This window comes from Pseudomonas sp. LPB0260, from assembly GCF_013388395.1.
Window position 1 is genome coordinate 2,429,065 of record NZ_CP058247.1, and the last position, 57,671, is coordinate 2,486,735.

At 63.1% G+C, this 57,671-nt stretch carries 46 protein-coding genes and 3 pseudogenes (2 of these 49 only partly in view); 28 read left to right on the forward strand and 21 right to left on the reverse strand.

The features are described from left to right. The 5 genes from LPB260_RS10790 to LPB260_RS10810 form a co-directional block, all read right to left on the reverse strand. Positions 1 to 349, reverse strand: partial view of a hybrid-cluster NAD(P)-dependent oxidoreductase gene (locus LPB260_RS10790; protein WP_208708725.1) — the start only. The gene continues 755 nt to the left of window position 1, outside the view; 349 of the gene's 1,104 nt are visible here — the first part of the coding sequence; the start codon lies at positions 347 to 349; its stop codon lies beyond the left edge, outside the window. Positions 350 to 455: 106 nt separating this feature from the next. Beyond that, positions 456 to 1,958 carry an aldehyde dehydrogenase gene (locus LPB260_RS10795; protein WP_208708726.1) on the reverse strand — a complete coding sequence of 501 codons (1,503 nt, stop codon included), beginning with the start codon at positions 1,956 to 1,958 and terminating at the stop codon, positions 456 to 458. 28 nt (positions 1,959 to 1,986) lie between these two features. Then, positions 1,987 to 3,315, reverse strand: a complete 1,329-nt coding sequence (locus tag LPB260_RS10800; protein WP_208708727.1) for an FAD-binding oxidoreductase — start codon at positions 3,313 to 3,315, stop codon at positions 1,987 to 1,989. Positions 3,316 to 3,340: 25 nt separating this feature from the next. Further along, positions 3,341 to 4,231, reverse strand: a complete 891-nt coding sequence (locus tag LPB260_RS10805; RefSeq protein WP_208708728.1) for a dihydrodipicolinate synthase family protein — start codon at positions 4,229 to 4,231, stop codon at positions 3,341 to 3,343. A 265-nt stretch (positions 4,232 to 4,496) separates the two neighbouring features. Beyond that, positions 4,497 to 5,447 carry a LysR substrate-binding domain-containing protein gene (locus LPB260_RS10810; protein ID WP_208708729.1) on the reverse strand — a complete coding sequence of 317 codons (951 nt, stop codon included), beginning with the start codon at positions 5,445 to 5,447 and terminating at the stop codon, positions 4,497 to 4,499. A gap of 166 nt (positions 5,448 to 5,613) precedes the next feature. Here LPB260_RS10810 and LPB260_RS10815 point away from each other — a divergent pair, with 166 nt between their 5' ends. The 3 genes from LPB260_RS10815 to LPB260_RS10825 all read left to right on the forward strand — a co-directional run bounded on the left by LPB260_RS10815 (position 5,614) and on the right by LPB260_RS10825 (position 9,223). After that, on the forward strand, positions 5,614 to 6,825 hold the full coding sequence (locus tag LPB260_RS10815) for an aromatic ring-hydroxylating dioxygenase subunit alpha (protein ID WP_208708730.1): 1,212 nt from the start codon (positions 5,614 to 5,616) through the stop codon (positions 6,823 to 6,825). A gap of 100 nt (positions 6,826 to 6,925) precedes the next feature. Then, complete coding sequence (locus tag LPB260_RS10820; RefSeq protein ID WP_208708731.1) at positions 6,926 to 7,870, forward strand: DMT family transporter; 945 nt, start codon at positions 6,926 to 6,928, stop codon at positions 7,868 to 7,870. 465 nt (positions 7,871 to 8,335) lie between these two features. Next, positions 8,336 to 9,223, forward strand: a complete 888-nt coding sequence (locus LPB260_RS10825) for a LysR substrate-binding domain-containing protein (RefSeq protein WP_208708732.1) — start codon at positions 8,336 to 8,338, stop codon at positions 9,221 to 9,223. 151 nt (positions 9,224 to 9,374) lie between these two features. Here the strand turns inward: LPB260_RS10825 and LPB260_RS10830 are convergent, their stop codons facing one another. The 3 genes from LPB260_RS10830 to LPB260_RS10840 form a co-directional block, all read right to left on the reverse strand. After that, complete coding sequence (locus tag LPB260_RS10830; protein WP_208708733.1) at positions 9,375 to 10,562, reverse strand: SRPBCC family protein; 1,188 nt, start codon at positions 10,560 to 10,562, stop codon at positions 9,375 to 9,377. A gap of 812 nt (positions 10,563 to 11,374) precedes the next feature. Then, positions 11,375 to 11,770: a lysozyme inhibitor LprI family protein gene (locus tag LPB260_RS29345; RefSeq protein ID WP_208708734.1), complete on the reverse strand. Its 396-nt coding sequence runs from the start codon at positions 11,768 to 11,770 to the stop codon at positions 11,375 to 11,377. A 483-nt stretch (positions 11,771 to 12,253) separates the two neighbouring features. Next, on the reverse strand, positions 12,254 to 12,667 hold the full coding sequence (locus LPB260_RS10840; protein WP_208708735.1) for an ankyrin repeat domain-containing protein: 414 nt from the start codon (positions 12,665 to 12,667) through the stop codon (positions 12,254 to 12,256). Between the two features lie 139 nt (positions 12,668 to 12,806). Between LPB260_RS10840 and LPB260_RS10845 the strand changes: the two are divergent. Beyond that, a pseudogene (locus tag LPB260_RS10845) lies at positions 12,807 to 13,850 on the forward strand (IS110 family transposase). 341 nt (positions 13,851 to 14,191) lie between these two features. Here LPB260_RS10845 and LPB260_RS10850 read toward each other — a convergent pair. Next, positions 14,192 to 14,518, reverse strand: a complete 327-nt coding sequence (locus tag LPB260_RS10850; RefSeq protein WP_208708736.1) for a hypothetical protein — start codon at positions 14,516 to 14,518, stop codon at positions 14,192 to 14,194. A 153-nt stretch (positions 14,519 to 14,671) separates the two neighbouring features. Here LPB260_RS10850 and LPB260_RS10855 point away from each other — a divergent pair. Continuing rightward, positions 14,672 to 15,715 (forward strand): annotated as a pseudogene (locus LPB260_RS10855) (IS110 family transposase). 270 nt (positions 15,716 to 15,985) lie between these two features. Here the strand turns inward: LPB260_RS10855 and LPB260_RS10860 are convergent. The 6 genes from LPB260_RS10860 to LPB260_RS10885 form a co-directional block, all read right to left on the reverse strand. Then, positions 15,986 to 16,309 carry a contact-dependent growth inhibition system immunity protein gene (locus LPB260_RS10860; RefSeq protein ID WP_208708737.1) on the reverse strand — a complete coding sequence of 108 codons (324 nt, stop codon included), beginning with the start codon at positions 16,307 to 16,309 and terminating at the stop codon, positions 15,986 to 15,988. A gap of 92 nt (positions 16,310 to 16,401) precedes the next feature. After that, on the reverse strand, positions 16,402 to 16,809 hold the full coding sequence (locus tag LPB260_RS10865; protein ID WP_208708738.1) for a GNAT family N-acetyltransferase: 408 nt from the start codon (positions 16,807 to 16,809) through the stop codon (positions 16,402 to 16,404). A gap of 91 nt (positions 16,810 to 16,900) precedes the next feature. After that, positions 16,901 to 17,269, reverse strand: a complete 369-nt coding sequence (locus LPB260_RS10870; protein ID WP_208708739.1) for an Imm8 family immunity protein — start codon at positions 17,267 to 17,269, stop codon at positions 16,901 to 16,903. An 83-nt stretch (positions 17,270 to 17,352) separates the two neighbouring features. Then, positions 17,353 to 17,994 (reverse strand): hypothetical protein, encoded by a 642-nt coding sequence (locus LPB260_RS10875; RefSeq protein WP_208708740.1) that lies wholly within the window; start codon positions 17,992 to 17,994, stop codon positions 17,353 to 17,355. A gap of 95 nt (positions 17,995 to 18,089) precedes the next feature. Further along, positions 18,090 to 18,533 carry a hypothetical protein gene (locus LPB260_RS10880; RefSeq protein ID WP_208708741.1) on the reverse strand — a complete coding sequence of 148 codons (444 nt, stop codon included), beginning with the start codon at positions 18,531 to 18,533 and terminating at the stop codon, positions 18,090 to 18,092. A 929-nt stretch (positions 18,534 to 19,462) separates the two neighbouring features. Further along, positions 19,463 to 21,499, reverse strand: coding sequence for an NADH:flavin oxidoreductase (locus LPB260_RS10885; RefSeq protein ID WP_208708742.1), 2,037 nt, complete (start codon positions 21,497 to 21,499; stop codon positions 19,463 to 19,465). 300 nt (positions 21,500 to 21,799) lie between these two features. On the opposite strand from LPB260_RS10885, the gene LPB260_RS10890 reads away from it, so the two are divergent. The 16 genes from LPB260_RS10890 to LPB260_RS10965 all read left to right on the forward strand — a co-directional run bounded on the left by LPB260_RS10890 (position 21,800) and on the right by LPB260_RS10965 (position 40,916). After that, complete coding sequence (locus LPB260_RS10890) at positions 21,800 to 22,480, forward strand: TetR/AcrR family transcriptional regulator (protein ID WP_208708743.1); 681 nt, start codon at positions 21,800 to 21,802, stop codon at positions 22,478 to 22,480. Between the two features lie 300 nt (positions 22,481 to 22,780). After that, positions 22,781 to 23,599: a pyrroline-5-carboxylate reductase gene (locus LPB260_RS10895; RefSeq protein ID WP_208708744.1), complete on the forward strand. Its 819-nt coding sequence runs from the start codon at positions 22,781 to 22,783 to the stop codon at positions 23,597 to 23,599. 437 nt (positions 23,600 to 24,036) lie between these two features. After that, positions 24,037 to 24,894, forward strand: coding sequence for an N-acyl homoserine lactonase family protein (locus LPB260_RS10900; protein ID WP_208708745.1), 858 nt, complete (start codon positions 24,037 to 24,039; stop codon positions 24,892 to 24,894). A 10-nt stretch (positions 24,895 to 24,904) separates the two neighbouring features. After that, positions 24,905 to 25,267, forward strand: coding sequence for a hypothetical protein (locus LPB260_RS10905; RefSeq protein ID WP_208708746.1), 363 nt, complete (start codon positions 24,905 to 24,907; stop codon positions 25,265 to 25,267). Between the two features lie 223 nt (positions 25,268 to 25,490). Beyond that, positions 25,491 to 26,573: a zinc-binding dehydrogenase gene (locus LPB260_RS10910; RefSeq protein ID WP_208708747.1), complete on the forward strand. Its 1,083-nt coding sequence runs from the start codon at positions 25,491 to 25,493 to the stop codon at positions 26,571 to 26,573. Positions 26,574 to 26,769: 196 nt separating this feature from the next. Beyond that, a complete protein-coding gene (locus LPB260_RS10915; RefSeq protein WP_208708748.1) occupies positions 26,770 to 28,110 on the forward strand; it encodes an adenylosuccinate lyase family protein in 1,341 nt (446 codons plus the stop codon). 690 nt (positions 28,111 to 28,800) lie between these two features. Further along, on the forward strand, positions 28,801 to 30,360 hold the full coding sequence (locus tag LPB260_RS10920) for a BCCT family transporter (protein ID WP_208708749.1): 1,560 nt from the start codon (positions 28,801 to 28,803) through the stop codon (positions 30,358 to 30,360). 143 nt (positions 30,361 to 30,503) lie between these two features. Beyond that, positions 30,504 to 31,376: a LysR family transcriptional regulator gene (locus LPB260_RS10925; protein ID WP_208708750.1), complete on the forward strand. Its 873-nt coding sequence runs from the start codon at positions 30,504 to 30,506 to the stop codon at positions 31,374 to 31,376. Positions 31,377 to 31,501: 125 nt separating this feature from the next. Then, entirely contained in the window at positions 31,502 to 32,926 is a 1,425-nt protein-coding gene (locus LPB260_RS10930) for an NAD-dependent succinate-semialdehyde dehydrogenase (protein WP_208708751.1), read from the forward strand. Positions 32,927 to 33,459: 533 nt separating this feature from the next. After that, complete coding sequence (locus LPB260_RS10935) at positions 33,460 to 34,632, forward strand: glycine betaine/L-proline ABC transporter ATP-binding protein (protein WP_208708752.1); 1,173 nt, start codon at positions 33,460 to 33,462, stop codon at positions 34,630 to 34,632. A gap of 54 nt (positions 34,633 to 34,686) precedes the next feature. Further along, positions 34,687 to 35,634, forward strand: a complete 948-nt coding sequence (gene proW / locus LPB260_RS10940) for a glycine betaine/L-proline ABC transporter permease ProW (protein WP_208708753.1) — start codon at positions 34,687 to 34,689, stop codon at positions 35,632 to 35,634. Between the two features lie 62 nt (positions 35,635 to 35,696). After that, positions 35,697 to 36,722, forward strand: a complete 1,026-nt coding sequence (gene proX, locus LPB260_RS10945; RefSeq protein WP_208708754.1) for a glycine betaine/L-proline ABC transporter substrate-binding protein ProX — start codon at positions 35,697 to 35,699, stop codon at positions 36,720 to 36,722. A gap of 92 nt (positions 36,723 to 36,814) precedes the next feature. Then, positions 36,815 to 38,200, forward strand: coding sequence for an MmgE/PrpD family protein (locus tag LPB260_RS10950; RefSeq protein WP_208708755.1), 1,386 nt, complete (start codon positions 36,815 to 36,817; stop codon positions 38,198 to 38,200). Next, on the forward strand, positions 38,197 to 38,964 hold the full coding sequence (locus LPB260_RS10955) for an SDR family NAD(P)-dependent oxidoreductase (RefSeq protein ID WP_208708756.1): 768 nt from the start codon (positions 38,197 to 38,199) through the stop codon (positions 38,962 to 38,964). The genes LPB260_RS10950 and LPB260_RS10955 overlap by 4 nt, the downstream gene beginning before the upstream one ends. A gap of 10 nt (positions 38,965 to 38,974) precedes the next feature. Continuing rightward, positions 38,975 to 39,733 (forward strand): SDR family NAD(P)-dependent oxidoreductase, encoded by a 759-nt coding sequence (locus LPB260_RS10960; protein WP_208708757.1) that lies wholly within the window; start codon positions 38,975 to 38,977, stop codon positions 39,731 to 39,733. Positions 39,734 to 40,199: 466 nt separating this feature from the next. Further along, complete coding sequence (locus tag LPB260_RS10965; protein ID WP_208708758.1) at positions 40,200 to 40,916, forward strand: response regulator transcription factor; 717 nt, start codon at positions 40,200 to 40,202, stop codon at positions 40,914 to 40,916. A 191-nt stretch (positions 40,917 to 41,107) separates the two neighbouring features. Here LPB260_RS10965 and LPB260_RS10970 read toward each other — a convergent pair whose 3' ends face one another. Then, positions 41,108 to 43,831 carry a hypothetical protein gene (locus LPB260_RS10970; protein WP_208708759.1) on the reverse strand — a complete coding sequence of 908 codons (2,724 nt, stop codon included), beginning with the start codon at positions 43,829 to 43,831 and terminating at the stop codon, positions 41,108 to 41,110. Positions 43,832 to 44,369: 538 nt separating this feature from the next. Between LPB260_RS10970 and LPB260_RS10975 the strand changes: the two genes are divergently transcribed. Further along, entirely contained in the window at positions 44,370 to 45,407 is a 1,038-nt protein-coding gene (locus LPB260_RS10975; protein WP_208708760.1) for a GlxA family transcriptional regulator, read from the forward strand. Between the two features lie 27 nt (positions 45,408 to 45,434). Here the strand turns inward: LPB260_RS10975 and LPB260_RS10980 are convergent, their stop codons facing one another. After that, complete coding sequence (locus LPB260_RS10980; protein WP_208708761.1) at positions 45,435 to 45,821, reverse strand: hypothetical protein; 387 nt, start codon at positions 45,819 to 45,821, stop codon at positions 45,435 to 45,437. A 110-nt stretch (positions 45,822 to 45,931) separates the two neighbouring features. On the opposite strand from LPB260_RS10980, the pseudogene LPB260_RS10985 reads away from it, so the two are divergent. Continuing rightward, positions 45,932 to 46,710: pseudogene (locus LPB260_RS10985) on the forward strand (class I SAM-dependent methyltransferase). Here the strand turns inward: LPB260_RS10985 and LPB260_RS10990 are convergent. Further along, positions 46,711 to 47,349: a TetR/AcrR family transcriptional regulator gene (locus tag LPB260_RS10990; RefSeq protein WP_208708763.1), complete on the reverse strand. Its 639-nt coding sequence runs from the start codon at positions 47,347 to 47,349 to the stop codon at positions 46,711 to 46,713. Between the two features lie 91 nt (positions 47,350 to 47,440). On the opposite strand from LPB260_RS10990, the gene LPB260_RS10995 reads away from it, so the two are divergent. Further along, positions 47,441 to 48,544: an efflux RND transporter periplasmic adaptor subunit gene (locus LPB260_RS10995; protein ID WP_208708764.1), complete on the forward strand. Its 1,104-nt coding sequence runs from the start codon at positions 47,441 to 47,443 to the stop codon at positions 48,542 to 48,544. A gap of 5 nt (positions 48,545 to 48,549) precedes the next feature. Beyond that, on the forward strand, positions 48,550 to 51,621 hold the full coding sequence (locus tag LPB260_RS11000) for an efflux RND transporter permease subunit (protein ID WP_208708765.1): 3,072 nt from the start codon (positions 48,550 to 48,552) through the stop codon (positions 51,619 to 51,621). Positions 51,622 to 51,693: 72 nt separating this feature from the next. Here LPB260_RS11000 and dsdA read toward each other — a convergent pair whose 3' ends face one another. From dsdA to LPB260_RS11015, 3 genes are all read right to left on the reverse strand, one after another. Continuing rightward, positions 51,694 to 53,052, reverse strand: a complete 1,359-nt coding sequence (gene dsdA / locus LPB260_RS11005; RefSeq protein ID WP_208708766.1) for a D-serine ammonia-lyase — start codon at positions 53,050 to 53,052, stop codon at positions 51,694 to 51,696. A 129-nt stretch (positions 53,053 to 53,181) separates the two neighbouring features. Next, positions 53,182 to 53,535 (reverse strand): RidA family protein, encoded by a 354-nt coding sequence (locus tag LPB260_RS11010; protein WP_208708767.1) that lies wholly within the window; start codon positions 53,533 to 53,535, stop codon positions 53,182 to 53,184. Between the two features lie 195 nt (positions 53,536 to 53,730). Next, positions 53,731 to 54,408 (reverse strand): DUF4197 domain-containing protein, encoded by a 678-nt coding sequence (locus LPB260_RS11015; RefSeq protein ID WP_208708768.1) that lies wholly within the window; start codon positions 54,406 to 54,408, stop codon positions 53,731 to 53,733. Between the two features lie 194 nt (positions 54,409 to 54,602). On the opposite strand from LPB260_RS11015, the gene LPB260_RS11020 reads away from it, so the two are divergent. The 3 genes from LPB260_RS11020 to LPB260_RS11030 all read left to right on the forward strand — a co-directional run. After that, positions 54,603 to 55,592, forward strand: a complete 990-nt coding sequence (locus LPB260_RS11020) for an amidoligase family protein (protein WP_208708769.1) — start codon at positions 54,603 to 54,605, stop codon at positions 55,590 to 55,592. Further along, the gene (locus LPB260_RS11025) at positions 55,565 to 56,230 is read left to right on the forward strand and encodes a gamma-glutamyl-gamma-aminobutyrate hydrolase family protein (RefSeq protein WP_208708770.1); all 666 of its coding nucleotides are present in this window, start codon (positions 55,565 to 55,567) and stop codon (positions 56,228 to 56,230) included. The genes LPB260_RS11020 and LPB260_RS11025 overlap by 28 nt, the downstream gene beginning before the upstream one ends. Before the next feature lie 156 nt (positions 56,231 to 56,386). Beyond that, a protein-coding gene (locus LPB260_RS11030) for a phosphoethanolamine transferase (protein ID WP_256625605.1) crosses the window boundary here: on the forward strand, positions 56,387 to 57,671 show its 5' portion. It continues 422 nt past the right edge of the window; only the first 1,285 of its 1,707 coding nucleotides appear in the window; its start codon is at positions 56,387 to 56,389; its stop codon lies off the right edge, out of view.

Below are 57,671 nucleotides of genomic sequence, written 5' to 3' on the forward strand. Positions count from 1 at the left end.
CCGGGCCGTGCACGGCGATCACCTCGCCTTCGCTGAGGTAATCGTGCAGCCAGTTCGACACCCGCCCGCCGGGCACGCGCTTGACCGTGATGGAGAAGCTGTAGGGGATCGAAGGGGCGCTGGAGAGGGTGTAGGAGCGCATCACCTGCTCGCCGTCGATCTCCAGCTCCAGGGTGACGAACTGCCCGGGTTTGAAGAAGAACAGCACCGGCTCCTGCATGCTGAAGCAGTAGGTGATGACGTCCGCGGTCTCGCGGATGACCTTGAGGCAGCGCACCAGATGGCGGCCGTTGGCCCAGGTCTGGGTGCTGACCGGATTGAGGTACTCACTGCTGGTGAGATGGTTCATGGGTGACTCTCGGCAATAGGCAACGCCCCCTCACCGTCGGTTGCCGGGAGGGGACTGTCGATTTTTTGGGGGGGGCGGCCGCGCGCGCGGCCGGGTGCGCCTGGCGCTAGGACAGCTGGATCCAGGTGGTCTTCAGTTCGCAGTACTGGTCGTGGGCGTAGATCGACTTGTCGCGACCGCCGAAGCCGGACTGCTTGTAGCCGCCGAACGGCGTGCAGATGTCGCCCTCGGAGAAACAGTTGACCGACACGGTGCCGGCGCGGATCGCCGCCGACATGCGGTGCGCGGTGTTGATGTTGGCGGTCCACAGCGAGGCGGCCAGGCCGTAGCAGGTGTCGTTGGCGATGGCGATGGCCTCTTCCTCGGTGTCGAAGGCGATCACCGCCAGCACCGGGCCGAAGATCTCCTCCTGGGCCACCGAAGCGGCGTTGGAGGGAGCTTCGAAGATGGTCGGGGCGACGAAATAGCCGCCGCTCTCGGCATGCAGGCGCACGCCGCCGGTGACCAGCTTGCAGCCCTCGGCCTTGGCCTGCTCGATATGCCCCAGGACTTTTTCCATGTGCGCCTCTTCGATCAGCGCACCGAGGCGCACGGCCGGGTCCAGCGGGTCGCCGGTGACCCAGTCCTGCAACTGGCCGAGCATCTCCTCGAGCAGGGCGTCCTTGAGCGAGCGGTGGACGATCAGCCGCGAGCCGGCCGAGCAGTTCTCGCCCATGTTCCAGAAGGCCGCGGCGAGCACGTTGCTGGCCACCGCCGCGAGGTCGCCGGCGTCGCCCATCACCACCTGGGGGTTCTTGCCGCCGCACTCGAGCACCACACGCTTGAGGTTGCTCTTGGCCGAGTACTCGAGAAACAGCCGGCCGACCTCGGTGGAGCCGGTGAAGGCCGCCAGGTCGATGTCCGGGTGCAGGCCGATGGCCTTGCCGGCGCTGTGGCCGAGGCCCGGCACCACGTTGAGCACGCCGGCCGGGATGCCGGCCTGATGGGCCAGCTCGGCCAGGCGCAGGGTGGCCAGGGAGGTCAGCTCGGCGGGCTTGAGGACCACGCTGTTGCCGGTGATCAGCGCCGGGCCGAGCTTCCAGCCGGCCATCATGCAGGGGAAGTTCCACGGCAGTACGGCGCCGACCACGCCGATCGGCTCGCGGCGGATCATGCCGACGTTGCCCGGGCTGGACGGCGAGATGGCGTCGTACAGCTTGTCGCCGGCCTCGGCGTGCCAGCGGATGGTGTTGGCGGTGTCGGGGATGTCGATGCCGTAGCACTCGCCCACCGGCTTGCCGGCCTCCAGGGATTCCAGCACTGCCAGCTCCAGGCGGTGGGCGTCGATCAGGTTGGCGAACTCCAGCATGATCGCCTTGCGCTCGGCCGGCGCCAGTTTCGACCAGACCCCGGCGTCGAACGCGGCGCGGGCGGCCTGTACGGCGGCGTCGACGTCTTCGGCGTCGCAGGCGGCCACCTCGGTGATGACCTGGCCGGTGGCCGGGTTCAGGGTGGCGAAGGTGGCGCCAGAGCGGGCGGCGACGAAGCGGCCGTCGATAAAGGCCTGGTTGCGGTATTCCAGGCGCTCGAGCTGTTGGTCGATGGCGCTGCGGGTGAGGGCGTCGGTCATTGTTTTTCTCCTGAAGGTTGGGGCAGTTTCAGAGCTCCACGCCGGCGGTCCACTCTTTCCAGGCGATGGAGGAGCGCACGCCGATCCCGAGCAGGGGTTCGGGTGGATTGCGGCTGGGTTTCGGTTGTTCGAGCATGATGCGCAGCAGGTCGCTGTCCATTCCCAGGGCGTACTCGGCGATCAACTTGCCGGAGATGGTCCCGCGGGTCAGGCCCAGGCCGTTGCAGCACACCGCGCTGAACACCCCGGGGGCGATTTCGCCGAACACCGAGCCGGCGTTGCGCGCCAGGCACAGGGCGCCGCCCCAGGTGTATTCGAAATCGACCTCCGGCAGCATCGGGAAGCGCCGCTCGAAGGACTTGCGATGGGCCTTGAGCACCCGCTGCAGGGTGCCGGCCGAGGCATGCACGTCCGGGTTGTAGGTGAAGGAGTTGCGCACGCAGATGCGCCCGTTGGCCAGGCGGCGCACCGTGGAGCCCAGCGGGTCGGCCGGGATCAGCCCCCAGCTGTCCTCGCCGCCGAGGCGTGCCAGTTCCTCCTGGGTCAGCTGGCGGGTCATGCTGCCGTAGGTGTAGACCGGCAGCAGCCGGCCCTTGAGCCCGAGTTCGCCGAAGTTCGAGGCGTAGGCGTTGTTCGCCAGCACCATGCGCGGCGCCTTGATGCAGCCCTGGGCGGTGGTCAGGGTGTGAGGCGTGCCCACCTGGATGTCCAGCACCGGGCTTTCCTCAAACAGCCGCACGTTGGCCGGCAGGCTCTGGCCCAGGCCACGCGACAGCGCCGCCGGCTGCACCAGCACCGCGCCCGGCGCATGCAGGCCGGCCTGGTAGAAGTCGCTGCCGGTGACGGCCTTCATCTGCTTGGCATCGAGCAGGCGATAGGGCTCGCCGAGCACCGACAGGCCCTTGGCGAATGCCTCCAGGGCCTGGCCGCCACGCTCGTTGGCGGCGCCATGCAGCTTGCCCTGTTCGCGCCAGTCGCAATCGATGCCGTGGCGCTGGACGATCTCGCGGGTGTAGTCGATGGCGCCGCGGCTCAGGCGGATGATCTTGTGGTCGGCCTCGTGACTGCTGGTGTAGCTGTGCGAGGTCAGGTCGTGGGGCAGGTCGACCATGAAGCCGGAGTTGCGTCCGGCCGCGCCGAAGCCGACGCGCTTGGCGTCGATCAGCACCACCGAGGCCTCGGGCTGCAACTCGGCCAGGCGGCGGGCGGCGGCCAGGCCGGCATAGCCGGCGCCGAGCACCACCCAGTCGGCCTGCACGGTGCCACGCAGCGGGGTGCATGGCGGCGGTGGCGGCAGGGTTTCGTACCATCCGCAGCGCCCGTCGGCCTGGGGCAGGAAGTTGCAGTGCAGTTGCATGGGGAGTGCCTCCAGGCCGAGGGGGTTAGCCGCGATGGGCGATCAGCTGCTCGTAGGTCTGCTTGAACGCGCTCTTCTCGGCGTCGTTCAGCGGCAGCAGCGGACGACGGGTAACGCCCACCGGCAGGCCGGCCAGCTCGCAGCCGTGCTTGATGTACTGGCAGAACTTGCCGCCGCCTTCGAGCAGGTTGAGCATCGGCAGCAGGCGCTGGGCCAGCTGGCGGCCCTTGAGCATGTCCTGCTCGACCACGCAGGCCTGGTACAGCGCCACGTGCTCGCGGGCGAGGAAGTTGGAGGCGCCGCAGACCCAGCTGCGCGCGCCCCAGGTGAAGAACTCGAGGATCTGGTCGTCCATGCCGCAGCTGGTCTGCAGCTGGTCGGCGTACTCCTGGGTCAGTGTGTGCATGCGCTCGATCGAGCCGGTGCTTTCCTTGATCGCCTGGAAGTTCGGCCGGCCCTTGAGGGCGTCGATGAACTCGAAGCTCATCGGCGTGCCGGTACGGGCCGGGAAGTTGTAGAGCATGATCGGCATGTCCAGGGCATCGTCCACGCACAGGGCATGGGCCAGCAGCTCCTCCTGGGTCGGCTGGCAATAGTAGGGCGCGGCCAGGAGGATGCAGTCGAAGCCGGCGGCCTTGGCGTAGCGGCCCAGGTCGAGGCTTTCCTCGGTGCTGGTGGCGTTGATGCCGGCCATCAGGGTGATGCGGCCCTTGGCCTGCTCGGCGACCGCGTCGAACAGCTGCTTGCGCTCGGCGTTGCTCAGGGCGTAGTACTCGCCGGTGGTGCCGCCGATGATCAGGCCGTGCACGCCGTCGCCGATCAGGCTGTCGATGACCTCGCGCAGGGCGGCGAAGTTGATCGCGCCGTCCTGGTTGAAGGGCGTTACCACGGGAGTCCAAATGCCATCGAAGTTCATGCGTTCACCTGAGTGGAAGAGGTTGAATTTGTTGTCGATTTCGAGAAAAAGGTTACGGCCGTTCGGCGCCGGGCAATAAGCAACATTTAGGGCCGTTAATTAATAATCAAAGGTTATGGATGGGCCGTAAGCGCGGACTGCAGGCATAAAAAAACCTGCACTCGGCAGGTTTTCTTATAGTTCGGGCGCGGGGCCGGAAAGTTGTTCTTGCCTCTGGCGGTTTTTTGAATAACCGGAAGTGCGATCTAACAATAACGCCCGGTTATCAGAGTTGCGCCATCAGCCAGTCGCGCAGCCGGCCGCAGGCCTCGTCGTCTTCCTTGTCTTCGTTGAAGGTCAGGTAGTGCTGGCTCTCCTTGTGCACCACCTGCTCGGGCACCGGGCGCACCAGCAGGCCCTGCTCGACCAGGTGGCCGACCAGGTGGTGCCAGCCGAGCGCCACGCCCTGATGGTTGAGGACCATCTGCACCAGCATGTTGTAGTCGTTGGCGTTGAAGAAATGCGGGCTGTCGCTGCCGCGCGCCTCGATATCGACATCGTGGAAGGCCAGCCAGACGCCCCAGTCGACGTGCTCGGCCACCTGCGAGCGGCCGTAGGGACTGAGGTTGAGCAGCACGCTGTCGCGCAGCCCCTCCAGGCTGTTCAGCTCCGGGTGCTGCTCGAGGTAGCGCGGGGTGCACACCGGGTAGATGACGTCGTGGAACATCGGCAGGCTGCGGTAGCCGGCGCGGATCTTGGCCATCTTGGTGATGAAGATGTCCGGGCGCACCCCGGGCTCCATGGACAGGAAGTTCTGCGTGGTGATCAGGTTGAGGTCCACATCCGGGTTGGCGCTGAAGAAGCTCGGCAGGCGGTGCGCCAACCACATCGCCGAGAACGCCGGCGAGCAGCACAGGGTCAGCACCCGCTTGCCGACGTTGCGGCTGCGGATGCGCTCGGCCGCCTGGGCGATGTTGACGAAGGACAGCTGCGCGGCATCGAAGAAGATCGCCCCGGCGGCGGTCAGCTCCACCGCGCGGCCAGCGCGCTTGAACAGCTCGGCGCCCAGGTAGGTCTCCAGTTCGCGAATCTGCCGGCTGATGGCCGCCTGGGTCACGCACAGGGCTTCGGCGGCGCGGGTGAAGTTCTGGTACTTGGCCGCCGCCACGAAGGATTTGACCGCGCGCAGCGACGGCATCTTGATCAGCGTCTGATCGGGTTCTGTGTGTTTAACCATAACGGCAGGTATTCAATTTCCTGAATAAAAAGTCGGTTCTGCCGACTATAGCCCCGCTCTAGACTTTCGACAGTGCCAAAAGCGGCGCTGGTGGCTGCATAGGGGCGCGTAAGTTATCGGAAAGCGCCCGCTGGATCATCCGGATTAGTGTTGGAGTGCCTAGAAAGTGAATAACAAAGCGAAGGTTGCAGAACTCATTCAACAGCGTAAGCCGCGTCATGCGCTGCCGACCGCTTTGTACAGCGACCTCGAGGTATACCGCCAGGACCTCGAGCAGATCTGGCACAAGGAATGGATCTTCGCCGGGCACACCTTCGAGCTGGAAAAGCCCGGCCAGTACCTGACCCTGCAGATCGGCGACTACCCGGTGGTGGTGGTGCGCGGCGGCGACGGGCAGATCCGCGCCCTGCACAACGCCTGCCGCCATCGCGGCTCCAAGGTCTGCAGCGAGGCCAGCGGCAAGGTGGCCAAGCTGGTTTGCCCCTATCACAAGTGGACCTTCGACCTGGACGGCAAGCTGCTGTTCGCCGGCAACATGGGCGTGGACTTCAACAACGCCGAGTACGGCCTCAAAGCCGCCCACTGCGAGGTGGTCAACAGCTACATCTATGTCTGCGTCGCCGAGCAGGCGCCGGACTTTCAGAAGTTCCGCGCCGCCCTGTCGCCCTTTATCGCCCCGCACAACCTCGACGACTGCAAGGTGGCCTTCGAGTCCAACCTGGTGGAGAAGGGCAACTGGAAGCTGGTGTTCGAGAACAACCGCGAGTGCTTCCACTGCGACGGCACCCACCCCGAGCTGATGAACTCCTTCGTCGAGAACCTCTCGGTGGCCGGGGTCGGCGGCGACGACGATCCGGAGTTGGTCGAGCACTGGAACCGCTGCGAGGCCGGCGGCCTGCCCAGCCGTTTGGTGATGGACGATAACGGCCAGTTCCGCATGACCCGCATTCCGCTGTCGTCCGGCGCCGTCAGCTACACCATGAACGGCAAGCCGGCGGTGGCCCGGCGCCTGGACAGCAGCGGCGTGGAGAACATCGGCGCGCTGCTGTACTTCAACTACCCCTCGACCTGGAACCACTTCCTCGGCGACCACGCCCTGAGCTTCCGCGTGCTGCCCCAGGGGCCGAACGAGACCCTGGTGACGACCAAGTGGCTGGTGCCCAAGGATGCCCAGGAAGGCCTCGACTACGACCTGGAGACCCTGACCCGGGTATGGCTGGCCACCAACGACCAGGATCGCCGCCTGGTCGAAGGCACCCAGGCCGGGGTCAACTCGCCGGCCTACGAGCCGGGGCCTTACTCCTCAATCGCCGAGAACGGCGTGTGCCAGTTCGACGACTGGTACTGCGCCACCATGGCGCGCAAGCTGGCCGACTAGCCGCGCGGCGGTAGCTCACCACGCAAGTGCCCCGCATGGCCCTCTCGTCATGCGGGGCCTTTCTGCAGCAGCAAGGTTCTGAGAACAGGAGCATCCAGCGATGCAGCGCTCGCCATTTCCGATGCCTGGCAGTGACTACGCCAGGGGCTTCCTCCTCGTGCTGCTGGCGGCCTTCTGCTACGGCCTGCAGCCGCTGTTCGCCCAGTACGCCTATGCCGGCGGCGCGGACCCGGTGGGCGTGCTGCTGGTGCGCTTTCTGATCGCCGCCGCGGTGCTGCTGCTGTTTCTGCGCCTGCGTGGCATTCGCCTGCCGGCCGGGCGACTGGCCCGCCAGAACCTGCTGGTGGGCATCGGCTATGCCATGGCGGCGCTGGGCTATTACAGCGCCAGCCGCAGCACCTCGGTGAGCCTGGCGGTGATCCTGATGTTTTCCTTCCCGGCGTTCGTCACCGTCCTGTCGATCGCCTACCTGGGTGAGCGCACCAGTGCGCTCAAGCTGCTCAGCCTGGTGCTGGCGCTGGGCGGTGTGCTGCTGGCCGCGGGCATGAGCTTCTCCGGGGAGCTGACCGGCGTGCTCTGGGCGCTGTTTGCCGCCTGCAGCTATGGCGCCGCACTGGTCTACGGCACCCACAGCATTCGCCATGAGCAGCCGCTGGCCTCGGCGGCCATGGTGTTGCTGGGCGGCACCCTGACCTTCGCGCTGGCCGCGTTCACCTGGGGGGCGGCCACGCCGTCGGGGGCGCCGGCCTGGTGGTCGATGCTGGGGCTGGCCCTGTTCGCCACCATCCTGCCGATCGCCGCCTTTCTTGCCGGCTCACCGCATATCGGGCCGTCGTCGGCCTCCACCCTCTCGACCCTGGAGCCGGTGGTGGCGGTGACCATCGCCGTCTTGCTGATCGGTGAACATATCAGCGCCGGTATGCTCGGCGGCGGCTTGCTGGTGGTGACGGCGGCGATCATCCTGGCTCGCCAGGGCGGCGCGCTGGAGCAACTGGCCGTGCCGGAAGCGGTGGTGGCGAGGCAAGGGGTGAACGAGGGGGACTAGCACCACTCCGCCGCCGCACGAAAGGCCGGGCCCGGCAGTAGCACACCACGAGGGGCGTTCCTGTGGGCACGCCCCTTTGTCGTTGCGATGCATTGCACGTCGAATGTGCGTGCATCCTCGCCCTGTCGCCGCGCGTCAGCACCCTAGGCTCAGGCTGTCAAAGAGAGGCGGTGACGGGTATCGGACCGCGCAGGTCGCATTCGGCCAGCCCATACAGGCGCGATGGATATACAAGCCTAGGTGTTTGGCAGCGGTGCTGCGCCGCCTCAGGCTTTGCATGTTCGGGTGAGCAGTGCGAGCGCCGAGATCGGCGCGGACGCGCCGCGACCTCGAAGCCTGTGCACGCTTGTCCAGGCGCGGAGCGCAGCATGGCGATAATGCCGGCACCGATCGGGCCTGCGAGGGGAATAGCGGGTGGCCGCTACGCTGAATGATCCAGCCCATCTACTTGGACGAAATTGACCAATGGCCAGATTGCCTTCCCTGTCCGCGCTGCGAGCCTTCGAAGCGGCGGCGCGCCACTTGAGCTTCACCAAAGCCGCGCAGGAACTGCATATCACCCAGGCCGCCGTCAGCTACCAGATCCGCATGCTGGAGGACGAGCTCGGCGCCCAGCTGTTTGTGCGTGAGAAACGCAGCGTGGTGCTGACCGAGGGCGCACAGCAGCTACTGCCGGTTCTACAGCGGGCGTTCTCGGAAATTGCCGAAGGCATTGAGGCTTTTTCCGCCGTGAGCCGCGAAGAGAAACTCACCGTCGCACTCAGCACGTACTTTGCCATTCATTGGCTGTCCAGGCGCCTGGGACACTTCTCTCACCTGCACCCGGATATTCAGCTTCGCTTGCAGCACCCGGAAACCAATGCGCGTCCAGGTGTCGACGGCGTCGATATGGCGATCGTCTGGAAGGAGCGTCACTGGTCGCCGGAACCGGGTCTTAACAGCCGGCTATTGTTCACCTCGGCCGTCAGCCCCGTCTGCAGTCCGGCCCTGCTGGAAAATCCAGGTTCACCGGCGTCCTCCCAGGGACTGCGCAAGCAGGCCCTGTTGCGCGATGACGTGCACTACGAGGCCTGGTCGAAATGGTTGGAGTTGGCGGGGATAGACGATGCCGGCCCTGCGTACGACATGAAAATCAACGATCCGAATGTCTACCTGCAGGCGGCCATCGATGGGCGTGGCTGGGCACTGGCCGATGAGCTGATTGCCGACGAGATATCCCTGAAGCGTCTGGTGCGGCCTTTCGATCTTTCACTCGAGGGCTATGGGTACTTTATCGTCTACCGCGACGACGCCCTGGAGCGACCCGGGGTGCGTGCGTTCCACCAGTGGATAACCCAGGAGTCGCAGGCCTGAGCTGGCCCTGTCCTGCTACCGAGCAAGGCGGGGCCGAGCCCTGCAGTCGCTGTACGACGCGGGTAGAGCTTGAGCGCACGTTTTGTTCCCGTGCTGCTCGAACCCCACCGCGCGGATATCGGCAAGCGCTCGTCTAGGACGCGACCTGTTTTCAGCTACCGGAATGCTCCATGTACCAATCGCTTAGCTGAACACAAAACTTCTCGTCTTTCGCGAAGGGGCCCGGTCGATAGAACGCCGACTTGGCGCCTGCGGTCATCGATTGGCACAGGGCGACATCTTCCGCGTTGGTTACCTGCCAGACTTCCTTCATGTGTTCGGGGTGATAATCAACGCCTTCGACGGCATCCTCATGAACGATCCAGCTGGTATAGAGCGCACATTTGTCACTGCCAAGCGGCAACACCCAGTTGGTCGCAATGTGGTCCGAGGTGAAGTGAATCCACGCGTTGGGGTTGAACCACATCGACAGCGTGCTTTGATCGTAGTCCTTGAATGGGCCGATCAGTTTCTTGCTGGCCGGCTTGCCATCGAAGGTGATGGATTGGAAATTTTCTTGCATGGGGTAGCGCGCCACGCGGCAGCAATCATTCGGCGTGAAGGCTTGCTCTTTCCACTCCAATCCAAGCGCCTCCCAGCGTTGCACCGCCCGGGCAAACATTTGTTCATAGGCTGGCGATTGCGCGCCATTGAAGCTGGAGGGGTCGAATAGCTTGACCAGGCCCTGGTGGTTCAGGTTGCAATGGCAGCACTCGCGGTTGTTGATCATCACCAGGAACCAGTTGGCGTCGACAATTTCGCATTCGTGATAGGCCAGTTTGTAGCCGCCGTTCTGCAAGCCAAACGGCGCCGCGTAAGGTGCGATGATCTTCTCGATCTCTTCGAGATCGCTGCGATCACACTCAGGGTCCAGGCTGGCGAACAGCAGGCCGTGTACCTCGACCACCGGCAGGCTGTCGAGATGCATCGATTGTCCCAGTTCCGAGCCGGGGAAGTCGGGGGCGAATCCAGGGGCGTTGACCAGGCGGCCGCCGTTGAGCTCATAGACCCACTGATGGTTGGGGCACATGATCATCGGCGGGCATTTCCCATGGGGCTCGCGCAGCAGGCGGGCGCTCTGGTGCGAGCAGCGGTTCGCCATGCAACGGATCACGCCATCGGTACCATGGAGCAGGAAATATTCGTCGTCGAACAGGGAGAACTTGAGGAAGTCCCTTGGCTTCGGGACGTCACCGCGGGTGCCCGCGAAGAACCATTTCTTTGAATAAAGACGCTTGGCACGATCAAGGTCGAATATGGCTTCTTGGGGAAGCCCCATTCCAGAAACATAGTTGTTCAAGTGTGTTCCCCTAAGGAAGATCTGAAATTTCCGCCGCTATTCGGGCTGCAAAGAGCGCTGCCCCAACTGAAAGTCAGCGTGCTGCTTCGCTCAATTCACGTGTTTCTCGACGTGCCTACGCCTACCAAAGAAATGGCGCCTTCAGCGGTGCGCCTCTTGCGCATTCAATAAGCGTTTTTCGCATCCCCAGGTGCGACAGCGCGAAGGCCATGGCGCGGCGGCGGGCGTACTACCAAGCTGCGAACCTGATAGAACGAGCTTGCAGGACGCCTCCGGTGCGAAAAAACGAATGAATCAGCGGCTCCCCAGTGATGTGTCACGTACAGGAAAACTGTCGCGGGCAGGCGGAATGTAGGCTGGGGCGACTTTAAGGACAAACGAGTTCGCCAAATGCTATCCATAAGCGGATTTAATCCATTCGGCAATGTATTGCTTGAGCAGGACAGGGCGATGACGTGCTGCGGGCTGCGTCATGCCCGGGGCGGCGGATGCCGGCACGCTGTCCGTTTTTCCTCCCTGGCGGCGAGGGCGGGGTAATCAGGAAGGTGTGATGGCTTTCTTGTGGTTGTGGTTGTGGTTGTGGTGAGACGCGAGACTGTCGCAACAAGCGAGTCCTGCAGCGGAACAAGGCCGATAACAATCATGATCCATGTGATCGATTGAACGCTGGGCCCCCGTTGCGCGAACTACAGAGTGGCCAGGGCGATGCTGCCCATGACAGGCCGGATATACGAATGCAACCGCACTGACGACAGGCTTGAAAAGCGATTCCTCATCTACTTGTGGGGAGCGTCCATATACATTTGTTAGGGCTAGTACGGAGCATAGTTTTGAAGCTCCTTTATTCGCTGTTTGGCGCGCTCTTCTTTGCAGGCTAGATAGATGCTATTGCGAATAGTCCCTGATCTGTGCATTTCATATTGAGCAGCGCAATCCGCTTCCCTGAATGTAATCCATGCTCTTTGCGCGGTTAAAAGCTTGTTCCTGTATTCAGTGTAATTTTCGTATTCAGTGTCTTGCTGGGAAAGACTTGTCACCAATTTTTTATACGTTAAATTCAGCTCTTTCTCTGTGCTTTCGAAAGAGATAGATGCGCACTGTTCAATGTCAGGCGTTGAGAATGCATTGGCGCAGTCAATATTATTCTCAGGTTCTGCGTATGCCTCAATAGATAAGGCTAGTAGGCAGGCAGCAAGTGAGCGATGCATTGGATGCCCTAACGTTTGGTTAAGGGGCGGGCTTTAGCCCGTCCCAGTGAGCGCAGCGAGCGATTTGAACCACTAGTTAGGTGTCATATACTGATGAATAATGTTGGGGCGTACGCAGACCAATACAAAGCGATTGTGCCTAGTATGCTTGTAGAGATGGCGAATAGCGATATTGGTTTTGATGAGAGTTTAATTGCAAGTGCACCAAGCGCTAAACATATGACTGGCAACGCTGCCCACCACTGAATAGTTTCGAAAACAAATTATGAGTAAGGCGTTTGCTGAACACCAAAGCCTGACCAGAGATTAGTAAAATAATTGGCTGTCTCGGGCTGGAAAAAAAGCATAGATGAAGAATGATTGAGCAATTACAAATATGACTATGGTTACTGCGAGTACGAATTTCTTCACAATGATACCTAACGTTTGGTTAAGGGGTCGGCTTTAGCCGGTCCCAGTGAGCGTAGCGAACGATTTGAACCACTAGTTAGAAGCCAGAAATACCATTATCTCTGGTTTCAGATATTTTTTTGCAATGTCGTATGCGGTATTGCCTTGGGCATCCTTGGCGTCGCGATCTGCGCCGGCTTTAAGCAATACCTTTACTGTTTTGAGGTTTGCCCTGGCTGCCCATAGCAATGGAGTCATATTATTTGTATTTAATGCCGCTATGTCGTGGCGAGCGCCGACTGATAGTAAGAAACGAACCATGCTTGCTCGCCCCCAAGCAGCGGCTCCATGCAGCGGAGTTTCGCCAGCCGAATCAATATGATTCACATCGGCGCCTCTTCGAACTAAGCGACGAGCTCGGCGCAAATTTCCTGCCCAAGCAATGGCATGGAGCTCTGTTTCTGCTCCTCCATCGATAGCAATACCTGGTGCGAAATTTTTATTCATGGGTTCTAACGTTTGGTTAAGGGGCCGGCTTTAGCCGGTCCCAGTGAGCGCAGCGAACGGTTTGAATGCTGTAATGGACACTCCCCGCGCCACGGTTCTATACCCACAACGGTGGTGACTGTGCATTGGGAGAGGTGTGATGAAACGCATAGCAGTTGATCTGGCCAAGTCCGTTTACCAAGTTGCCGAGAGTGTCCGTGCCGGCGTGGTGAGTCAGCGCAGGCGGCTGAGTCGTGAGGCGTTCGGGCGATATATACAGGAGCAGGCTGAGGCGGTCGAGTGGCTGATGGAGGCCTGTGGCACGGCGCACTACTGGGGGCGGTTGATGCAGGCCCGTGGGCACCGGGTGATGCTGCTGCATCCACGCTATGTGCGATCGTACCGGCGGCGTAACAAGACCGACCGCAACGACTGTGAGGCGATGCTCGAAGCGGCGCGCTGTGCCGGCCTGCATCCGGTGCCGGTGAAGAGCCACGAGCAGCAGCAACTGCAGCAGTTGCACGGCCTGCGCGAGACCTGAAAGAAGAGCCGCACCCAGCGTATCAACCTGCTGCGTGGCATCCTGCGCGAAGCGGGTATCGAGGCGCCAGCCAGCACCGCGGCCTTCCTGCGCCGGGCCAACGAACTGATCGAGCGCCCGGAGCTGGCGCGCCTGCGCGGCCTGCTGCAGATCGTCCTGGGTGAGATCAATCTCTATCAGCAGTGCATGGCGGACTGCGAGCGGCAGCTGCAGCAATGGCATGCCGAGGATGAAATCGTGCGCAGGCTGGACGAGGTCAGCGGCATCGGCCTGCTCACCGCCAGCGCCCTGAAGACCGCGGTCGGCAATCCGCAGCGCTTCGCCAGCGGCCGCCAACTCAGTGCCTGGCTGGGCCTGACCCCACGCGAGTTCAGCAGCGGCAACCGGCGCAAGCTGGGCCATATCAGCTGCCAGGGCAACGTCTATGTGCGTACCTTGCTGGTCCACGGCTCCCGCGCCGCCTTGTTGGCGGCCCAGCGCTGCCTGGCCAACACGCCGGAACGACTGACCGCATTACAGCGCTGGGCCACGCAAACGGCGGCGCGCATCGGCCACAACAAAGCGGCGGTGGCGTTGGCCAACAAACTGGTACGAATCTGCTGGGCGGTGTGGTGCCACGAACGACGTTTCAGCGGCAACTGGCAGAGCGTAAGGCCCGCCTGACGGCGGGAGTAACCAGGAGGGAATGAGGGTTTTCGGGTGGTTGTGGTGAGACGCGAGACTGTCGGAACAGGCGAGTCCTGCAGCGGAACAAGGCCGATAACAATCATGATCCACGTGATCGATTGAACGCTGGGCCCCCGCTGTGCGAACTACAGAGTGGCCAGGGCGATGCTGCCCGCGAAAGGCCGGATATACGAATGCAACCGCACTGACGACAGGCTTGAAAAGCGATTCCTCATCTACTTGTGGGGAGCGTCCATATACCAATTGTTAGGCTGTTCAATGCCATGCATATAAAAGAAATATCTGTGTAGAGTGTTGTGGTGTGATTTTGTAGCAAGTCATAACAAGTTTTCCTCGCGATGTTGGTAGATGTAATTTGTCTTTACTTGTTCGCCAGGGGCATATGTAATTATAAGAACCTTCCAGTCATCGCCTTGTTGAAGTGACTGCTTGTGAAGTTTCTTAATGAGATCGCTTAGTAATGAGTGATTATAAGTTGTTTCTACGTCGGCTTTGTCTTTGCCATCTATTGTTAATACTAGCGCCATGACCATATAGCTTTCAAATACGTCAGACTCAAATTCTAATTTTTCATATGGCTGATTTATTCCGGCGGATATCAGTGAAAATAGTTCCTGTAATGTTTCAAATTGCTCTGATATCAAGGGCGTGCTCCATCAGGGCCTAACGTTTGGTTAAGGGGCGGGCTTTAGCCCGTCCCAGTGAGCGCAGCGAACGGTTTGAATGCTGTAATGGACACTCCCCGCGCCACGGTTCTATACCCACAACGGTGGTGACTGTGCATTGGGAGAGGTGTGATGAAACGCATAGCAGTTGATCTGGCCAAGTCCGTTTACCAAGTTGCCGAGAGTGTCCGTGCCGGCGTGGTGAGTCAGCGCAGGCGGCTGAGTCGTGAGGCGTTCGGGCGATATATACAGGAGCAGGCCGAGGCGGTCGAGTGGCTGATGGAGGCCTGTGGCACGGCGCACTACTGGGGGCGGTTGATGCAGGCCCGTGGGCACCGGGTGATGCTGCTGCATCCACGCTATGTGCGATCGTACCGGCGGCGTAACAAGACCGACCGCAACGACTGTGAGGCGATGCTCGAAGCGGCGCGCTGTGCCGGCCTGCATCCGGTGCCGGTGAAGAGCCACGAGCAGCAGCAACTGCAGCAGTTGCACGGCCTGCGCGAGACCTGGAAGAAGAGCCGCACCCAGCGCATCAACCTGCTGCGTGGCATCCTGCGCGAAGCGGGTATCGAGGCGCCAGCCAGCGCCGCGGCCTTCCTGCGCCGGGCCAACGAACTGATCGAGCGCCCGGAGCTGGAGCGCCTGCGCGGCCTGCTGCAGATCGTTCTGGGCGAGATCAATCTCTATCAGCAGTGCATGGCGGACTGCGAGCGGCAGCTTCAGCAATGGCATGCCGAGGATGAAATCGTGCGCAGGCTGGACGAGGTCAGCGGCATCGGCCTGCTCACCGCCAGCGCGCTGAAGACCGCGGTCGGCAATCCGCAGCGCTTCGCCAGCGGCCGCCAACTCAGTGCCTGGCTGGGCCTGACCCCACGCGAGTTCAGCAGCGGCAACCGGCGCAAGCTGGGCCATATCAGCTGCCAGGGCAACGTCTATGTGCGTACCTTGCTGGTCCACGGCTCCCGCGCCGCCTTGTTGGCGGCCCAGCGCTGCTAGGCCAATACGCCCGAGCGAATGACCGCGCTGCAGCGCTGGGCCACGCAAACGGCGGCGCGCATCGGCCACAACAAGGCGGCGGTGGCCTTGGCCAACAAACTGGTACGGATCTGCTGGGCGGTGTGGTGCCACGAACGACGTTTCAGTGGCGACTGGCAGAGCGCCAAGCCCGCCTGACGGCGGGGGTAATCAGGAGGGAATGAAGGGTTTCGGGTGGTTGTGGTGAGACGCGAGACTGTCGGAATAGGCGAGTCCTGCAGCGGAACAAGGCCGATAACAATCATGATCCACGTGATCGATTGAACGCTGGGCCCCCGCTGTGCGAACTACAGAGTGGCCAGGGCGATGCTGCCCATGACAGGCCGGATATACGAATGCAACCGCACTGACGACAGGCTTGAAAAGCGATTCCTCATCTACTTGTGGGGAGCGTCCATATACCACTTGTTAGGCTGTTGGGTTAGTAGCTCTGAAAAAAGACAACATAGCTTTAAGGAAAGAACGAGCTTCAGCGCCATTGATGAAATTATGCGAATGGGCCTCTGAATTCCAAAAGAGAAGAATATTTTCATCTGATCTTTCAAGGAGCTCGGATAGCTGAGTCTGGATGCGTGACATGGCTTCTTTGTCATGGCCGGTGAAAATATCTGACCAGATTTCCTCATCCGTACCGAAATCCAGATATGCATCTTGGTGATACCAGGACCCAATAGCATTTTTGAGAGTCGCGAACTCTCCAAGATGTGCGAGGTAACTGGGTTCTTTGTTCATAATGCCTAACGATTAAGCTAACCGGCAGGCAAAAGCGCAGCTTTTGACTGTCCAGCGAACGAAGTGAGCGAGGTTGAGCGCATTGTTGTGCATCAATGCTCCGTCCCGGCATATACCCACATTGGCTCCGTTTTACCTGCCCGGCTAAACCCAAGAGCTTTGTAAAAATCAATGGCGTCCCCGTCCGCGGTTAGCATTAGCTGATGAAAGCCTTTGTACTTGCTAAGCATGGCCTGCATCATTTTCTTACCGATACCCTGGCCTTGAAGATTGGGTTTCACCAGCATGTGTGGGAAGTAGACGACAAGATGGCCGTCTGAAATTGCGTTGCCAATACCGACTAGCTGGCCATTTAGTCGGGCTGTGACGAGGGCGTGTGAATTACGCAGCGCCGGCAGTAGCTGATCTGGTTTTTGGGCGGATGACCATTCGTTAGCGGAGTACAATGAAACTACTTCATCTTCCGCAATTGCGTCTTGCATTGATATGACGACTTCCATCGGGCTTCCTTGCTCTTGGTGCACAACGATTAAGCTAACGGGCGGCCAAAAGCGCAGCTTTTGGACGTCCAGCGAGTGAAACGAGCGGCGTTCAGCGCATTGTTAGCGGTTGCTCGGTGTATGGTAGGTAGTTTTCAAACTCCCACTCCATGTACTTGCATAATTGGTTGGCGGCATTTTCCCAACTATCAGCCGAAATTGCTGAGACAAGACCGCTGACCATTCTCTCGACTTCTGGCCATGAGAATTCTGGCATTAGCAAATAACTACGCCCCCATCGTGTTTCTGGCCATTTTTCCAAAAACTTAGGTGTGATAACTGTGAAAGTAAAGTAGTCAGCCCCTTCATGGCCCATGGTTCCTATGTCTGCGTGCATAAGTATCGCGCAGCAGTCTGGCTCTTCAGGGATGTTAGGTTTGCCGTACTCAAGGCTATATATTTTCTTTAGCTCGATGCGCATACATAACCGCTAACGATTAAGCTAAGGGGCGGGCTTTAGCCCGTCCCAGCGAACGAAGTGAGCGATTTGAGCGCATAGTTGTGCTACCACACCAGAGTAAGAAGTTCATTTGGTGCTGTGCTCATCGTAACGCCAAGTAGAAGCCATAATGCTCCTGTTGCTGATATGTGGAGGCCGCCTGTGCTTGAAGCTTCTAATTTTTTATGTGTTTCGCTGTCGGCTAGCTCTCTTAATAATGTTTCCTGACTAATTGCTTCAATCATGGATTTTTCTTGTTTATCTAAGCTGATTTCAGTCTCGTGGATACGCTTATATATATGATTGATATTTGTTTCAATTGCCGCTAAGCGATCTTCGATACTAGAGTTTTCGTCAATTGGTAAGGAGGTGCAGCCACGAGAGTTTCCTGTCATAGCCCTAAAAGTGGCATGACCGCTCCCAGAGTTGACTCTTCCTCCGTATGGCGGGAAGTTTTTGAGCCATTGGAGGCCTTTTGTTATAAGGCTTGGCTGGCCAAATAGTTCCCTCGTTTCTTTGATACCCCACGCGACAGTGAAGATTCCTAGTACTTGTAATATTAGCCCGGTGATCCGGATGGATTGCTCGTCGGGGTTAAGGTTTATGTACGCGACGGATAAAATGGCGACTGACAAGGCGCGCCAAAGATGGTTGGCTTGTTTTATCCATTTCCAAATAGCTTTGAGCCACGATAGTAATTTTTTCATACGTACGCATCTTTTCGATTGGGGGCACAACGTTTGGTTAAGGGGCGGGCTTTAGCCCGTCCCGAGTGAGCGAAGCGAACGACTTGAACCACTAGTTAGGTGATTGCAGACCATTCTGCCCAAGGGTAATGATAACTGTGGCTTTCGTGGACAAAGTATTTTTTGCCGCAGCTCAAACATTTGCAGTGAAATTCAGGTTCCCATGGAATGTCATTTTTCTTTTCAATTAGTATGTAGCCGCGAACCTGTTCTTCTTCTGGCAAGAACCTTTGAGCAGATTTGTATAGATTACATCTGCAGGTATTTGATTCTTTATGCTCTAATATTTTCAGTGCCAGTTTAGGTATTTCACGACTATCAGCGACTGATGGGCATTCTGGTGCTGGTAATTTTTCGACGGCAGTTCGTATAACGGCTATAGAGTCTAGTGGAATTTCATTAAGATCAATTGCATTTGCTTTAATTATGCACCACCCAGCAGACCATGCGAGGTGATTATCTCCTGAAGAGATATCTTTGAGGGTTTTCTCGATATCCATTCAATTACCTAACGATTAAGCTAAGGGGCGGGCTTTAGCCCGTCCCAGCGAACGAAGTGAGCGATTTAAGCGACTTGTTAGGCGCATGCACGGACGATCTGTAGTTGTATTGATGAGACACCCGAAATGGCCGAGTCGTTTGACCAAGCATCTAGTTCTTCATCGATATTCCCTGTTATTACCCATGCTCTGCCTACATTTTGGGCTATAGATAGTGTTTCAAATATTACTTCTGACCAATTATGGGCAGATATAGGTATAGCCCCAGCAATCAAAAAACCGCCCTTGTGATAGGGGGCGATAGTAAGTGTGCTTGGTTCTGACCCAATGCTAGAAAAATAGCGCTTAGCCACTTTTGCCGCAGCTTCTTTTGACGAACAGTCAGTAAATATTTTGTATGCTGCGTTCATTTTTCTTGTGTGCCTAACTAAAATTAGACGTCAAATGATGCGTTTAAACGCATCGTTTGACGGATAACGTTCTGGGGGGCGGGCCTGGAAGGCTCTGGCGTGCGCCTTGGGCGGCGGGCGCTTGGGCGCGGGGGTGTTATGCACCATCGGGACAATTCCATTTGCGAGGGGCCGAAGAGGCGTCGAGATTAGCGCGAGCCGGGGACGGGAAACAATAAGGGGCGGGTGTCGGCCGAGTCTTCTGGATGTCGGCTGCGCTGGCGATGGCCCTTGCGCGTCGCTGGGGATTGCCAGTGGGGCGTTCGCGTTCCTCCGGTGGAAAACGCTGCACGGTTTTCCACCCTACGCAATCGCGGGGGCTGGGTAGGGTGGACAAGCTTGGCTTGTCCACCGGCTGGTGCGCACGGCCGTGCAGGTCCGCTAGCCGTGGCCTGTCAGTTGGGTGGGCTAACCGCGTAGCGGCGTAACCCACCAGTGCGGCGGTCAGGCCGCCGGATGGCCGGCCTAAAGGCCAGGCGCCTAGAGGTCCTTAACCAGGCGCAGGGCGTCGTAGATGGCGGCGTGGGTGTTGCGCGCGGCCACCGCGTCGCCGATGCGGAACAGCTGGAACTCGCCGTCCGGGTTGTCGTCGCGGGTCTGCGGTTGGCCGACGATCAGGTCGGCGTACTCGACCGCGCCGAGGTTGCGCGAGAAGGGCTTGAGCTCGAAATACAGCTCGTCCATCGGCCGGGTGCCGTGGTTGACCACCACCTGGTCGACCCGGCGCTGCTTGCGCACACCGCCGTAGTCGCTGTCGATCTCGGCCAGCAGGCCTTCGCCGTCGCGCGCCACCGAAGCCAGGCGGTAGGTGACGGTGAAGGTGGTGTCGAGCTTCTGCAGCGAGCGCATGTAGGGCACCAGGTTCATCGCCATGACTTCCGGGGCGAAGGCGCGGTCGGGGGTCATGATCTCCAGCTTGGCGCCGCTCTGGGCGATGAACTCGGCGGCCTGCAGGGCGGCGTGGTCGCCGGCGTCGTCGAACAGCAGCACATTGCTGCCGGGTTTGACGTCGCCGGAGATGATGTCCCAGGCCGACACCACATGCTCGTTGCCCGCGCCGAGGATCTCGGTGTGGGGAAAGCCGCCGGTGGCGACGATGACCACGTCGGCGCGCTCGGCGCGGACGGTTTCGGCGTCGGCCCAGGTGTTGAAGCGGAACTCCACACCCAGCGCCTCGCACTGGCTCATGCGCCATTCGACGATGCTGAGCATCTCGCGCCGGCGCGGGCTTTGCGCGGTCAGGCGGATCTGCCCGCCGGGCTGGTTGGCGGCCTCCAGCACCAGCACCTGGTGGCCGCGCTCGCTGGCGACCCGCGCGGCTTCCAGGCCGGCCGGGCCGGCGCCGATGATCACCACCTTGCGCCGCGTCGCGGCCTTGGGGATGTCGTGGGGCATGCTGGTCTCGCGGCCGGTGGCGGCGTTGTGGATGCAGTAGGCCGCGCCGCCCTGGTAGATGCGGTCGAGGCAGTAGTTGGCGCCGACGCAGGGGCGGATGTCCTGCTCGCGACCCTCGATCAGCTTGCGCACCAGGTGCGGGTCGGTCATGTGCGCGCGGGTCATGCCGACCATGTCGACCTTGCCCGAGGCGATGGCGTGGCGCGCGGTGGCGATATCCGGAATCTTCGCCGCGTGGAAGGTGGGGAAGTCGGTGGCGGCGCGAATCTGCCCGGCGAAGTCCAGGTGCGGCGAGTTGGCCATGCCCTGGATCGGGATCACATCGGTCAGGCCCGGGTCGGTGTCGATGTGGCCGCGGATGATGTTGAGGAAATCGACCATGCCGCTTTCCTTCAGGCGGCGCGAGATGTCCAGGCCTTCCTCGGCGGCCAGGCCGCCGGGCAGCGCCTCGTCGGCGGTGTAGCGCACGCCGACGATGAACTCGTTGCCGACGCGCTGGCGCACGGCCTTGAGCACGTCGAAGGTGAAGCGCAGGCGGTTGTCCAGGGAGCCGCCGTAGGGGGCGTCCAGCTCGTTGGTCAGCGGCGACCAGAACTGGTCCATCAGGTGGCCGTAGGCCTGCAGCTCGATGCCGTCGAGGCCGGCGGCCTTCATCCGCTCCGCCGCATCGGCGTAGTCCTTGATGATGCGCTCGATGTCCCAGTCTTCCAGCTTCTTGGGAAAGGCGCGGTGCGCCGCCTCGCGGTTGTGCGAGGGCGAGACCACCGGCAGCCAGTCGCCCTTGTCCCAGCGGGTGCGGCGACCCAGGTGGGTCAGCTGGATCATCACCGCGGCGCCATGTTCGTGGCACTCGTCGGCCAGGTCCTTCATCCAGCCGACCACCTCGTCCTTGTAGGCGAGGATGTTGTTGAACACCGGCGGGCTGTCGCGCGACACCGCCGCCGAGCCGGCGGTCATGGTCAGGGCGACGCCGGCCTTGGCCCGTTCCACGTGGTAGGCGCGGTACAGCGCCTTGGGCATGCCGTCCTCGGGGTAGGCCGGCTCGTGGGAGGTGGTGATGATGCGGTTGCGCAGGGTCAGGTGCTTGAGCTGGTAGGGCTGGAGAAGCGGGTCGTTGGACATGGTCTGGGCTCCACGCAGAGAAGAAACTCGGGTCGGCGTTCGGGGTTAATGTACATGAGTGTCTATTTAATGATCCTCTGTGTACATTTGCGCGGGCCGCCGATGTCGCTCTCGACTATCTGGTGTCGCTCGCGGTGGTGCTGATGATCGGTAAAAGGCAGGTTTCAGCCTTCTGACTGCCCATTGTTGGAATATCCAGGCAGTGGCAGGAGGCGGCTTAAATGTACATGGATGTCTCTTTTATCAACGTTAGTGGACATTGCGCTTGTGCCGCGGGGGAGCGGCCGCTAGCATCGGCCCATGAGCACACCGACGAAATCCCCCGAAAGCGGCTGGCGCGGTTCGGCCGAGGGCTGGCTGCAGGCGGCCTATGACAGCCTGGTCGAGTCCGGCGTCGAGGCCGTGCGCATCCAGCCGCTGGCGAAGAAACTGAACCTGTCGCGCACCAGCTTCTACTGGTTCTTCAAGGACCGCGATGAGCTGCTGGCCGCGCTGATCGAGCGCTGGCGGGCGAAGAACACCGGCAACCTGGTCGGCCAGGCGGAGGCCTATGCCGAAAGCATCGCCGAGGCCATCCTCAACGTCTTCGACTGCTGGCTGACCCCGGCCCTGTTCGATTCCCAGTTCGAGTTCGCCGTGCGCAGCTGGGCGTTGCAGGAGCCCAGGGTGGCCGAGGAGGTCGATGTCGCCGACAAGGCGCGCCTGGCCGCCCTGAGCGGGATGTTCGAGCGCTTCGGCTTCGACGGCATGAGCGCCGACGTGCGGGCCCGTTCGACCTACCTGACGCAGATCGGCTACATCAGCATGAACACCCACGAGGATGCCCTGACGCGCATGCAGCGCATTCCCGAGTACGTGAAGATCTTCACCGGCCAGCCGCCGCAGCCCCGCGAGCTGGAGCGCTTCTATGCCCGCCACGGCTATGCGGTGCAGGCACCGACCCTGGTGGCCCTGGCGGCGAAGGGCCCGCTGCACACCTAAGCGCCATGGTGGGCAAGCCTTCGGCGTTGCCCACCCTACGGGGGCGCAGAAACCTAGGGTGGATGGTCGTAGCCAGCCATCATGGTGGGCAAGCCTTCGGCGTTGCCCACCCTACGGGAACGCAGAAACCTAGGGTGGATGGCTGTAGCCATTCACCACGTCGGGCAAGCCTCCGGCGTTGCCCACCCTACGGGGGCGCAGATACGTAGGGTGGATGGCCGTAGCCATCCACCTGGGAGGGGCAGGCCCCTGGCGTTGCCCTTGCTTGAATGAACGGCCTTGCGCCGTAGGGGAGGAGAAATGGCACAGGCAATCACGCTCGGCATCATCGGTGGCGGCGGCTGGCTGGGACGCGCCATCGGCGGCGCCCTGCTCGAAAAGGGCGTGCTGGCGCCGGCCGGGCTGATCCTCTCCAGTCGCAGCGGGCGGGTCGAGGGCTTCGCGGCCTGGCCCGACGTTCGGCTGACCCAGGACAACCGCCAGCTGGCGCAACTGGCCGAGATCATCGTGCTGTCGGTGCGGCCCGAGCAGTTCGCCGATGTGCAAGTCGAGGCCGCCGACAAGCTGGTCATCTCCTTCATGGCCGGGGTCTCGGTCGACACCCTGATCGCCCGCACCGGCAGCCGGCGCATCATCCGCGCCATGCCCAATGCCGCCGCGGAGATTGGCCAGTGCTACACCCCCTGGTTCGCCACGGCGCAGGTCACGGCGGCCGACAAGGCCTTCACCCAGGCGATGTTCGAGGCTTGCGGTAGCGCCGACGAAGTGGCCAGCGAAGCCGATCTCGATTACCTGACCGGGCTGGTCGGCTCGGGCGCGGCCTATCCGGCGCTGCTGGCCGAGGCCATGCTCGCCCACGCCCTGGCCAGGGGCTTGCCGCGCCAGGTGGCCGAGAACGCGGTGCGTGGCGTGGTGGTCGGCGCAAGCCAGTTGCTCGGCCGCGCTGGCATGTCGCCGGCGCAGATGGTCCAGGCCATGCTCGACTACCGCGGCACCACCGCCGCCGGCCTGCAGGCCATGGGTGACGCCGGCTTCCGGCAGGCCGTCGGGGCCGGTCTGGAGGCGGCCGAAGCGGCTGCCCAACGGATGAAGAACCGCTATGCGCAAGACTCGCGCTGAGTAGCCGGATCGGCGCGGCGGCGCCTTAGTTCGCGAGCATCCTGCTACCGGCCTCCTGCCCCTGGCCTGTTTGCTGGGCGACACTCCTCACTGCTGTGACAACTCCAAAAAGGCCGCACCGCGGCCGGCTCCATCGCGAACCTTTGCGCTGCCCGGCCCTCTTGCCGAAAAGGTCGGACTGAGTTCGTGCGGCAATCTCCCTCGCCGGGTTGTTCAGGGCGAATCCGCCTAGCAGCGGGGCCGGGCGCATAGAGCCGCAGATATGGCGTGGGCGCATTATTTGCTCCGTATTAGAACGACGCCTTCAGCATAAGTTTTCCTACTGCTTAGCAGAAAAAATTTGAATTTTCTTCTGGCCCAATGTTGAACAGTATGCAGTCAGCGCTAAGCAGGAAATCAACCAGACGACAGACCAAGAACAATACGAGGGTGCATTCATGTCCAATTTCATCAAGCAACTGCCAAAAGTTTACGTGCTGGATAATGGTCGCATGAAGATGGATAAGAACTTCATGATCAGCATGCATAATCCGGCCACTATCGACGAGCCGAACAAGCCTGCCGAGATGATCGAATTTCCCATCTATACCGTGTTCATCGACCATCCCGACGGCAAGGTATTGTTTGATACCGCCTGCAACCCCAATAGCATGGGTGAGAACGGCCGGTGGCCGAAAGAAATCCAGAACATGTTTCACTACACCGCGATGGTCAACGGTCAGGACTGTCACTTGCACAGTCGTCTGGAAGAAATTGGCGTAGACCCTCGCGAGGTTGACTATGTCGTGGTTTCCCACTTGCATCTCGATCACTCTGGTTGTTTGGAGTTGTTCACCAACGCGAAGATCATCGTTCATCAGAATGAATTCAACGCTGCCCTTTCCAACTACGCCCAGAACAGAAGTGCCGAAGGGTTCATCTGGGATGATGTCGATGCGTGGATCAAGAATGATCTGACCTGGAAAGTGGTCAAGGAGGCAGACGGCGACCTGGACTTGCTCGATGGCGTTCGGGTGTTGAACTTCGGCGGTGGACACTCGTATGGCATGCTCGGCCTGCATATCGACCTGCCCGGTCATGGTCGGCTGATACTTGCATCAGATGCCGTCTACTCCGCAGAAAACTACAGCAACCCAAGTCGACTGCCCGCGACCATCTACGACTCGCTGGGTTACATGAGAACCGTGGAGAAGATCCAAAAGCTCTCCAAGCAGACAAATTCAGACGTCTGGTTCGGGCATGACAGCGAGCAGTTCAACTCCCTGAGAAAATCAACTGACGGCTATTACGAGTAAGGGGCAGGTCGTGAGCAATATCATGTTTGTCGAGACATTTCGAATCAAGGTGTACGTGATCGAAGAGTACCTGGAAAAAGTATTGGGCGGGATTGCCAGTACAACCAGCCTGAAATACGGGAACTATGATGGGGTGTCCTGGTGCTCTCAGCCCGGTATAGAAAGGTGCACGCCACGTTCGGGCTCCAATACCTATGGCGGCGAGATTGACCAACCCTTCTCCATTGCCTCGACCAAGATCGAGTTTTCGATCCCTCGAGACAAGACGCTCCTGTCGAAAGTGGTCGAAAGTATTTTCGAGCATCACCCATGGGACGAGCCGGTCATCTGCATCACCGAGTCTATAGATACGCGTAAAAACGGCGTTGTTTGACCTCTACCCGGTCCCCGCTAGATCTCAAACTCTCCGGGCCAGAGAGCCGGTAACGTGGCTCTCTGGGCACCTGTCCGCCGACTCGGCAGACGCCTTGTGGCGCTGTTAACGCGCGTCGATGAGCCGCTTAAACCTGATGCGAACTGCAATATCTGCAGTCGGACTGGCCGCCCCGGAACTAATTATTCGAAGAATAAGTTCGACATTCTTCAGCGAGGTCATCATGAAAGGCAAGATTGCAGTAATGAAACAGCCTGGACAGATCGAGTTCCAGGAATATGAAATCCCAGCCCCCAAGCCCGGATCTATTATCACCAAGGTTCTATGCAGTAATGTCTGCGGTTCGGAGCTGCATATATGGTGCGGCCATCACCCCAAGAAGAGTGGCGGACTGGGCCACGAAACGGTGGGCCTGGTGCAGCAGATCGGCGAGGGCGTGCTGACCGATAATGCCGGGGCACCTATCAAAGTAGGCGACCGTATTGCCGCCACCTACTTCATCGCTTGCCAGCGCTGCCCTTCCTGTTTGTCGGGCAAACTCAACCTTTGCGAAAACGCCTACAGCTTCTGGGCCAAGCAACCTGAAGAAGCGCCGCATTTCCATACGACCTTCTCGACCCACTATTACATCCATCCCGGGCAGTTCTTCTACAAGGTGCCGGACAACGTGCCGGACAAGTTGGCCGCAGGGGCGAATTGTGCGCTGTCGCAAGTCTATTACGGCATCGAGCTGTCGGAAATCACGGTTCAGGACAGCCTGGTGATTCAGGGCGCCGGTGGCCTGGGGATTTATGCAATAGCTTTGGCCAAGAGCAAGGGGGTGACCGTCATCGTCATTGATGCTGACAAGAATCGCCTCGAATTGGCCAGGGAGTTCGGCGCTGACCATGTTCTGAACATGCGCGAGTATCCGACGAAAGAGGAGCGCGTGCATGCGGTGAAGGCGCTCACCAATGGCCGTGGTGCCAATGTATGCCTCGAGGTGGCGGGTGTTCCAGAGGCTTTTGCCGAAGGCCTGGAACTGGTCCGGGCCGGCGGGAAGTTCGTCACCATGGGCAACGTCACTCCGGGGAAGACCATTGCCATCGACCCCGGCTACATCACCCGGAATCAAATCACGGTCATTCCGGTCATGCGTTACCAGCCTGTGTACCTGTACAAGGCGCTGAAGTTCCTGAGTGAGAACATCGACAGGCTGCCCTTCCACAAAATACTGGACACCGAGTACGCGCTGGAGGACGTCGAGCTGGCGCTTTCCGATTCCATGTCGCGCAAAGTCACCCGGGCATCGATCGTCATGAAATAACCCACGGAACACATTCGCCTGCCCCGGGCGCCAGTTGCCTGCCGACATGGGCGAAGTAGGACGCCTGTATCCAGGCGTCCCTGCCGTTCGACCGGACTCGCGGCGATCTGGCCTGCGCAACTGCCCCATGCGGTGATCGATATGCCGGGGCGGCCCCCATACAACCTTTACCTCGCCTTCCCAGAGGAAGTTCAGCATGACGTCTTCGATCCTCGATTCGAAAATATTCGCCCCCTTGTTCCACTCGCAGGAAATGCAGTCCGTCTTCAATGACGAGGCTCGCGTAGAGGCCTTCCTGCAGACCGAGGCCGCGCTGGCCCGTGCCCAGGCCAAGCTCGGCCTTATCCCGGCAAAGGCCGCCGAGCAGATCGACGAGGCGGCCCGCAGCATCCAGATCGATATGGCGCGCCTAGCCCATGACACCGGCACCGTGGGCTACCCCATTCTCGGCCTGGTGCGCCAGTTGGTCGAAGCCTGTGGCAGCGAGTCGGGCGGCTACGTCCACTGGGGGGCGACCACGCAAGACATCATGGATACCGCATCGGTTCTCCAGATTCGCAATGGATTGGCCTTGATCGACAGGGACCTCGAGCGGGTCAAGAAGGCGCTGATCGTTCTTGCCCAGGAGCACCGCAATACCGTGATGGCCGGGCGCACTCACCTGCAGCATGCCTTGCCGATCACCTTCGGCTACAAGGCGGCGATCTGGCTGGACAGCATCCGTCGCGCCGAGGCCCGCCTCCAGCAAATGCGTCCGCGCGTACTGATGGCTCAACTCTGGGGTGCAGCTGGCACCCTGGCATCCATTGGCGACAAGGCCGAGCTGTTGACCGGCGTCGTGGCTGAAGAGCTGCAGTTGGCGACCCCGCTCGCACCCTGGCATGCGGCTCGGGACGGACTGGCGGAGGTCGGCTGCGGCCTGGCCCTGATGACCGGTTCGCTGAGCAAGATCGCGTTCGACATCATGATCATGTGCATGGACGAGATCTCCGAGGTCGCCGAACCCTTCGTCAAGGATCGCGGCGCTTCCTCGACCATGCCGCAGAAGCGTAACCCTATCTCGTGCGAGGTCATTCGTGGCTGCAATCTGGGGGTTGCCAAGGCAGCCGGGCTGCTGATGAATGCTCAGGAGGCCGACTTTGAGCGGGCGACCGGCCCCTGGCATGCCGAATGGATAGGCCTGCCCCAGGCTTTTGTCCTGGCCCATTGCGCACTCTCTCAGGCCGTGTTCCTGCTGGAAGGTCTGGAGGTGTTCCCCGACAAGATGGCCAGGAATCTCGACATCAGCAAGGGGCTGATAGTCGCGGAGGCCGCCATGATGGCCCTGGCACCGCATATCGGACGGCAGGCTGCTCACGACGTGGTCTACGAGGCCTGTCTCGAAGCGCAGAAGCATGACTGTTCGCTGTACGAGGTTCTGGCGCAAAACCCCGGAGTCACTCGCCACCTCGATGAGGATGCGCTGCAACAGGTCCTGTCGCCGTCGTCCTATTTGGGCCTGTCGCCGACGATAGTCGACAGGGTGATTGCTGGCTGAGGGCTGGTCGAGCCGGCCGTGTCAGGCGCTACCGGCTTGCCGCAGGCTCGTCGAGTCCGCTCGCAGCGGCTGTGTCCGGCGCAAGCCAGGGTCTGCCCCTGGCTTCTGCGCCGCCTGACCTGCCCTCCTGCCCCAGGACTGGCCAGTGCTAAGGACGCTGGGGGGCGCAGGGCTGCCTGCAGTTGCTCGATGCCGGCTTTCTTCAGGTATCGCAGAGACGCTTTCGGACCGCTGGCCTGGGCCAAGTACCTGCGGATTTGCTCTTTGGGCAAAGCGTCAGGGGTAGTTCAGGCGTCGCCTGAGGAGAGGCGGAACAGCAGCATAAGATTTTCTACTGCGTAGCAGAAAGTATTTGAATTTCCTTCTGCATCCACATTGATCACTATGCTCCATAGCAAGAAGTAAGAGTGAGGCAGCGATCAACATAATAAGTTGAGGTGATGGCTGTATCGAGGAGTAATAGCGGCCAAGGTTTGCCGGCCTTGTATCTTGTGTCCAACCGTCAGATACCCCGGGAGGGATGCTGAAACGCAGTACCGCTCATACTCAGGTCAATAGCCTTGCTCTTTAAATAGGGCACGCGCAGCCGAGGCCTGACAGCGAAGTAAAGTGCATACCTGAACCTGCCGCGCCGGATGGATACAGGCATTCGACGCCGCGCACTATAAAAATAAGCTTAAAGGTAAGATCATGAATACCGAATACTCAGAATGCCTAGATGCACCCATAGATGTCGCTCGTACTCAAAGCAATCGAAGAATGCAGATTTTGAGTGTTCTGATTGTTATTGCGGTTGCTTTGCCGCTTGTCCTTCTGCCTGAAGACGGTAAAGGCTTCATTGACACCCTGTTCAAGTCAATGACACACAGTTTCGACTTCGCCTTCCTGTCCCTGCCCATTATCGCGATGGGCTTCCTGGTTTATCTTGCCTGCTCGCGCTATGGCGACATCAAATTGAGTGCTGACCAGGCGGCACCTGCCGAGTTCTCCAGGAGTTCCTGGATAATGATGGTATTTCTGGCGGGTATCGCCACTGGCCTGATGCTCTGGGCGGGCACTGAATGGGCCTATCACTATGCGTGGACGCCGTTTGGCATAGAACCCAAGACTAATGAAATGTACGTGGTCGCTCAGGCCTATGGCCTGTTCCACTGGGGACCTTCAGCCTGGGCGATCTATTGCGTCCCGGCCATCGCCATGTCCTACATTTATTATGTGCGGAAAAAGCACATCTATAACCTGAGTGAATCGTGCCGCGGTGCACTCGGCAATCTCGTCGACGGCCCCGTGGGCACGGTCATCAACTACATGTTCCTGTTCGGCATCCTCGGGGCTGCCGCTACCTCTCTGGGCCTGGGCACGCCCATGATTGGCATGGCCGTCGCCAGTATTCTGGGCATAGAGCCTGGCCTCACGCTGGACATCTCCATCATTCTGGTTTGTACGGCAGTCTTCACGATCAGCAGCGGCCTGGGGCTGGCGAAGGGCATCAAGCGCCTGAGCATCTTCTCGACCGTCGTGACGGTGGCGATCGTGCTGTACATCCTGATGGTCGGGCCGACCAAGTTCATCATTGGCCTGGGTTTCGACTCCGTGGGTTATGCCGTCGAAAACTTCATCAAAATGAGCACCTGGACCGACAGCGTCAATCAAAGTGGCTTCCCGCAAGCCTGGACAGTGTTCTATTGGGCCTGGTGGATTGCTTATGCCCCCTTCATGGGCATGTTTGTAACCCGCATTTCCCAGGGCAGGACCATTCGCGAAGTGATTCTAGGCATGCTGGTCTTCGGCACTGCCGGCACCGCCATGTTCTATATCGTGGTGGGGGGCTATGGCATCGATCTGCAGATTACCGAGGCACTCGCCGTTTCGGACATCGTCAACAGCCAGGGTGGCGCTGCCGCCATCATCGAGATCTTCAAGACCCTGCCAGGCGCCACTCTTCTGCTGATCGGGCTGGCCGTGTCCGGCATCGTCCTCCTGGCCACTACCTTCGACTCCGCCGCCTATGTGCTGGCTTGCGCCACGTCCAGCGAACTCGGCGAGGGACAAGAGCCCGAGAAATCCAACCGCCTGTTCTGGTGTTTCGTGATCACCATCCTGCCGCTGGCCCTGCTGTTCGTGGGGGGGTTGAAGAGTATGCAGACGGCATCGGTGATTGTCGCCTTGCCTCTGCTGCTGATCCTGTTCTGCATGATGATTACCACCATGAAATACCTGCTGGAGGATGGCCGGGCACATCGGATCTAGCGCGCATCCGGGCTGGGTGGCAGGGCTATGATAGTTCTCGAACCGAGCCCGCCAGCCCGCGGGGATTGCTGAGCGAAGAAAACGGAGCTGTTCAAGGCTTCTGCAATCCCCGATGGCCCAAGTCAGACAGTGAGGATGCGACGATGAAGAGACCCCCACCCCATAATTGGTTGTTCGTTTTCAAGATCATCGTCGAGTCGGGCTCCATCACCGAAGCGTCCGAAAGGCTCAATGTGTCGCAGTCTGCCGTCAGCCAGCAGATCAAGTCGCTGGAGGACTACCTGGATACCCGCCTGATAGTCAGGGGGAAAAAGGGGATTTCACTGACTGATGTGGGCAAGCATTACTACAACGTTATCAAGATCGCCCTGGACAAGATATCCGATACTACGGATCAACTATTCGGCTCTGGGCGTGCCGATACGGTCACCATAAAGTCGAACTACTCGTTTGCAGACACTTGGATATCCGGAAAGCTTCATGAGTTTCACAAGTTATATCCGGGGACTCGTGTCGAGCTGTATTCCGGGTTGTGGCTGACGGATTTTGGCGAAATCGGACGAGGCATTGAAATCAGGTACGGCGATGGTGCTTGGGGTGACTCCAGTTGCCATCAACTGACCCGGGATAATGTTTTTCCGGTCTGCTCGCCGGCGACCCGCAATAGCATCACTAAGCGTGCAGACATGTTTGAGCACCCGCTCATCTCGGTGATGGGCAACAAGATTGGCTGGCAGGAGTGGTGCGACGCACAGCAACTGAGTCTGGATGTAAAACCCAGCAGCCTGTATGTCGAAAGCAACTTGCTGGCCTATAAGGCTGCCCGGTCGGGGAACTACATATGCCTGGGAATCAATTCGCTGGTCGACGCTTTCATCCAGGACGGCAGCCTGGTCAAGCTCGAGTTTGGTGAGATTAAAAGTCGCGAGAACTTCTTTATCGTGGAGCCGGACTATTACAGCATTTCCCCCAAGGAGATGCTGTTTGCCGAGTGGATTAAGTCTGCGTTCAAGTAGCGCGAGTCGAATTTAGCGGCCGAGCGCTCGCGGGCATGCCGCGCTCGCGCCTTCAGCATATTAATCACAGCAACCGAATGTTTTCGGTTCGAGTAACTTTTTGTCTTTTTCATACAGGAGGCAACATGAATACATACCAACTTTTCATTGGCGGTGAGTGGACCGATGGTGCCGACGGTGTCACAGAGCCCGTTATCAATCCGGCGACTGAAGAGGTCATTGGCCACTTCTGCCATGCCACCCCGGCGGACATCGATCGTGCTGTCGCATCGGCCAATCAGGGGCTCAAGGACTGGCAGGCGGTACCCCAGTGGCAGAGGGGGGCGATTCTCAAGCGCGCCGCCGACCTCTTGCGCCAACGCAAGCAGGAGATCGCGGAGATTCTGACCCAGGAGCAAGGCAAGCCTTTGGCCGAGTCGGTTGGCGAGATCGAGCGCGCTGCCGACTTCATCGAGTGGGGCGGCGAGGAAGCCCGGCGCATGGCTGGGCGCCTGATGAATGGTCGCGACAGTGGCAATAGCATCGAAATTCGCAAGGTGCCGGTCGGTGTAGTGGCGGCTTTTTCCCCGTGGAATTTTCCTGTGGTGCTGACCGCCAAGAAACTTGCCGGGCTGCTGGGGGCCGGCTGTTCCTGCGTCGTGAAGCCGGCCGAGGAGACGCCCGGTTCGGCGATCGAGCTGATTAAGGCACTGCTTGACGCCGGTGTTCCGGGCAAGACCCTCAACGTGGTGTTGGGCAACCCGGCACAGATTTCCAGCCAGCTGATTGCGGCCCCGTCCGTTCGCAAGATTACCTTTACCGGCTCATCGCCCGTCGGCAAGTTGCTGGCTGCCAAGGCCGGCGAAGTCATGAAACCTGTCACCATGGAGCTGGGCGGGCACTCTCCGGTCATCGTGTTCGACGATGTCGACATTGAGCCCCTCGCGAAAATGCTGGTCGCCAAGAAGTTCTTCAATGCCGGCCAGGTGTGCGTGTCGCCGACGCGATTCTTCGTCCATGAGAGCAAGTATGAACAGTTCGTCAGCCAGTTCTGCGAGCTTGCCAGCCGCTTGACCGTAGGCAATGGCAAGTACAGCAATACGCAGATGGGGCCTCTGGCCAACCAGCGGCGCCTGCAGGCAATGGAGCAACTGATTGCGGACGCGGTGTCGAAGGGCGCCAAGGTGGCTACAGGCGGCCAGCGCCTCGGCGAGCGGGGCTTCTATTTCGCGCCGACGGTATTGACGGATGTGAGCCTGGATGCGGACCTCATGAGCAACGAGATTTTTGGCCCGGTCGTCCCAATTCTGCCGTTCAATGACGAAGACGAGGTGCTTCGTATTGCTAACGACGTCGACTACGGCCTGGCAGCCTATGTGTTCACCAATGACCCCAAGCGTCAACAGCGTTTCAGCGAGCAGCTGACAGCAGGGACCATAGGGGTGAACGATGTTCCCGCCCATATCGCCGAAGTTCCGTTGGGGGGATGGGGCGACAGCGGCTATGGTGTCGAGGGTGGCATCGAAGCCCTGGACGCCTACATGAAGAGCAAGTTCGTCAGTCTTCGTTGACGTCAGTAAGCAGGGTGGCGGCTATACGCGGCCACCCTGTTCACCGGGGGAGAGCTGACGTGTCGCCCCGCACCGATATCAGCGTCGGCCATGCTCTCCTGCCATACCGCTACTGAGCGGATGCCGTTCCAGCGCACTGGGCCCAGCACTACCCAGGTCTCGCCCTCTGGGAGTGCGTGCGCCGGTGTTGCGTGATCGGTACTCAGTATTTCCAGATCGCCGGGGTCGTCCTGACCTGGGCTGCCAGTCTCGCTTCCGTACCAGGCGTAATCCGGTCAATCAATAACATCAGGTTATTGTTTTGACCGAACAAATGTCGTTGGACGCTCAGCCCCCCGAACTCTAACTTTGACTCACCCCGACGGCACGCCCAGCAGGCGGCCGCCAAGGGCCTATTCGCGGTGATCCAGACCATTTGAAGGGTCGGCAGAAGCTTGTCCAAGAGTTCGTGCTGGCGGGATTTCTTCGCCCTGGATAAAGCGCCGAGCGGCGTCACCAAGGTCACGTTTATATATCGATAAGAAGAGGGCGCAATGACCCAAGCCGACGAGATACTTTCGGTCAAGAACATATTCAAGGTATTCGGCGCGCAGCCGGAAGTGGCCATGGATATGTTGCGCAAGGGCGCCGACAAGAACGAGATATTTCAGAAGACCGGGCAAGTGGTCGGCGTGTTCGACGCCAGTTTCTCGGTCAAGCGCGGCGAGATCTTCGTCATCATGGGCCTGTCCGGCTCGGGCAAGTCGACCATGGTGCGCCTGTTCAACCGCCTGATCGAACCGACCTCCGGCAGCATCCACCTCAACGGCCGGGAGATCACCGGCCTGTCCGACAAGGAGCTGACCAACGTGCGGCGCAAGGAAATGGGCATGGTGTTCCAGTCCTTCGCCCTGATGCCGCACATGAGCGTGCTGGACAACGCCGCCTTCGGCCTGGAGATCTCCGGGATCAGCGAGCAGGAGCGCCGCGCCCGGGCCATCGAAGCCCTGGCCCAGGTCGGCCTGGCCGGCCACGAGAACAGCTACCCGCACCAGCTGTCCGGCGGCATGCAGCAGCGCGTCGGCCTGGCCCGCGCGCTGACCAACGACCCGACCATCCTGCTGATGGACGAGGCCTTCTCCGCCCTCGACCCGCTGATCCGCAGCGAGATGCAGGGCGAGCTGATCCGCCTGCAGGCCGAGCAGCAGCGCACCATCATCTTCATCTCCCACGACATCGAAGAGGCCATCCGCATCGGCCACCGCATCGCCATCATGGAGGGCGGTCGAGTGGTGCAGATCGGCACCCCGCAGGAACTGCTGTGCAACCCGGCCAACGAGTATGTCGAGGCCTTCTTCAAGGGCTTCGACAGCTCGCGGGTGCTCAAGGCCGGCGACGTCGCCGCGCTGGACCCGGCCACGGTGTGCCGGGTCAACGGCCATGTGCCGGCCTTCGCCGCCGGCGTGCCGTTCGGCTACCTGGTCAACGAACAGGACCAGCTGCTCGCTGTGGTCGACGCCGCGCAGCTGCGCGACGGCGCCGACTCCGCGCGGATCGAGCAGCTCAAGCTGGATTGCCACCAGCCCATCTACATCGACACGCCCCTGCACGACGTGCTGGATATCGTCGCCGAGGTGCCGTACCCGGTGCCGGTCATCGACCACGCCGGCGCGCTCAAGGGGACGATTTCGAAGAGCTTGCTGCTGCACACCATGAGTCGCCACTGAGCGGCAGACCGTCGAGCCGGCACGCGCCGCAGAACCCCAGAATAGGTAACCACGATGTCAGAGTTCAGCATTCTCGATCCCTTCCAGACCTTGACCATCCCCCTGGGCGACTGGGTGGAGAGCACCCTCAATTACCTGGTGCACAACTTCCGCGAGTTCTTCCGCGCGATCCGCTGGCCGATCGACCAGGTGCTCAACGGCTTCGAATTCACCCTGCAGAGCATCCCGCCGACCATCGGCATCCTCCTCGCCTCGCTGTTCGGCTGGCAGATGGCCGGGCCGCGCATGGGCCTGCTGTGCGCCGTTACCCTGACCCTGCTGGGCCTGATCGGGGTCTGGTCGGAGTCCATGACCACCCTGGCCCTGGTGCTGACCTCGGTGTTCTTCTGCGCCCTGATCGGCGTGCCCCTGGGCATCCTCTCGGCCCGCAGCGACCGCCTGGAGAAGGTGGTGCGGCCGGTGCTCGACGCCATGCAGACCCTGCCGGCCTTCGTCTACCTGGTGCCGGTGGTGATGCTGTTCGGCATCGGCAACGTGCCGGGCGTGCTGGTGACCATCGTGTTCGCCGTGCCGCCGCTGGTGCGCCTGACCAACCTGGGCATCCGCCAGGTGCCGGACGACAAGATCGAGGCGGCCCGCGCCTTCGGCTGCACGCCGTGGCAGATGCTCCGCCGCGTGCAGCTGCCCTTGGCCGCGCCGACCATCATGGCCGGCGTCAACCAGACCCTGATGCTCTCGCTGTCGATGGTGGTGATCGCCTCGATGATCTCGGTCGGCGGCCTGGGGCAGATGGTGCTGCGCGGCATCGGCCGCCTGGACATGGGCCTGGCCACGGTCGGCGGTGTCGGCCTGGTGCTGCTGGCGATCTTCCTCGACCGCCTGACCCAGGCGATGGGCGAGCGCAGCAGCGACCCCAGCCGGCGCTGGTACCACAGCGGCCCCGTCGGCCTGCTGCTGGGCCTGCTGGGCAGCCGCCCGGCAACCGCCAAAGCTCAGGCCTGAGGCCTGGTTCCTGAACCCAATCGAAATACCCGACGAACAACAAAACCCAGAGGTAGATGACGATGAGTTTCGAAAAGCGTGGCTTCACCCAGAAGGTCCTGCACTGCGCCGCCGTGGCGTCCCTGAGCCTGCTGCCGCTGTATGGCCAGGCGGCGAGCGCCGAGAAACCCGGCGAGGGCGTGGAAGTGACGCCGATCTTCCCGAGCATCGCCGAGGAGCGCTTCCGCGGTGAGGTGGCCATGGCCGGCCTGCGCGAGCTGGGTTACGAGGTACAGGAACCCAAGGAAACCGAATACGCGGCGATGATGCTGGCGCTGTCCTACGGCGATGCCGACTTTTCCGTGCACCTGTGGGACAAGCTGCACGACACCTTCTACCAGAAGGTCGGCGGCGACGACACGCTGGTCAAGGCCGGCGACGTGATCCCCGGGGTGCTGCAGGGCTACCTGATCGACAAGAAGACCGCCGAGGCGCACAACATCAAGTACCTCACCGACCTGAAGAAGCCGGAGATCGCCAAGCTGTTCGACAGCAATGGCGATGGCAAGGCCGACCTTACCGGCTGCAACCCGGGCTGGGGCTGCGAGCTGGTGATCGACCACCACCTCAAGGCCTACGACCTGGAGCAGAGCGTCAGCCACAACCGCGGCTCCTACTTCGCCCTGATGGCCGACACCATCGCCCGCTACAAGGAAGGGCAGCCGATCCTCTACTTCACCTGGGTGCCGCAGTGGATCGCCGGCGTGCTGGTCGAGGGCAAGGATGTGGTCTGGCTGGAAGTGCCGCACACCGATCTGCCGGACGGCAACAACGACGTCAACACCAGCTTCGCCGGCAAGAACCTCGGCTTCGCCGTGGACGAGGTCAAGGCCGTGCTGAACAAGGACTTCGCCAAGGAGAATCCGGCCGCCCTGAAGTTCCTCTCGCTGGTGCAGATCACCACCGATGACGAGAGCGCACAGAACCTGAAGATGCAGAACGGTGAAAGCAGCGCCGCCGACATCAAGCGTCACGCCGCCGACTGGGTCGCCGCCCACCGCGAGACGTTCGACGGCTGGCTGGCCGCTTCCCGCGCCGCGGCCAACTGAGTTCCGCGCTCAGACTCGTGAACCTTATTTGGGCGCCCCGATGGGCGCCTTTTTTTGCCCTTCGAGTCGCGACCCATTCATGGAGTAAGCCCATGTCGCTCTATTCGTTCGTCCGTGATTTCACCTTCAGCCAGGCACCGCAGCACACCCGCACGCTGCTGCAGACCTGCCTGCTGGACATCCTCGGGGTCGCCGCCGGCGCCCGCGACAACCAGACCAGCCAGGCCCTCAAGGGCTACGCGGTCGCGCATTACCCGGCCGGCGCCATGGCCAGCCGCCTGCTGTTCGACGGCCGTGCCGTGCACCCGCTGGGCGCGGCCTGGGCCGGCGGCTTCAGCGTTGACAGCCTGGATGCCCACGAGGGCCACTTCACCTCCAAGGGCCATGCCGGCGCCACCGTGGTGCCGGCGTTGCTGGCGCTGGTCGACGCCTGCCGCGAGCAGGGCCGCGCCATCAGTGGCGAGGAGCTGCTCAGCGCCCTGTGCATCGGCTACGAGACGGCGCTGCGCGCCGGTGCCGCGCTGATGGCCACCGCGCCGGAATACCACGCCTCCGGCGCCTTCTCCGGGCTCGGCGTGGTCTGCGGCGGCGCGCGCCTGCTCGGCCTCGACGAGCAGACCTTCCGTCATGCCCTGGGCATCGCCGAGTACTTCGGCCCGCGCTGCCCGATGATGCGCCTGGTCGATCATCCCTCGATGCTGCGGGACGCCCACGGCGCCGGCGCCCATGCCGGGCTCAACGCCCTGCTGCTGGCCCAGGCCGGGGTCACCGGCGCGCCGGCCGAGACGGTCGAGACCACGGCGGTCGCCGCCCAGTGGCACGACCTCGGCCAGCGCTGGGAGATCGATGCCCAGTACTTCAAGCCCTGGCCGGTGTGCCGCTGGGCCCAGCCGGCCCTGACCGCGATGACCGCGCTGCTGGCCGCGCATCCGCAGATCAGCGGCGAGGCCATCGAGAAGATCCAGGTCGAGACCTTCCACGAATCCATGCGCCTGCAGGGCCACACCCCGGCCAATGCCGACGAGGCCCAGTATGCCCTGGCCTTCCCGCTGGCGGCGCTGGTCGCCCGTGGCCAGGTCGGCCCGCTGGAGGTGACCGGGGAGGCAATCCATGCTGCCGACATCCTCGCCGTCAGCCAACGAATCGAGATCGTCGAGGCCGACGACCTGTCCGCGCGCTTCCCCAATGAGATCCTCTCGCGGGTCTCGGTGTCGCTCAAGGATGGCCAGCGCTTCGCCAGCCCGATCACTGCGGCCAAGGGCGACCCGGCCACGGCCATGAGCCAGGCCGAGTTCAGCGCCAAGTTCCACCTGCTCGCCGGCGTCAGCCTGGATCAGGTGCGCCGGGAGGCCATCGAACAGGCCGTCGCCGCGCTGCCGGCCAGCGCCGACTGCAGCGAGCTGTTCGAGTTGCTGTTCCACACCGACGTCGCCCGGGCAATGCCCGAGGCCGCTCAGCTCATGGAGATCGCCCTATGAAGTTCGCCGAGAAAGTCACCCTGATCACCGGCGCCGCCGGCGGCGTCGGCCAGGCCCTGGCCCTGCTGTTCGCCCGCGAGGGTGCGCGCCTGATGCTGTCCGACCGCGACGAGGTGGGTTGTGCGGCCATCGCCGAGCGGGCCCGCGCCCTCGGTGCCGAGGTCAGTTACCTGGCCGGCGACCTCAAGCAGAAGAGCTATTGCGAGGCGCTGGTCAGCGCCGCGGTGGAGGCCTTCGGCGGCCTCGACATCGTGCTCAACAATGCCGGCATCATCCCCCGCGGCACCATCGAGGAAACCACCGACGAGATGTGGTTCGACGCCATGGGCGTGAACCTCAACGCGGTGTTCTACATCTGCCGCGCCGCCATTCCACACATGAAGGGCCGCAAGGGCGCGGCCATCGTCAACACCTCCTCGGTGTGGGGCGTCTACCCGGGGCCGGGGCATGTCGCCTACTGCACCAGCAAGGGCGCGGTGGCGGCGCTGAGCAAGAACCTCGGCCGCGACTGTGCGCCGCTGGGCATCCGGGTCAACGCCGTGTGCCCGCATGAAATCAACACGCCGATGATCCGCAGCGGTTTCGAGCGCCGCGGCCTGGACCCGGACAAGGCGGTCGAGGAGCTGAACAAGAGCGTGCCCCTGGGGCGCATCGCCGAACCGGAGGACATCGCCGATGTGATCGCCTTCCTGGCCTCGGACGAGGCGCGTTACATCGCCGGCGAGACCCTCGAGGTCACCGGTGCCAAGCCGGTTTCGGGCTGAGGAGATGACCATGCTTTTGACAGGAAAAAATGCCCTGGTGACCGGCGGCGGCCGTGGCATCGGCCGCGGCATCACCGAGAAACTGCTGGCCGCCGGTGCGCGGGTGCTGGTGGCCCAGCGCCAGGCACTGGACGCCGAGCTGGCGAATAACCCGGATGTGTTCTTCGTCGAGGCCGACCTGGCCGAGTCCGGCGCGCCGCTGCGCATCGCCCAGGCCGCGGCCGAACTGCTCGGCGGCATCGACGTGCTGGTGAACAACGCCGGCTTCATGTTCGAGCAGCCGATCGAGGCCATGAGCGAGCAGGACTGGGACCGGATGCTGGTGGTCAACCTGCGCGCGCCGGTGTTCCTCGCCCGCGAACTGCTGGCGCAGATGCGCCAGCGCGGCGGCGGCAGCATCATCAACATCGGCTCGATCGAGGGCCTCGGCGCCAACCCCCAGCACGCCGCCTACTGCGCCTCCAAGGCCGGCATCCACGGCCTGACCCGGGCCCTGGCGGTGGACCTCGGCCGCGACGGCGTGCGCTGCAACGCCATCGCCCCGGGCTGGATCGACTCGGACCTGAGCAACGCCTACATCGACGTCCAGGCCGACCCGGTCGGCGCCCGCCAGGGCCTGCTGGCCATGCACCCGGTCGGCCGCACCGGCACCCCGCAGGACGTCGGCGGCGCGGTGGTATTCCTCGCCTCCGACGAAGCGGCCTTTGTCACCGGCCAGATTCTGGTGGTCGACGGCGGCCGCACCGCCAAGCTGCCCCTGCCGTTCTGAGGCGCTGTACGCGGCATGCCCCAGGTGTCGGAAATAGACACCTGGGGGCGCGCCTGTACATAGAGCGCGCGCCCGGCCGGCGCTGCTGTGCGGTATCCGCCGAGCCCACGGCGCCCAGAACTCGCTCATCCGCCTCGTTTAGGCGGCTCGAATGGAGGGCTGGCTTGCCCGCTTAATCCCTTCGCTCCAATTGAAAAATTTGCTGGCCACATGCCCACGCCTTTCCTATACATAGGAAAGCCCCTCACCGTTGACGTGCTGTTGAAAAACGACCTGCGTGGCCAATGAGTTATTTAAAACAGATTCGAGCGCGAGTTCGCTCGGCATGCCGAGCGACTGCATGTGAACTCCGTCGGTGCATCTGTTTGATTTGCCAGAGATTGCCTTCCTGGCCTGCCTGGGATGGCCTTGCCGACGCTCTTCGGCCAACTGGCAAACATTCACTCTCCAGAGGGCGAGGATCATCATGCCTGCCCGCAGAAATCCGATACGCGTGATGCTGATCGATTGCCGTCCTCTGGTCCTCATGGGCCTGCACGATCTGATCAACGCGAGGAAGCCACGGATGGAGGTGATCGGCCAAGCCTCGGCCTATGCCAGCGCACTGGATCTTGCCGACCGGTTGCGTCCCGATGTCATTTTTTTCAGTTTCTTTCCGGATGCACTCGACCCGCTGGATGTCATCGCCGGGCTCGCCTCCAATGCCGAGATGAAAGTGCTGGTGCTCAAGGGGTTGTACGAATCCATTCCAGTGGGCCAGGCGATAGGTGCGGGTGCCCGTGGCATAGTGCTGGCCGAAGACCCGACGGAAGCGATCATCCAGGCCATCATCAGGGTCCACCATCGTGACGTCGGGCTGGACAGAGCCTGGGCCGGGGGGCTGTCCAGCTATGCCGTGGCCGGGCACGTGCCCTTTAAGTGCAGTCTGGAGAGGACGAGGCAGGCGCAGTTGACGCATCGCGAAAAGGAGCTGATTCGCGTCATAGTGGGCGACCCGTCCGCCAAGTACCTGAGCATCGCCGCGCACTTGGGTATCAGTGAGCACACCGTGCATAACCACCTCAGCAACATCTATCACAAACTCAAACTCATCAACCGCGTCGACCTGCTGATATACGCGCTGAAGCACGGGATTACCGACAGCGATGAGCCGCCTGCGTCCAGTTGGGTGGAGTTGGATTGAATCGAGGCCCTGGCACCCTGTGCAGTGCCCGGGCAGTCGGGCCGTTGCCCTCCTGAGCGGTGGCCAGGTGCGAGAGGCTGGCTGATGGCGGTGCCGGCCTGCATGCCCGCCGCCCCTGCAAGAGTTGCCGGCAGCAGTGCGGGGGGTAGGCTCTTGCGCTACCGCCCGCAGCTGCACCTTCCCGCGATGCCTCAGATGCCGCCGAGCACGATGTCGCTGGCCAGCAGGTCGACCCCGACCACGGTGATGGTGGTGATCTGTCCGCCGGACTCGGTGATCGTCACCAGGCTGTCTGCGCCGCTGTTGTCGATCGACGTGACGGCACCCGGGTCGCCAAGCAGCACCAGCCTGTCGCGCAGGCCCGAGCTCGCATCGAAGCCGGTGACCTGGTATAGGGTCTCGGTGAAAGACAGGTCGACGTTGAAGGCGTCCTGCTTGCCGAGCGTGCCGAGCAGCGAGTAGTCGAACAGCGTGTTGGCCAGTTCGTTGGCGAACAGGTCGGCGGCGAAAATGCTGGTCGCCGTATCGCCGTCGCCGTCGGTCAGGGTGGCGCTGAAGGTCAGCCGGATATCGCTGGCCAGGCTCTCGGTCTCCTGGATGAACTGGATCACCGGGATCTTGATCACGCCCTTGCCCATGGTCAGCTGCACCGCATCGATCAGCTTGCTGCCTTCGCGCTCGATGAGGAAGGACTTCTGCCCGCCCGCTTCCGACTTCAGGTCAGCGGCTCCCACCAGGATATGGTTCGAAACCGTCTCGTCCGAGTAGAAGATCCGGTAGTAGAGCTGTTCCGTCGCTGGGTTGTAGCCCTGCACCGAGTTGTCGATGAAGACTCGCATGGCCGTCAACAGGGACTCGGGGTTGACGACGAAGCTCTCGTCGCCGGGATTGATGCCGGCCGTGCCGTTGCCATCCAGGTTGTTGTTGCCGATGCCGATGCCCGAGGTGCTGACGTTCATGTTCGCCGTGCCGAGGAAGCTGAATCCTCCGGCTTCTATCTGCGCTTCGGTCAGGTCCGACGCGCCCGGCCCGATGGCGAGGAGAATGTTGGCGGCGCTGGTGGTCGCGTTGACGCCGAAGAAGACGATCTCCTCGGAGGGCGACGGAATGGTCGGCGTATTCTGCGGCGGGATCAGCAGGGTGCGCACCGGGTCCGGGCCGCCGGCAGCGAGCGCGCCATCGGCACTGCTGCGCACTATCATCGAACTGAAACCCTGCACCAGGTCCAGCGCATAGGTGCCATTGGCGAAAGCGGTCAGCGTGTAGTCGATGGTGGTATTCGCCGTTGCGGAATTGTTGTCGAAATCGCCGGTCAACTGGCCGGCGAAACGGAAGGCGCCGCTGGCATCCGGCGAGGGCGACAGCTCGGTGAGTGTGCCGCTTCCGGTGGCGGTAGTGCCGTCGGGCCTGACCAGGGTGAACTGGCCGTTCACCAGGCTGATGTCCAGACCGCTCGCGCCCAGTCCGTCGGCGCCGGCCGCCATGTTCCAGTAGCCGAACTGCGCGAGGGTGGTGCCGGTGCCTATCAGGTTGCCGAAGGCCAGGGTAGGGCCGTCGTCCTCGAAGATCATCTGGGAGCCGACCTCGGTGACCGAGGTCGAGACCTGCCGCAGCATGAAGCCACCAATGTCGAAGTCGGCGTGGTTGTTGCCCTTGGCGTTGAGGGCCGCGCCGTTCTCGACGAGTACGCGGTTGTGATCCGTGGTGGTGGTGTATTCGATCCTGTGGCCGGCCTTGATGCCGGTCAGCGTCGCGACCCCGCCGACGATGGCGATGGTGATGCCGGGGTCGTTCACCGAACCATCCGAGTTCTCGATCACCAGCCCGCTGGCGATGTTGATGACGCGGACGTTGCTGATCGCCACCGCGGTATCGTTTGTATAGCCGTCGACGAAATTCACCCCGGGTTCCGCGTCGGTGCTGAAGGCGCTGATCTTCACCTGAGCCGTCTTGCCGCTCTGCAGTTGCACGACGTCGAAGCGCGCCGAGCGCGCGTTGAACATGGCGGTGAAGTCGATGTTGGCTTCGACATCCGCTTCGTTCTGATCCAGATTGGGAATGGTCACGTCCAGACGGGCGCCGGTGACGAAGGTGAAGCGGATGCCCTCCTGTTCGGTGATCATCTGATTGTTGGTGCCGAAGGTGGTCGGGCCGCCCGCCTGGCTGGTGTTGATGGTGTCGCCGGTGTTGATGTTGACGCCGGTGGACTGGTTAGCGGGGTCCTTGCCGGTGGCGATGATGCTCGGATTCGAGATCCGCGTGACACCGTTGTCGTTAAAGGTTAGCGGGTTGGTCTGGGTGAACATGAGGAACAGGTTCTGCCCGGAGGGCGCGTTGGCCAGGACGAACTCCACGTCCTGGCTGGTGCCGATGAATACCTTGTTGAGCAAGTTGAGCGCATCGTCGGGGTCGTTGGGGTTCAGGTGCTTGAGCGGCTGGTATTGCACCATCCACAGCTTGCCGCCCGAGACCGGCGAGCCGGTTTCCTCGATATAGGCGGCGAACACGATGGTCCCGTGCGGCCCCCCGGCCCGGGCCAGCAGGATGTTGTTGTTGAGGCTATCGGTGTAGAGCAGGATGCTCGTGCCGTCGAGGGTGTCCAGGCCGCTGTCCAGGCCATTGAGCGGCGCGCCCGTGCTGTCGGTGAAGCTGACATCGATGACGTTCGCGCCGGGGGGCGGGGTGATGCTGAAGGCGTTGCTGCCCGTGTCGCCCACGGCCCCGCTATAGCCGCTCAAGGCCGCGCCCAATGCGGTGGAGGTGTTGGCCCCCAGTACGCTCAGGCGCGTGGAGAAGGTCAGCGGCAGGGTTGTCACCAGAATGTCGTTGTCGTCCGCGTCTCCCGCGATGCCTGGAGTGGCAGTGTTGTTCTGCAATCCGGCCGTTTCGTCCAGCGTAACGTACACAATAGCCATGGCGTGCTCCTGGGTGTTGCCGGTCATCGAGGCCTGACCGTTGGCCGTGACTTCAGCTCTGTCCTCCACTATCGGGAGAGACCGGCGCAGTGCCCATCGCCCGATGCTCCCAGACGGCATGGGAGTTTCGGACTAGTGGCGTATTGCTGGCGCCGAGCGCTGATGCAAGGAGCTATCGGAGGAGCGCGGGCTGCAGCGGGGGGGCGGCGCGACAGGTCGCCCTGGCGTTGCTCGGCAGTCGAGTGGCGTGGTTTTCTGCCGGGTCCCGGCTCGTAGATGGGGGCGGTAGCACCGCCGCCCGTCGGATCAGCCGGCTCGCTGGTGCAAGGCGATTTGAGCCGCCTTTCCGCGTGCCGTATCGAGTCGTAATAGGGCTGCTACAGCGTGTTCACATGGATATTATTTCGCGGACTGGCTCCAGGAGCAGGGTATGCTTGTGCCCTGCACGCCAGGGGAAATGCCCCTCCCGCCTGGCGGGGGGCGTGGCCCCGCATAACTAGAATAATCACATGGCATTTTTGTCTGACCGAGTTGCTAGATGAGATCGTCCTTCGAGAGCGTGCTGAAAAACAAGAACATGGCTCACCTGGACAAGATGGTGAGCGCAGGGCCGTCGCTGCCGCCGCGGCGGGTGGCCTTCGTGCTGCAGGAAAACTTCTCGATGATGGCCTTCACCGGCGCGGTGGATGCCCTGGTCACCGCCAACCTGATGAGTTCGTCGCCGCTGTTCGAGGTGCTGGTGGTCGGGGGGGCCGAGGAGCTGGTGGTCAGCGACCTGGGCATCGCCATTTCCGCCGGCTGCCGCCTGGCCGAGCTGGAGGAAAAGAAGCTGGACATCCTGGTGGTGTGCGGCGGTTTCCGCGTGCGCCTGCAGGGCGAACCCTTGCTGCGCAGCAAGCTGCGTTCGGCCGAGGCCGCCGGCGCCATCCTCGGCGGCCTGTGGAACGGCGCCTATTTCATCGCCGAGGCCGGGCTGCTGAACGGCTACGAGTGCGCCTTCCATCCCGATGGCCGGGCGATGATGGCCGAGCTGTTTCCCAGCGTGAAACTGTCCAGCCACGCCCATGTGGTCGACCGCGAGCGGATCAGCTGCGCCGGGGCCAACAGTTCCCTGGGCATGATGCTTGAGGTGGTGCGCTGCAGCGGTGGTGAGCAGCTGGTCAGCGCGGTGGAGGAGGTGCTCAGCTGCGACAAGATGCGCGAGGTCATGGACGTGTCGGTGGTCTCGGTGGACTACGATCCGACCCTGCCGCAGGCGCTGAAGCTGGCCCTGGAGCTGATGCACAACAACATCGACGAACCGCTGGTGGTCGATGAGATCGCCGACTGCGTGGGCATCTCCCGGCGTCACCTGGAGCGCCTGTTCTGCCGTCACGTCAACGCCACCCCCTCGCGCTACTACCTGGAATTGCGCCTGACCCGCGCGCGCCAGTTGCTGCAGCAGACCAACAAGTCCATGGCCGAGATCGCGGTGGCCAGCGGCTTCGTCAGCATTTCCCATTTCCGCCGCTGCTTCCGCGAGTTCTTCGACGTCGCCCCGGGGCGTTTCCGCGCGACCTCGCAGCAGGGCCGCTGAGCCGCGCCGCCGTCCGGCCGCTGACTGTCAGCGGGGTGGCGGCGGCAGCCCCAGCGCCGCTCCAGGCGAGCTGAGGCGGGCGCAGGCGTTGCTGGCATCGGCCAGCAGCACCAGGCTCAGGTGGTCGACGGGCTGCGGGCGGGCGCGCAGATATTCGCCGTGCTCGAGGGTCAGCCGCGCCAGGTAGTCCGCATAGTCCGCATCGACGGTTTCCTGCGCTGGTGCCGGGAGCGGAGCCGGCTCTGGCGCGGCCTCGCTGGCGCCGTCCGCTGTTGCCACCGGCTGCTGGGGCAGCAGCTTGCTCAGCAGCAGCTGAAAGTCGACATAGCCGCGGACTTGCGCCTCGCTGCTCACCGCGGGCAGGTTGCGGCCGGCGGCGGAGGAGGGCTGGAGCGTGGCGAGGCCGTTGATCATGGACAACTCGTTGCGGCTGGACGGGACCGGGTCTGGCAGAATGCCGACCCAAACTGGTTATCGGCCGACGCGCGGCCGAATTGAACGATCTCGAGTGTGATTGCCCATGAGTGACCAACAGCCCAGCGCCAGCATTCGCATGGACGCCCTGGCCGCCCATCTGCACGAGGCCGCCGACGCCTGGGCCGCGCGCCTGGGTCTGCCGCGTGAGGGCGAGGCGCAGTACGCCTTGCAGCTGGGCGAGGCGGGCCTGCAACTGGTCGAGCTGGGGCCCCAGGCGCCCGGGCCGGTACGGGTGGACTTCGTCGAGGGCGCCATGGCCCATCGCCGCCAGTTCGGCGGCGGCAGCGGGCAGATGATCGCCAAGGCAGTGGGCGTGCAACCGGGCGTGCGCCCGCGGGTGCTGGATGCCACCGCCGGCCTGGGGCGCGACGGGTTCGTCCTGGCCAGCCTGGGCTGCGAGGTGACCCTGATCGAGCGCCAGCCGCTGATCGCCGCTCTGCTCGAGGATGGCCTGGGGCGCGCCGTCGGCGATGCCGAGGTGGGGCCGATCGTCGCTCGCATGCGTCTGCTGGCCGGCAACGCCATCGAGTTGATGGGCGCCTGGGAGGACGAGCCGCCCCAGGTGATCTACCTCGACCCGATGTTTCCCCACCGCGACAAGAGTGCCCTGGTGAAGAAGGAAATGCGTCTGTTCCGTCCCTTCGTCGGTGACGATCTGGATGCCCCGGCGCTGCTCGCCGCGGCCCTCGAACTGGCCAGCCATCGGGTGGTGGTCAAGCGTCCGCGCAAGGCGCCGCTGATCGATGGGGCCAAGCCCGGCTATGCCCTGGAAGGCAAATCCAGCCGCTACGACATCTATCCGAAGAAGTCCCTGGGCAAGGCCTGACTAGTCAGGCCGGTAGGCGCGCATGAACATCGCCACCACGTTGCGCACATGCTGCTCGGCCACCGCCCCCTGCTGCGCCTCGCCGCAGCCGATCAGCAGGCGGAAGTTGGCGCCGCCCTTGACCAGGCAGAAGAACTGGTCGGCCGCTTCCAGCGGGTCGTCGATGCGCAGCTTGCCGGCGCGTTGGGCCTGGCGCAGCAGATGCTCCATTTCCTGCAGCACGCGCTGCGGCCCGGCCTCGTAGAAGACCCGCGACAGCTTGGGGTCCTGGGCGCCCAGGCTGACCATCACCCGGTGCAGCTCGATCGATTCGCGGCTGTTGATCAGCGCGTGGAAGCCACGGGCGATGTTCAGCAGCACGCTCTCGAGCGGCGCGTCATCCGCCAGCTCGAACAGCAGCTCGGGCAGCTGTTCCTGGCACTTGGCCTTAACCGCCTCGGAAAACAGCGTCTCCTTGTCGGTGAAGTGGCTGTACACCGTCAGCTTGGACACCCCGGCCTCCGCGGCGATGGCATCCATGCTGCTGCCGTCGTAGCCGTGGCGCAGGAACAGGTTCTTCGCCGCGTCCAGAATGGCCTGGCGCTTGGCGAGGTCTTTCGGGCGACCCGGGCCGCTGGGGGGTAACAATTTGTTGGGCATGGGCAGCTTTTAATACTGGACTGGTGAGTTTGCTATTTTTACTATACCCGTCGGTTCAAATATTCCAAACCTCCGCGAAAGGTCGTTCATCATGTTGCGCCATGTCCTGTCCGTCGCTCTGCCCGCCAGTCTAATCGCGCTGCTCGCCGCCTGTGGCAATGGCGAGCAGGTTGAGCAGTCCATCCGTCCGGCCCTGGTGGTGCAGCCGCAACCGGCCGCCGAGCTGATGGACAGCTACCCCGGCGAGGTGCGCGCGCGCTTCGAGCCGGAGCTGGCGTTCCGCATCGCCGGCAAGGTGACCAAGCGCCTGGTCGAGGTCGGCGACCAGGTGAAGAAGGACCAGCCCCTGGCCGAACTGGACCCCCAGGACGTGCGCCTGCAGCTGGAGGCGATCCGCGCCCAGGTGGCCGCCGCCGAAGCCAATCTGCGCCTGGTGCGCGCCGAGCGCGACCGCTACAAGACGCTGCTGGAGCGCCAGCTGGTCAGCCGCTCGCAGTACGACAACGCGGAGAACCTCTATCGCTCCGGCGAGGCGCGGCTCAAGCAGGTCAAGGCCGAGTTCGACGTGGCCAGCAACCAGGCCGGCTACGCCGTGCTGCGCGCGTCTCAGGACGGCATCATCGCCAAACGCATGGTCGAGGTCGGCCAGGTGGTGGCGGCCGGGCAGAGCGTGTTCACCCTGGCCGCCAATGGCGAGCGGGAGGTGTTGATCAGCCTGCCCGAGCAGGCCTTCGAGCGCTTCAAGGTCGGCCAGTCGGTGGCGGTCGAGCTGTGGTCGCAGCCCGACCAGCGCTTTTCCGGGCAGATCCGCGAGATGTCGCCGGCCGCCGACCCGCAGTCGCGCACCTTCGCCGCCCGGGTTTCCTTCGTCGAAGGCAAGGTGCCGGCCGAACTGGGGCAGAGCGCCCGGGTGTTCATCGCCCACGACGGCGAGGTGCCGCTGGCGGTGCCGTTATCGGCACTGAGCGCCGAGCAGGGCCGGCCCTTCGTCTGGGTGGTCGACCCGGCAGACTCCAGCCTCAAGCGCACCCCGGTGCGTATCGGCGCCTATGGCGAGAAGACCGTGCCGGTGCTCGAAGGCCTGAAGGCCGACGACTGGGTGGTGGCCGCCGGCGTGCAGGTGCTGCGCGAGGGCCAGCAGGTGCGCCCGGTCGACCGTGACAACCGAGCAGTCAAGCTGGTGGCCAAGGAGTAGTCCCGATGGCTTTCAACCTATCCGCCTGGGCGCTGAACAACCGCCAGATCGTCCTCTACATCATGCTGCTGCTGGGTATTGTCGGGGCGATTTCCTACACCAAGCTGGGGCAGAGCGAGGACCCGCCGTTCACCTTCAAGGCCATGGTGATACGCACCAACTGGCCGGGGGCGACGGCCGAGGAAGTGTCCCGCCAGGTCACCGAACGCATCGAGAAGAAGCTGCTGGAGACTGGCGAGTACGACAAGATCGTCTCCTTCTCCCGCCCGGGCGAGTCCTCGGTCACCTTCATCGCCCGCGACTCCATGCATTCCAAGGAGATTCCCGATCTCTGGTACCAGGTGCGCAAGAAGGTCAGCGACATTCGCCACACCCTGCCCCAGGGCATCCAGGGGCCGTTCTTCAATGACGAGTTCGGCACCACCTTCGGCAATATCTACGCGCTGACCGGCGAAGGCTTCGACTACGCCGTGCTCAAGGACTACGCCGACCGCGTCCAGCTGCAATTGCAGCGGGTCAAGGATGTCGGCAAGGTCGACCTGCTCGGCCTGCAGGACGAGAAGATCTGGATCGAGCTGTCCAACACCAAGCTGGCCACCCTCGGCCTGCCCCTGGCGGCAGTGCAACAGGCGCTGGATGAGCAGAACGCGGTGTCCTCGGCGGGGTTCTTCGAGACCGCCTCCGACCGCGTGCAGCTGCGGGTGACCGGCAGCTTCCAGTCGGTCGAGCAGATCCGCGATTTCCCCATTCGCGTGGCCGAGCGCACCTTCCGCATCGGCGACGTGGCCGAGGTCAAGCGCGGCTTCAACGATCCACCGGCGCCGCGCATGCGCTTCATGGGCGAGGACGCCATCGGCCTGGCCGTGTCGATGAAGAGCGGTGGCGACATCCTGGTGCTGGGCAAGGCCCTGGAGGGCGAGTTCGCCCGCCTGCAGGAGACCCTGCCGGTCGGCATGCAGCTGCGCAAGGTGTCGGACCAGCCGGCTGCGGTGAAGACCGGGGTCGGCGAGTTCGTCCGCGTGCTCACCGAGGCGGTGATCATCGTCCTGTTGGTGAGCTTCTTCTCCCTCGGCCTGCGCACCGGCCTGGTGGTGGCGCTGTCGATCCCGCTGGTGCTGGCGATGACCTTCGCCGCCATGTACTACCTGGACATCGGCCTGCACAAGATTTCCCTCGGCGCCCTGGTGCTGGCCCTCGGCCTGCTGGTCGACGACGCGATCATCGCGGTGGAGATGATGGCGATCAAGATGGAGCAGGGCTACGACCGCCTCAAGGCGGCCAGCTACGCCTGGAGCAGCACCGCCTTCCCGATGCTCACCGGCACCCTGATCACCGCCGCCGGCTTCCTGCCGATCGCCACCGCGCAGTCCGGTACCGGCGAGTACACCCGCTCGATCTTCCAGGTGGTGACCATCGCCCTGCTGGTGTCGTGGATCGCCGCGGTGGTCTTCGTGCCCTACCTGGGGGCCAAGCTGCTACCGGACCTGGCCAAGCTGCATGCGGCCAAGCACGGCGGCAGCGACCAGGGCCACGACCCCTATGGCACGCCCTTCTATCAGCGCGTGAGGCGCATGGTGGAGTGGTGCGTGCGCCGGCGCAAGACGGTGATCCTGCTGACCCTGGCCCTGTTCGTGGCGTCCATCGCGCTGTTCCGTTTCGTGCCTCAGCAGTTCTTCCCGGCTTCCGGGCGCCTGGAGCTGATGGTCGACCTCAAGCTCGGCGAGGGCGCCTCGCTGGCGGCCACCGAGGCCGAGGTCCAGCGCCTCGAAGCCCTGCTCGAAGGCCATGAGGGCATCGACAATTTCGTCGCCTATGTCGGCAGCGGCTCGCCGCGCTTCTACCTGCCGCTGGACCAGCAGTTGCCGGCCGCCAGCTTCGCCCAGTTCGTCATCCTGGCGAAAAGCATCGAGGAGCGGGAGAAGATCCGCACCTGGCTGATCGACACCCTGGGTCAGGAGTTCCCCAGCCTACGCACGCGCATCTCGCGCCTGGAAAACGGCCCGCCGGTGGGCTATCCGGTGCAGTTCCGCGTGTCCGGCGAGCACATCGACGAGGTGCGCGCCCTGGCCCGCGAGGTGGCGAACAAGGTGCGCGCCAACCCCCACGTGGTCAACGTGCACCTGGACTGGGAGGAGCCGAGCAAGGTGGTGCGCCTGAACATCGACCAGGAACGCGCCCGCGCCCTGGGGGTGAGCACCGCCGACCTGTCGCGCTTCCTGCAGAGCTCGCTGACCGGCGCGCCGGTCAGCCACTACCGCGAAGGCAACGAACTGATCGAGATCCTCCTGCGCGGCACCCAGGGCGAGCGTCAGCAACTGGGCCTGCTGCCGAGCCTGGCGGTGCCCACCGAGAGCGGCAAGCGCGTGCCCCTGGCGCAGATCGCCGTGCTCGAGTACGGCTTCGAGGAAGGGGTGATCTGGCACCGCAACCGCCTGCCGACCGTCACCGTGCGCGCTGACATCTACGGCCAGCAGCAGCCGGTCACCCTGGTCAAGCAGATCCTGCCGACCCTGGAGCCGATCCGCGCCGCGCTGCCGGACGGCTACCTGCTGGACGTCGGTGGCACGGTGGAGGACTCGACGCGCGGACAGCAGTCGGTGAACGCCGGCGTGCCGCTGTTCATCGTGGTGGTGCTGACCCTGCTGATGCTGCAACTCAAGAGCTTCTCGCGCTCGGCCATGGTGTTCCTCACCGCGCCGTTGGGGCTGATCGGCGTGACCCTGTTCCTGCTGATCTTCCGCCAGCCGTTCGGCTTCGTCGCCATGCTCGGCACCATCGCCCTGTCCGGGATGATCATGCGCAACTCGGTGATCCTGGTCGATCAGATCGAGCAGGACATCGCCGCCGGCCTGGACCGCTGGCAGGCGATCATCGAGGCCACGGTGCGGCGCTTCCGGCCGATCGTGCTGACCGCCCTGGCGGCGGTGCTGGCGATGATCCCGCTGTCGCGCAGCATCTTCTTCGGGCCGATGGCGGTGGCCATCATGGGCGGCCTGATCGTCGCCACGGCGCTGACCCTGCTGTTCCTGCCGGCGCTCTATGCGGCCTGGTTCAGGGTCAAGCCGGCGGCGCACTGAGGTCCGGCGCGGCAATGAAAAAGCCCGGTCGCGCGACCGGGCTTTTTTCTGCGCGGCAGTCTGCCGGCAGGGCTACTGTCGCTCGGCCTGCAGCAGCGCCTGGCCGCGGGCCAGGTAGGCGGACATCTCCGTCTCGGGCACCATGCTGCCGCCGGTGGCCCAGACCAGGTGGGTGGCGCGGGCCAGGCGCTCGGGCGTCAGTCCCAGGCGCTGGCGATAGCCCTGTTGTTCGCCCAGCACCTGCAGCATGCCCGGCACCCCGGCCAGCGCCGAGGGCTCAAGACGCAGGCCCTCGCTGCTCTGCAGCAGCGCCAACAGGCGGAACAACTCCTCGTCGCTGACCGTGTAGTAGCCGTCGATCAGGCGCTGCATGGCGCGGCCGACGAAGCCGGACGGGCGGCCGACCGCCAGGCCGTCGGCGGCGGTGAGGTTGTCGATGCCGAAGTCCTGCACCGCCACCTCGTCGTGCAGGCCGCTGTAGACCCCCAGCAGCATGCAGGGCGAGTGGGTCGGCTCGGCGAACAGGCAGTGCACCGCGTCGCCGAACGCCAGCTTGAGGCCGAAGGCCACCCCGCCCGGGCCGCCGCCGACGCCGCAGGGCAGGTAGACGAACAGCGGATGCTCGGCGTCGACGCGGATGCCGGCGGCCGCCAGCTGCGCCTTGAGGCGCTCGGCGGCCACCGCGTAGCCGAGGAACAGGTCCGGCGAGTTTTCGTCGTCGATGAAGTGGCAGAACGGATCGGCGCTGGCCTGTTTGCGCCCCTCGGCCACGGCGACGCTGTAGTCGCAGGCGTACTCGACCACCTCGACGCCGTGGGCGCGCAGCTTGTCCTTCTTCCACTGACGGGCGTCGGCCGACATGTGCACCGTGGCCTGGAAGCCCAGGCGGGCGCTGATGATGCCGATCGACAGGCCGAGGTTGCCGGTGGAGCCGACGGCGATCTTGTGGCGGCCAAAGAAGGCCCGCGCCGCGTCGCTGTCGAGGGTCGCGTAGTCGTCGTCGAGCCGCAGCAGGCCTTCGGCCAATGCCAGGTCCTCGGCGTGCTTGAGCACCTCGTAGATGCCGCCGCGGGCCTTGATCGAGCCGGAGATCGGCAGGTGGCTGTCCTGCTTGAGCCACAGTGCGCCGTCGAGGCTCAGGTCATGGCGCTCGGTCAGCAGCGCCTGCAGGTGCGGCAGCGCGACCAGCGACGATTCGATGATGCCGCCGCTGCCCGCCGTCTCCGGGAAGGCCCGGGCGATATAGGGCGCGAAGCGGGCCAGGCGCGCGCTGGCGGCGTCGACGTCGGCCTGGCTCAGGCCGACATCGCCCAGGGCCTCGGCCGCGGGGGCGATCCCCGGGTTGAACCAGCTGAGCGGACGCAGGGCGACCAGCTCCTCGATCAATGGATATTCCTGGCACCAGGTGGCCAGCGACTTGCCGAGCGGCATGGGGTGGATTCCTTGCAACGGAGTGCTCCGCAGCGTGTATTGCGCCGTCTGGAGCGGGTGGGTTGTGGCGATATTAGACAGCGATGTGGCAGCGCTGACAAAGGGCGCTGCCTGGCCGCAGGGTGGTCTTCAGGGGGAAACGGCGGCGATCACCGAGATCTCCACCAGCAGCTCGGGGCTGGCCATCGCGGCCTCCACGCAGGCGCGCGCGGGGGCATGGCCGGCCGGCACCCAGCTGTCCCACACGGCGTTCATCTCGGCGAACAGGCTCATGTCCTTCAGGTACAGGGTGGCGGAGAGGATCTGCTCGCGGCTGCTGCCGACCGATTCCAGCAAGGTGTCGACCTTCGCCAGCATGGTGCGGGTCTGATCGGTTATGCCGGCGCTGCGGTCCTCGGCCACCTGCCCACACAGGTAGACGGTGTGGTTGTGCACCACGATGCGGCTCATGCGCGCGCTGGTTTCGTAACGGGAAATATTCATGACGACTCCTGTGTCGAGTGTGGGATGGGGAATGCTTCGCAGTGGTCGTGCCGAACGCTGCGCTCGGTGCGAGGCAACCGACCGGTCCACGCCCTCGAGTGGCTTGGCGGGGCGTTGCGTTCGCTCGGCTGGCGCCGATGGCGCGCAACAGGCGGGGCTGAGCCCACCAGGGGCTCAGCGAGGGTGCGGGGGCGTTTACAGGGCGCCGAAGACCTTCTTCGCCAGGCTAGTGGCCGCACCGGCGGGATTCTTGCGGATGCTCGCTTCCTGCTCGGCGATCATGGCGAACAGGCCGTCCAGCGCCTGTTCGGTGACATAGCTTTCGATATTGGCGTTCTTGGCGTCGAGCATGCCGAAGTTGGCCGCCTGGCCGGCGAAGGCGTTGTACTGCTGGGCCAGGCCGACCCGGTCGGTGGCCTGCTTGACGATGGGCAGGAAGCGCGCGCGGATCTGTTCGCGGCTGCTGCTGTCCAGGTACTGGGTGGCGGAGTCCTGCGGCCCGGTGAGGATGCCCTTGGCGTCCTGCACGGTCATCTTCTTCACCGCCTCGACCAGCAGCGCCTGGGCCTCGGGCACCGCCGCCTCGGCGGCGCGGTTCATGCTCAGCTCCAACTGCTCGACCTGGTTGCCCATGCCCATCAGCTTCATGGTCTGCGCCGCCTTGCCGAGGTTGCCCGGCAACTCGATGCGAACCTGCGGGTTGTCGTTGAAGCCGCCGGGGGCGCCGAGTTGCTTGACCGCCACCTGGGCACCCTGGATTAGCGCGTCCTTGAGGCCGCCGCTGGCGTCCTGCTGGGTCAGGTCGGCGAGCGACAGGGCGAAGGCGTTGGCAGACAGGGCCAGGCCGGCGAGCAGTGTGGAAAGGCGCAACATGGGGCAATCCTTTTACGGAGGGTATGGGTCGAGCTTAGCGGAGCGGCGGGGCGGCGCAAACCCTGACTTGGCGCCGCCCGGGCCGGTTGCAGGGCCGGCGCCCGCCATCTGCCGGCGCCGTGCCGCGGTTTGCGCTGACGCGTCACAGGCGTTATTACTGAAAGGCCTTTCCCGCTGCAAAGGCTATTGACGCAATGCCCCAAGACCACGAATTCAAGCTGCCCCCTGTGACCAGCAAGGAGGACGGCCAACCGCGCCGGGTCGGCATCGAGCTGGAGTTCACCGGCCTTACCCTGGAGCAGACCGCCGCCGCGGTGCAGGAAGCGCTGGGCGGTGAGCTGTCGCGCACCTCGGCCAGCGAGCGGGTGCTGCGGGTGGATGGCCTGGGCACCTTCAACATCGAGCTGGACTGGGACTTCCTCAAGCGCCAGGCGCTCAAGGCCGAGGAGGAGGACGAGGGCGGCGCGCAGTGGATGGACCTGCTCAGCCAGGCGGCGAGCCTGGTGGTGCCCCTGGAGGTGGTCTGTCCGCCCATCGCCATCGGCGAGCTGGAGCGCCTGCACAGCATGGTCGACGGCCTGCGCCGGGCCGGGGCAGTGGGCACCGAGAACTCGCCAATGGCGGCCTTTGGCGTGCACCTCAACCCCGAGATACCGCGGCTCGACGCGCCTACCATCGGCGCCTACCTGCGTGCCTTCGGCCTGCTGCAGTGGTGGCTGGTGGACGCCCACCAGGTGGACATCTCGCGCAAGATCAGCCCCTACATCGACCTGTATCCGGAGGCCTACGTGAAGCGGTTGGTCGAGCAGGCGCCGCCCGCCATGGGGCAGCTGTTCGACGACTACCTGGAGCACAACGCCACGCGCAACCGCGCCCTGGACCTGCTGCCGCTGCTGGCGCAGATCGATGCCGAGCGGGTGCGCCAGGCCGTGCCGGACCCCAAGATCAAGGCCCGCCCGACCTTCCACTATCGCCTGCCCAACTGTCAGATCGAGAAGGCCGACTGGTCCCTGGCCGGGTCGTGGAACCTGTGGTGGCTGGTCGAGCAGCTGGCTTCCCGGGACGACGAGCTGCAGGCGCTCGGCGCGGCCTTCGTCGAGCATTGGCGGCCGCTGCTGGGGCTCAATCGTGGGGCATGGCTGGAGTACGTCGGGCGATGGCTGAACGACCGCGGGTGGGGGTAACCGGCAACTCGCGCCGCTGGTCGCCGTCCTGGTGGTCGACCCGCCTGGCGCTGCGCCTGGCCGGCGCACAGGCCGAGCGCATCAGTGTGCGCCATGCCGCCAGCGGCCGGCCGCTGAGCGCGCTGATCATCGGCGGTGGCGACGACATAGGGCCGGAGCACTACGGCGGCGAGATCACCGCCAAGGTGCGCAGCGATCCAGAGCGCGATGAGCTGGAGATGCGCTGGATCGAGCGTGCCCTGGAGCAGGGCATCCCGCTGCTCGGCATCTGCCGCGGCGCCCAGCTGATCAACGTGGTGCTCGGCGGCAACCTGCACCAGGACATCCGCGCGATGCGCGTGCACACCTACAACCGCCCGGGCCTGCTGCCGACCAAGCAGGTGCGCGTCGATGCCGAGTCGAGGCTGGCCGGGCTCTGCGGCAAGGCCCGCCTGCGGGTCAACAGCCTGCATCATCAGGCCGTGCGCCAACCGGGCGAGGGGCTGCGGGTCGTGGCCTGGGACCTGGACAATATCGTCCAGGCGGTGGAGGCAGCGGACGGCCGGCCGATCATCGGCGTGCAGTGGCACCCGGAGTACCTGTGCTACCTGCCGGCGCAGCTGGCGCTGTTTCGCTGGCTGATACGCAGCGCCGCATAAGGGACGCGGACCGCCTCGCCGACCTGGCCGAGCATGGCCGCCGGGCATTGTTGCCTTGCCGTGCGCCATGACGAGTTTTTCACATCGCCCCGACATTCCGCCGACAGCCGCCTGCCTAGCCTGCGCATCTACCTTGGTTCTGGCGTAGGAATGACCGTGCTGCCCACTTCGCAAACCCGCAATCTCGCGACCGCTCCGGCGGCCTGGACGCTCAGCGTCAGCCGCCCGTTGATGACCCTGCTGACCGCGCTCTGGCTGCTGCTGTTCAGCAACCTGCCGTTCTGGCGCGATGTCTGGCAGGGGGTGGATGGCCTGGACAACGGCAACTGGCTGTTCCTGCTCAGCCTGCCGCTGTTCGCCTGGCTGTGGCTCTACCTGCTGCTCAGCCTGCTGGCCTGGGGGCGGATGACCAAGGCGGTGCTGGGCGCCATGCTGCTGGTCTCGGCCGCGGCCAGCTACTTCATGGGCCGCTACGGAATCGTCATCGACTCCAGCATGCTGACCAATGTGCTGCAGACCGACGGCGCCGAGGCCGCCGAGCTGCTCAGCTGGCGCCTGCTGGTCTGGCTGGCGCTGGTCGGTGGCTTGCCGCTGCTGGCGCTCAGCCGCCTGCGCAGCCGGCCGCGCGGCTGGCGCCGGGAGCTGGGCATCAAGCTGGGCAGCATGGTCCTGGCCCTGGTCTGCCTGCTGGGCATCGCCCTGAGCCAGTACCAGTCCTATGCCTCGCTGCTGCGCAACCACCATGAGCTGCGCCTGCTGCTGACGCCTTCCAATGTGCTGGCGGCGCTGCACGGCTACCTGCGCCGGGAGTTGCAGGCGCCGCCACGCCTGCAGGTGATCGGCGCGGACGCCCATCGCCTGGCCAGCGTCGGCGCCGCGCGCAAGCCGAGGCTCACCGTGCTGCTGGTCGGCGAGACCGCGCGGGCGGCGAACTTCTCGCTCAATGGCTATGCCCGCGAGACCAGCCCGGAGCTGGCCAAGGCCGGGGTGATCAGCTTCAGCCACGTCAGCTCCTGTGGCACCGCCACGGCGGTGTCGGTGCCCTGCATGTTCCTCGAGGTCGGCCGCGACCAGTACCAGGAGTCGATGTCGCGCAACCGCGAGGGCCTGCTCGACGTGCTGCAGCGAGCCGGGGTCAGGGTGTTGTGGCGCGACAACAATTCCGGCTGCAAAGGCGCCTGCGACCGGGTGCCGAGCGAGGACGTCTCGCACCTCGAGCTGGCCGATCTGTGCGCGGACGGCGAGTGCCACGACGAGGTGTTGCTCAGCGGTCTGCAGGGCTATCTGGACAAGCTGGACGACGACGCCGTGGTGGTGCTGCACATGAAGGGCAGCCATGGCCCGGCCTACTACAAGCGCTACCCGGCGGCCTTCGAGAAGTTCGTACCGGTCTGTCGCAGCAACGAGCTGGACCAGTGTTCCAGCCAGAGCATCGTCAACG

Excerpts from the sequence above, each read along its gene's own strand:
- LPB260_RS10795 (WP_208708726.1), bottom strand. The coding sequence starts at position 1,958 with ATGACCGACGCCCTCACCCGCAGCGCCATCGACCAACAGCTCGAGCGC.
- LPB260_RS10800 (WP_208708727.1), bottom strand. The coding sequence starts at position 3,315 with ATGCAACTGCACTGCAACTTCCTGCCCCAGGCCGACGGGCGCTGCGGA.
- LPB260_RS10805 (WP_208708728.1), bottom strand. The coding sequence starts at position 4,231 with ATGAACTTCGATGGCATTTGGACTCCCGTGGTAACGCCCTTCAACCAG.
- LPB260_RS10810 (WP_208708729.1), bottom strand. The coding sequence starts at position 5,447 with ATGGTTAAACACACAGAACCCGATCAGACGCTGATCAAGATGCCGTCG.
- LPB260_RS10820 (WP_208708731.1), top strand. The coding sequence starts at position 6,926 with ATGCAGCGCTCGCCATTTCCGATGCCTGGCAGTGACTACGCCAGGGGC.
- LPB260_RS10825 (WP_208708732.1), top strand. The coding sequence starts at position 8,336 with ATGGCCAGATTGCCTTCCCTGTCCGCGCTGCGAGCCTTCGAAGCGGCG.
- LPB260_RS29345 (WP_208708734.1), bottom strand. The coding sequence starts at position 11,770 with ATGCATCGCTCACTTGCTGCCTGCCTACTAGCCTTATCTATTGAGGCA.
- LPB260_RS10840 (WP_208708735.1), bottom strand. The coding sequence starts at position 12,667 with ATGAATAAAAATTTCGCACCAGGTATTGCTATCGATGGAGGAGCAGAA.
- LPB260_RS10860 (WP_208708737.1), bottom strand. The coding sequence starts at position 16,309 with ATGAACAAAGAACCCAGTTACCTCGCACATCTTGGAGAGTTCGCGACT.
- LPB260_RS10865 (WP_208708738.1), bottom strand. The coding sequence starts at position 16,809 with ATGGAAGTCGTCATATCAATGCAAGACGCAATTGCGGAAGATGAAGTA.
- LPB260_RS10870 (WP_208708739.1), bottom strand. The coding sequence starts at position 17,269 with ATGCGCATCGAGCTAAAGAAAATATATAGCCTTGAGTACGGCAAACCT.
- LPB260_RS10875 (WP_208708740.1), bottom strand. The coding sequence starts at position 17,994 with ATGAAAAAATTACTATCGTGGCTCAAAGCTATTTGGAAATGGATAAAA.
- LPB260_RS10880 (WP_208708741.1), bottom strand. The coding sequence starts at position 18,533 with ATGGATATCGAGAAAACCCTCAAAGATATCTCTTCAGGAGATAATCAC.
- LPB260_RS10885 (WP_208708742.1), bottom strand. The coding sequence starts at position 21,499 with ATGTCCAACGACCCGCTTCTCCAGCCCTACCAGCTCAAGCACCTGACC.
- LPB260_RS10890 (WP_208708743.1), top strand. The coding sequence starts at position 21,800 with ATGAGCACACCGACGAAATCCCCCGAAAGCGGCTGGCGCGGTTCGGCC.
- LPB260_RS10895 (WP_208708744.1), top strand. The coding sequence starts at position 22,781 with ATGGCACAGGCAATCACGCTCGGCATCATCGGTGGCGGCGGCTGGCTG.
- LPB260_RS10900 (WP_208708745.1), top strand. The coding sequence starts at position 24,037 with ATGTCCAATTTCATCAAGCAACTGCCAAAAGTTTACGTGCTGGATAAT.
- LPB260_RS10910 (WP_208708747.1), top strand. The coding sequence starts at position 25,491 with ATGAAAGGCAAGATTGCAGTAATGAAACAGCCTGGACAGATCGAGTTC.
- LPB260_RS10915 (WP_208708748.1), top strand. The coding sequence starts at position 26,770 with ATGACGTCTTCGATCCTCGATTCGAAAATATTCGCCCCCTTGTTCCAC.
- LPB260_RS10920 (WP_208708749.1), top strand. The coding sequence starts at position 28,801 with ATGAATACCGAATACTCAGAATGCCTAGATGCACCCATAGATGTCGCT.
- LPB260_RS10925 (WP_208708750.1), top strand. The coding sequence starts at position 30,504 with ATGAAGAGACCCCCACCCCATAATTGGTTGTTCGTTTTCAAGATCATC.
- LPB260_RS10930 (WP_208708751.1), top strand. The coding sequence starts at position 31,502 with ATGAATACATACCAACTTTTCATTGGCGGTGAGTGGACCGATGGTGCC.
- LPB260_RS10935 (WP_208708752.1), top strand. The coding sequence starts at position 33,460 with ATGACCCAAGCCGACGAGATACTTTCGGTCAAGAACATATTCAAGGTA.
- proW (WP_208708753.1), top strand. The coding sequence starts at position 34,687 with ATGTCAGAGTTCAGCATTCTCGATCCCTTCCAGACCTTGACCATCCCC.
- proX (WP_208708754.1), top strand. The coding sequence starts at position 35,697 with ATGAGTTTCGAAAAGCGTGGCTTCACCCAGAAGGTCCTGCACTGCGCC.
- LPB260_RS10950 (WP_208708755.1), top strand. The coding sequence starts at position 36,815 with ATGTCGCTCTATTCGTTCGTCCGTGATTTCACCTTCAGCCAGGCACCG.
- LPB260_RS10955 (WP_208708756.1), top strand. The coding sequence starts at position 38,197 with ATGAAGTTCGCCGAGAAAGTCACCCTGATCACCGGCGCCGCCGGCGGC.
- LPB260_RS10960 (WP_208708757.1), top strand. The coding sequence starts at position 38,975 with ATGCTTTTGACAGGAAAAAATGCCCTGGTGACCGGCGGCGGCCGTGGC.
- LPB260_RS10965 (WP_208708758.1), top strand. The coding sequence starts at position 40,200 with ATGCCTGCCCGCAGAAATCCGATACGCGTGATGCTGATCGATTGCCGT.
- LPB260_RS10970 (WP_208708759.1), bottom strand. The coding sequence starts at position 43,831 with ATGGCTATTGTGTACGTTACGCTGGACGAAACGGCCGGATTGCAGAAC.
- LPB260_RS10975 (WP_208708760.1), top strand. The coding sequence starts at position 44,370 with ATGAGATCGTCCTTCGAGAGCGTGCTGAAAAACAAGAACATGGCTCAC.
- LPB260_RS10980 (WP_208708761.1), bottom strand. The coding sequence starts at position 45,821 with ATGATCAACGGCCTCGCCACGCTCCAGCCCTCCTCCGCCGCCGGCCGC.
- LPB260_RS10990 (WP_208708763.1), bottom strand. The coding sequence starts at position 47,349 with ATGCCCAACAAATTGTTACCCCCCAGCGGCCCGGGTCGCCCGAAAGAC.
- LPB260_RS10995 (WP_208708764.1), top strand. The coding sequence starts at position 47,441 with ATGTTGCGCCATGTCCTGTCCGTCGCTCTGCCCGCCAGTCTAATCGCG.
- LPB260_RS11000 (WP_208708765.1), top strand. The coding sequence starts at position 48,550 with ATGGCTTTCAACCTATCCGCCTGGGCGCTGAACAACCGCCAGATCGTC.
- dsdA (WP_208708766.1), bottom strand. The coding sequence starts at position 53,052 with ATGCCGCTCGGCAAGTCGCTGGCCACCTGGTGCCAGGAATATCCATTG.
- LPB260_RS11010 (WP_208708767.1), bottom strand. The coding sequence starts at position 53,535 with ATGAATATTTCCCGTTACGAAACCAGCGCGCGCATGAGCCGCATCGTG.
- LPB260_RS11015 (WP_208708768.1), bottom strand. The coding sequence starts at position 54,408 with ATGTTGCGCCTTTCCACACTGCTCGCCGGCCTGGCCCTGTCTGCCAAC.
- LPB260_RS11020 (WP_208708769.1), top strand. The coding sequence starts at position 54,603 with ATGCCCCAAGACCACGAATTCAAGCTGCCCCCTGTGACCAGCAAGGAG.
- LPB260_RS11025 (WP_208708770.1), top strand. The coding sequence starts at position 55,565 with ATGGCTGAACGACCGCGGGTGGGGGTAACCGGCAACTCGCGCCGCTGG.